This is a genomic window from Oscillochloris sp. ZM17-4 (genome assembly GCF_019599295.1).
Lineage (GTDB): Bacteria > Chloroflexota > Chloroflexia > Chloroflexales > Chloroflexaceae > Oscillochloris.
On record NZ_JAIEWN010000001.1, the window covers coordinates 417,535 to 461,585 of the forward strand.

The 44,051-nt window shown below is 70.2% G+C and carries 38 protein-coding genes; 20 read left to right on the forward strand and 18 right to left on the reverse strand.

Annotation, left to right across the window (positions count from 1 at the left end; translation table 11 throughout):
- Positions 1 to 16 precede the first annotated feature (16 nt).
- The 4 genes from K2Z83_RS01635 to K2Z83_RS01650 form a co-directional block, all read right to left on the reverse strand.
- On the reverse strand, positions 17 to 658 hold the full coding sequence (locus tag K2Z83_RS01635; RefSeq protein WP_220593434.1) for a response regulator transcription factor: 642 nt from the start codon (positions 656 to 658) through the stop codon (positions 17 to 19).
- Positions 659 to 727: 69 nt separating this feature from the next.
- Entirely contained in the window at positions 728 to 2,014 is a 1,287-nt protein-coding gene (locus K2Z83_RS01640; RefSeq protein ID WP_220593435.1) for a sensor histidine kinase, read from the reverse strand.
- A 187-nt stretch (positions 2,015 to 2,201) separates the two neighbouring features.
- Complete coding sequence (locus K2Z83_RS01645) at positions 2,202 to 3,179, reverse strand: hypothetical protein (protein ID WP_220593436.1); 978 nt, start codon at positions 3,177 to 3,179, stop codon at positions 2,202 to 2,204.
- Positions 3,180 to 3,231: 52 nt separating this feature from the next.
- Positions 3,232 to 3,489: a hypothetical protein gene (locus tag K2Z83_RS01650; RefSeq protein ID WP_220593437.1), complete on the reverse strand. Its 258-nt coding sequence runs from the start codon at positions 3,487 to 3,489 to the stop codon at positions 3,232 to 3,234.
- A gap of 169 nt (positions 3,490 to 3,658) precedes the next feature.
- Between K2Z83_RS01650 and K2Z83_RS01655 the strand changes: the two genes are divergently transcribed.
- Together K2Z83_RS01655 and K2Z83_RS01660 are read left to right on the forward strand one after the other, a co-directional pair.
- The gene (locus K2Z83_RS01655) at positions 3,659 to 5,476 is read left to right on the forward strand and encodes a VWA domain-containing protein (protein WP_220593438.1); all 1,818 of its coding nucleotides are present in this window, start codon (positions 3,659 to 3,661) and stop codon (positions 5,474 to 5,476) included.
- Positions 5,477 to 5,522: 46 nt separating this feature from the next.
- On the forward strand, positions 5,523 to 6,938 hold the full coding sequence (locus K2Z83_RS01660) for an MFS transporter (protein WP_220593439.1): 1,416 nt from the start codon (positions 5,523 to 5,525) through the stop codon (positions 6,936 to 6,938).
- 41 nt (positions 6,939 to 6,979) lie between these two features.
- On the opposite strand, the gene nth is transcribed toward K2Z83_RS01660, so the two are convergent.
- Positions 6,980 to 7,657, reverse strand: coding sequence for an endonuclease III (gene nth / locus K2Z83_RS01665; protein ID WP_220593440.1), 678 nt, complete (start codon positions 7,655 to 7,657; stop codon positions 6,980 to 6,982).
- 80 nt (positions 7,658 to 7,737) lie between these two features.
- Between nth and K2Z83_RS01670 the strand changes: the two genes are divergently transcribed.
- Complete coding sequence (locus tag K2Z83_RS01670) at positions 7,738 to 8,103, forward strand: response regulator (RefSeq protein ID WP_220593441.1); 366 nt, start codon at positions 7,738 to 7,740, stop codon at positions 8,101 to 8,103.
- Here K2Z83_RS01670 and K2Z83_RS01675 read toward each other — a convergent pair.
- Positions 8,100 to 8,633 carry a hypothetical protein gene (locus K2Z83_RS01675; protein ID WP_220593442.1) on the reverse strand — a complete coding sequence of 178 codons (534 nt, stop codon included), beginning with the start codon at positions 8,631 to 8,633 and terminating at the stop codon, positions 8,100 to 8,102. The two genes, K2Z83_RS01670 and K2Z83_RS01675, sit on opposite strands and share 4 nt — an antisense overlap.
- Positions 8,634 to 8,765: 132 nt before the next feature.
- Between K2Z83_RS01675 and K2Z83_RS01680 the strand changes: the two genes are divergently transcribed.
- Both K2Z83_RS01680 and K2Z83_RS01685 read left to right on the forward strand, forming a co-directional pair.
- Positions 8,766 to 9,149, forward strand: coding sequence for a response regulator (locus K2Z83_RS01680; protein ID WP_220593443.1), 384 nt, complete (start codon positions 8,766 to 8,768; stop codon positions 9,147 to 9,149).
- Entirely contained in the window at positions 9,149 to 11,035 is a 1,887-nt protein-coding gene (locus K2Z83_RS01685; RefSeq protein WP_220593444.1) for a histidine kinase N-terminal 7TM domain-containing protein, read from the forward strand. The genes K2Z83_RS01680 and K2Z83_RS01685 overlap by 1 nt, the downstream gene beginning before the upstream one ends.
- A gap of 7 nt (positions 11,036 to 11,042) precedes the next feature.
- On the opposite strand, the gene K2Z83_RS01690 is transcribed toward K2Z83_RS01685, so the two are convergent.
- The 7 genes from K2Z83_RS01690 to K2Z83_RS01720 all read right to left on the reverse strand — a co-directional run bounded on the left by K2Z83_RS01690 (position 11,043) and on the right by K2Z83_RS01720 (position 19,084).
- On the reverse strand, positions 11,043 to 12,566 hold the full coding sequence (locus tag K2Z83_RS01690; protein WP_220593445.1) for a peptidoglycan-binding protein: 1,524 nt from the start codon (positions 12,564 to 12,566) through the stop codon (positions 11,043 to 11,045).
- Between the two features lie 91 nt (positions 12,567 to 12,657).
- Complete coding sequence (locus K2Z83_RS01695) at positions 12,658 to 12,936, reverse strand: hypothetical protein (protein ID WP_220593446.1); 279 nt, start codon at positions 12,934 to 12,936, stop codon at positions 12,658 to 12,660.
- A gap of 372 nt (positions 12,937 to 13,308) precedes the next feature.
- Positions 13,309 to 15,120, reverse strand: a complete 1,812-nt coding sequence (locus K2Z83_RS01700; RefSeq protein ID WP_220593447.1) for a bifunctional UDP-sugar hydrolase/5'-nucleotidase — start codon at positions 15,118 to 15,120, stop codon at positions 13,309 to 13,311.
- Between the two features lie 189 nt (positions 15,121 to 15,309).
- Positions 15,310 to 16,683, reverse strand: coding sequence for an FAD-binding oxidoreductase (locus tag K2Z83_RS01705; RefSeq protein WP_220593448.1), 1,374 nt, complete (start codon positions 16,681 to 16,683; stop codon positions 15,310 to 15,312).
- Positions 16,684 to 16,787: 104 nt separating this feature from the next.
- Positions 16,788 to 17,828: a zinc-dependent alcohol dehydrogenase family protein gene (locus K2Z83_RS01710; RefSeq protein ID WP_220593449.1), complete on the reverse strand. Its 1,041-nt coding sequence runs from the start codon at positions 17,826 to 17,828 to the stop codon at positions 16,788 to 16,790.
- A gap of 100 nt (positions 17,829 to 17,928) precedes the next feature.
- On the reverse strand, positions 17,929 to 18,885 hold the full coding sequence (locus K2Z83_RS01715) for a prohibitin family protein (RefSeq protein ID WP_220593450.1): 957 nt from the start codon (positions 18,883 to 18,885) through the stop codon (positions 17,929 to 17,931).
- Positions 18,872 to 19,084: a hypothetical protein gene (locus tag K2Z83_RS01720; RefSeq protein WP_220593451.1), complete on the reverse strand. Its 213-nt coding sequence runs from the start codon at positions 19,082 to 19,084 to the stop codon at positions 18,872 to 18,874. Before K2Z83_RS01720 ends, K2Z83_RS01715 begins: the two co-directional genes overlap by 14 nt.
- Before the next feature lie 429 nt (positions 19,085 to 19,513).
- Here K2Z83_RS01720 and K2Z83_RS01725 point away from each other — a divergent pair, with 429 nt between their 5' ends.
- The 4 genes from K2Z83_RS01725 to K2Z83_RS01740 all read left to right on the forward strand — a co-directional run bounded on the left by K2Z83_RS01725 (position 19,514) and on the right by K2Z83_RS01740 (position 24,708).
- On the forward strand, positions 19,514 to 20,566 hold the full coding sequence (locus K2Z83_RS01725) for an aldose epimerase family protein (RefSeq protein ID WP_220593452.1): 1,053 nt from the start codon (positions 19,514 to 19,516) through the stop codon (positions 20,564 to 20,566).
- 520 nt (positions 20,567 to 21,086) lie between these two features.
- The gene (locus K2Z83_RS01730; protein WP_220593453.1) at positions 21,087 to 22,142 is read left to right on the forward strand and encodes an L-threonylcarbamoyladenylate synthase; all 1,056 of its coding nucleotides are present in this window, start codon (positions 21,087 to 21,089) and stop codon (positions 22,140 to 22,142) included.
- A complete protein-coding gene (locus tag K2Z83_RS01735) occupies positions 22,139 to 22,648 on the forward strand; it encodes a chromate transporter (RefSeq protein WP_220593454.1) in 510 nt (169 codons plus the stop codon). Before K2Z83_RS01730 ends, K2Z83_RS01735 begins: the two co-directional genes overlap by 4 nt.
- Before the next feature lie 113 nt (positions 22,649 to 22,761).
- Positions 22,762 to 24,708 carry a YjhG/YagF family D-xylonate dehydratase gene (locus tag K2Z83_RS01740; RefSeq protein ID WP_220593455.1) on the forward strand — a complete coding sequence of 649 codons (1,947 nt, stop codon included), beginning with the start codon at positions 22,762 to 22,764 and terminating at the stop codon, positions 24,706 to 24,708.
- Positions 24,709 to 24,718: 10 nt separating this feature from the next.
- On the opposite strand, the gene K2Z83_RS01745 is transcribed toward K2Z83_RS01740, so the two are convergent.
- The gene (locus tag K2Z83_RS01745) at positions 24,719 to 25,999 is read right to left on the reverse strand and encodes an MFS transporter (protein WP_220593456.1); all 1,281 of its coding nucleotides are present in this window, start codon (positions 25,997 to 25,999) and stop codon (positions 24,719 to 24,721) included.
- A gap of 90 nt (positions 26,000 to 26,089) precedes the next feature.
- Entirely contained in the window at positions 26,090 to 26,566 is a 477-nt protein-coding gene (gene smpB / locus K2Z83_RS01750; RefSeq protein ID WP_220593457.1) for an SsrA-binding protein SmpB, read from the reverse strand.
- Between the two features lie 400 nt (positions 26,567 to 26,966).
- Between smpB and K2Z83_RS01755 the strand changes: the two genes are divergently transcribed.
- The 4 genes from K2Z83_RS01755 (at position 26,967) to puhE (ending at position 33,477) form a co-directional block, all read left to right on the forward strand.
- Positions 26,967 to 30,074: a S8 family serine peptidase gene (locus tag K2Z83_RS01755; RefSeq protein ID WP_220593458.1), complete on the forward strand. Its 3,108-nt coding sequence runs from the start codon at positions 26,967 to 26,969 to the stop codon at positions 30,072 to 30,074.
- 186 nt (positions 30,075 to 30,260) lie between these two features.
- Positions 30,261 to 30,977, forward strand: coding sequence for an LppX_LprAFG lipoprotein (locus K2Z83_RS01760; protein WP_220593459.1), 717 nt, complete (start codon positions 30,261 to 30,263; stop codon positions 30,975 to 30,977).
- A gap of 81 nt (positions 30,978 to 31,058) precedes the next feature.
- A complete protein-coding gene (locus K2Z83_RS01765) occupies positions 31,059 to 32,564 on the forward strand; it encodes an MFS transporter (RefSeq protein WP_255603111.1) in 1,506 nt (501 codons plus the stop codon).
- A gap of 139 nt (positions 32,565 to 32,703) precedes the next feature.
- Positions 32,704 to 33,477 (forward strand): putative photosynthetic complex assembly protein PuhE, encoded by a 774-nt coding sequence (puhE, locus tag K2Z83_RS01770; protein WP_220593461.1) that lies wholly within the window; start codon positions 32,704 to 32,706, stop codon positions 33,475 to 33,477.
- A 7-nt stretch (positions 33,478 to 33,484) separates the two neighbouring features.
- Here puhE and K2Z83_RS01775 read toward each other — a convergent pair whose 3' ends face one another.
- From K2Z83_RS01775 to K2Z83_RS01785, 3 genes are all read right to left on the reverse strand, one after another.
- Positions 33,485 to 34,384 (reverse strand): transglutaminase family protein, encoded by a 900-nt coding sequence (locus K2Z83_RS01775; RefSeq protein WP_220593462.1) that lies wholly within the window; start codon positions 34,382 to 34,384, stop codon positions 33,485 to 33,487.
- Positions 34,385 to 34,389: 5 nt separating this feature from the next.
- A complete protein-coding gene (locus K2Z83_RS01780; RefSeq protein WP_220593463.1) occupies positions 34,390 to 35,241 on the reverse strand; it encodes a transglutaminase family protein in 852 nt (283 codons plus the stop codon).
- Between the two features lie 142 nt (positions 35,242 to 35,383).
- Complete coding sequence (locus K2Z83_RS01785) at positions 35,384 to 36,331, reverse strand: MoxR family ATPase (protein ID WP_220593464.1); 948 nt, start codon at positions 36,329 to 36,331, stop codon at positions 35,384 to 35,386.
- A gap of 100 nt (positions 36,332 to 36,431) precedes the next feature.
- Between K2Z83_RS01785 and K2Z83_RS01790 the strand changes: the two genes are divergently transcribed.
- The 7 genes from K2Z83_RS01790 to K2Z83_RS01820 all read left to right on the forward strand — a co-directional run.
- Positions 36,432 to 37,742 (forward strand): DUF58 domain-containing protein, encoded by a 1,311-nt coding sequence (locus tag K2Z83_RS01790; RefSeq protein WP_220593465.1) that lies wholly within the window; start codon positions 36,432 to 36,434, stop codon positions 37,740 to 37,742.
- 199 nt (positions 37,743 to 37,941) lie between these two features.
- Positions 37,942 to 38,613 (forward strand): TetR/AcrR family transcriptional regulator, encoded by a 672-nt coding sequence (locus K2Z83_RS01795; RefSeq protein WP_220593466.1) that lies wholly within the window; start codon positions 37,942 to 37,944, stop codon positions 38,611 to 38,613.
- Positions 38,614 to 38,705: 92 nt separating this feature from the next.
- Positions 38,706 to 40,472 carry an efflux RND transporter periplasmic adaptor subunit gene (locus K2Z83_RS01800; protein WP_220593467.1) on the forward strand — a complete coding sequence of 589 codons (1,767 nt, stop codon included), beginning with the start codon at positions 38,706 to 38,708 and terminating at the stop codon, positions 40,470 to 40,472.
- A gap of 92 nt (positions 40,473 to 40,564) precedes the next feature.
- A complete protein-coding gene (locus K2Z83_RS01805; RefSeq protein ID WP_255603112.1) occupies positions 40,565 to 41,314 on the forward strand; it encodes an ABC transporter ATP-binding protein in 750 nt (249 codons plus the stop codon).
- A gap of 78 nt (positions 41,315 to 41,392) precedes the next feature.
- Positions 41,393 to 42,643 (forward strand): ABC transporter permease, encoded by a 1,251-nt coding sequence (locus tag K2Z83_RS01810; RefSeq protein WP_220593468.1) that lies wholly within the window; start codon positions 41,393 to 41,395, stop codon positions 42,641 to 42,643.
- 659 nt (positions 42,644 to 43,302) lie between these two features.
- Complete coding sequence (locus K2Z83_RS01815; protein ID WP_220593469.1) at positions 43,303 to 43,761, forward strand: CBS domain-containing protein; 459 nt, start codon at positions 43,303 to 43,305, stop codon at positions 43,759 to 43,761.
- A gap of 125 nt (positions 43,762 to 43,886) precedes the next feature.
- A partial coding sequence (locus K2Z83_RS01820) for a universal stress protein (protein WP_220593499.1) occupies positions 43,887 to 44,051 on the forward strand: 165 nt, incomplete at its 3' end.

A 44,051-nucleotide genomic window follows, 5' to 3' on the forward strand; every position in this document is an offset into this window, starting at 1 on the left:
AGTATTGCCGCTTTTGCTACTGTAGCGAGATCAGACCCTGGCGGGCGGCGATGCTGACGGCCTCGGTGCGGTTGGCGGCGCCGAGCTTGCCGAGGATGTTCTGGACGTGGACCTTGACGGTGCGCGGGGCGATGCCGAGGGCGGCGGCGATCGCGTCGTTGCTCTGGCCGCGGCCGAGCAGGGCGAGCACCTCAAGCTCGCGGGCGGTGAGCGGCTCCGGGCCGCCGCCGCCCACGCCGGCCACCAGGCGCGCGGCCACCTCGGGCGAGAGCTGGGTCTGCCCGCGGCGCACGGCCTGGATGGCGGCCACCAGCTCGTCCGCCGAGGCATCCTTGAGCAGGTAGCCCTGGGCACCGGCGCGCAGGGCGGTGAAGATGAACTCGTCGGTGGCGTAGGTGGTGAGCACCAGGATGCGCGCGGCCGGGTCGAGGGTGCGGATGCGCCGGGTGGCCTCGGCGCCGTCCACGCCGGGCATCTGCAGGTCCATGAGCACCACGTCGGGGCGCAGGCGCGCGTACAGCTCCAGGGCGGCCGCGCCGCCGGCGGCCTCGCCGACGATGGCGATGCCCGGCTCGTCCTCAAACAGGGCCACCAGGCCCTCGCGCACGATGCGCTGGTCCTCGACGATCAGGATGCGGGTTGGCGCGCTGTCGCTCATTGGCGCTCCTAAAAACGCTATGTACGATGGTCCGTATGGACAGCTTTGCTGTCCATACGGACCATCGTACTAAACTTCTCGGGGCGCAGCCCCGGGGATGTGTAACGCCACGCGGGCGCCCGCGCCGGGCGCGCTGTCCACCTCCAGGGCGCCGCCGGCCAGCCTGGCCCGCTCGCGCAGGCTGACCAGGCCGAATCCGCCGCCGCCCGCCGGCGGCGCGGCCGGGTCGAATCCGCGCCCGTCGTCGCTGACCCAGACCTGGACTCCGCCGCCCTCGGAGCAGGAACCGACCTCGACGCTGGCGGCCCCGGCGTGCTTCTCGATATTTTGCAGCGCCTCCTGGACGATCCGCAGGGCCTGGATGGCCCGCTCGCCGGGAAGGTCGAGGGGCGGCCCGCTGTGACGGTAGCTGGCGGCCAGGCCGGTGCGCTCGGCGAAGCGGCGGGCCTGTTCAGCCAGGGCCGCCCCGAGGTCATCGCCGGGGATCTCGGGCGCGGCCAGCGCCCACACGCTGCGCCGCACGTCGGCGAGGGTCTCGCGGGCGAGGACGTGGGCGCGGCCGAGGCGGGCGCGCATGCGCTCGGGGTCGCGGTCGGCGGCGCGCTGGGCCGCCTCGATCTGCATGGTCACGGCGGTGAGACCCTGGGCGATCGTGTCGTGCAGCTCGCGGGCGATGCGGTTGCGCTCGGCGAGCGTGGCGGCGGCGGCGTTCTTGGCGGCCAGCCGCGCGTTCTCGGCGGCCAGGGCGGCCAGCGCGTCGCGCTCGTGGGCCAGGGCGGACGCCAGGGCGGTGGCCTCGCGCCGCGCGGCGGCGTGCTCGAAGGCGATTCGCACCGCCGCGTACATGAAGAGCATCACCACTCCGTAGACCGCCGGGGAGACCAGCATGGCGCCGGGGTCCGGGCCGACGCCGACCCGCAGGCCGAGGGCCATCAGGCCGAGGTAGAGCGCGCCCACGGCGGCGGCGCGCAGGGGCGGGAGTGAGATCACAGCGATCACGAAGGGCACGGTGAAGGCGAGCGGCTGGATGTAGCGGTCGCCGCTGAGCGCCAGAAGCGCGCAGACGAGCAGGCCGGCGGCCAGCAGGTAGCCGCCGATGTAGCGGTAGGCGGCGCTCGCCGCGCCGCCCCAGGTGAGGTAGGCGATGACCATGCCGACGTAGATGATCCCGACGCCGCTGTAGGCCGCCGTCCGTGCGAAGCCCCAGCCGCCGGCGACGCCCTGGGCCAGGGGGAGGGCGGTGGCGAGCAGGGCGGCGATGATCCCCGAGAGGTTCAGGGGCACGCTGAACCCGCCTGGCCCGATCGCGTAGTCGATCAGGTCAATCTGGACCTCGGTATCATTTGGCTCGCTCATCGGCTCCCCAGGTATGTGTGCGGGTATTGTACACGGCGTAGGGCCGAAGCATTCGCCTGGCTCGCTTTGCGAGCCAGGCGAATGCTTCGGCCCTACGGGTGCGGGCGGGCGACGGGTGCGGGCGGGCGACGGGTGCGGGCGGGCGACGGGTGCGGGCGGGCGACGGGTGCGGGCGGGTGCCGCCGGGCTACGCCCGCCGCCCTCCCGCCATCGCCGCAGCGGCGCCCGCCGCCACCGCCACGACGAGGGCCGCGCCGACGCCGAGGGTGAGGGCGTCGGGGGCGAGCAGCGGCTGGGCGCGCAGGGCCTGCCAGGCCAGCAGCAGCACCAGCCCCAGGTAGCCCGCGCCGGCCACGCCCACCAGGGCGGTCTGTCGGCCCACCCCCAGGCGACGGCGGCGGCCGACCAGCCAGCCGATGAAGGGCAGCACCTGCATGGCGTGCAGGCCCACGAAGTGGCTCACGCGGATGTCGCCGCCCTGGGTGCTCCAGCCGACGATCGGCAGCCCGGGGGCGTCGTCGGGCGCGCCGACCGCGTGGGCGCCGGAGACCGTCATCGCGCCGCCGGCGGCCACGCTGGCCTGCTGCGCGGCGGTGGTCGTGGTCATCAGGAAGCCCAGCCCCGCGCCGACCAGGGTGATCACAATGCCAGAGCGCAGGGCCAGGGCCATGGGCCGGTCGGCCATGCGCTGGGCCACCAGGGCGACGGCGAGCAGCAGCCCCATGACCCAGAGCAGCATGATGAAGATGCCCATGGTGCTGAAGAGGGCCGCGTTGAGCGGCGTGGACACGTTGAAGTGGCTGGTGGTGCCGCGGACAACCTGGAGCACGATCACGACCATCTCGACCATGAAGGCGACGGCAGTGAGGCTTGCGGCCACCCCGGCCATGCGGCGCAGGCGCGGCCCGCGCACAAAGCCGAGCATCCAGATGAAGGTGAAGGAGTAGATCGCGATCGAGATGGCGAACTTGGCCGGCTTCATCCAGGCCGGCGCCCCGGTGATCAGCCGTGGGTCGATCGCCAGGCCGATCAGGGCGATCAGCAGGGTCGGCACCATGGCCAGCCCGACGAGGGTGAGCGGCCAGTTTGCGGCCCAGGCGCGGGCGAGCGCGCCGCGCAGGTCGAGGCCGGTGGATAGGCGGGGGGCGGTGGATATCGAGCTCATGGGGGTTCTCCTGGATGGGCGCAGCGCGCTGCGCCCGGACTTTCGCTATCGCTCAGCCCCTCCCGCGCGCGCGGTCGAGCAGCAGCAGGGCCACGCCGACGCCGATCAGCAGCAGGGGCAGCGGGCTGACGCTCAGCGCCAGCGGCGTCATCAGCGCGGCCAGCAGCGGCGCGGCCGCCGCGCCCACGCCCTTCGCCAGCCAGATCGCGGGCCAGATCAGCCAGAGCGACCAGAGTGGAAAGCCGCCCGCGCCGCGCCGCCCGCCCTCAGCGGTCATCACCCCGCCGCGCTGCCTCTCTTGTGTACACATTGCAATCCCTCCGTTTGTGCTTATATGTGATGGCCCCAGCATAGCGCGCCGCCCGCCCCGGCACATCGTCAGGGCGGGCGGCCTGTGAGGGCGGAAGGTACGAGGCTGGGACTATGTCGAAAGGACTAGCGGTGTAGCACCGATCCGCGATAGGTGCTACAGTACGTGCATGACGCTCTCGTTCATCTTCCCCCCCGCGCTCTGGGCGCTGCTGCTGCTTCCGCTGCTCTGGCTGCTGGCGTGGCTCACCCGCAGCGTGAACACTGCGCGGATCGGACGGGCGCGCGCCATCGCGCTGCTGACACTGCGCAGCCTGATGCTCGCCGCTCTCGTGCTCGCCCTGTCCGGCGCCCAGGTGGTGCGGGCCGTGAGCGACACCGCCGTGGTCTTCCTGATCGACGGCAGCGACTCGGTCGCCCCGGCCCTGCGCGAGCGCGCCCTGGCCTACGCCAACGAGGCGATCGCCGCCGCCGGCCCGCGCGACCAGTCCGCCGTGGTGGTCTTCGGCGGCTCGTCGGCCGTCGAGCGGGCGCCCGCGCCCGCCGCGCCCCTGCGCCGCCTCAGCTCGGCGGTCGTCGGCAGCCGCACCAATATCGCCGACGCCATCCAGCTCGGCCTGGCCCTGCTTCCCGCCGACGCGCAGAAGCGCCTGGTGCTGCTCTCGGACGGCGGCGAGAACGCGGGGCGCGCCGCCGACGCCGCCCGCCTCGCCGCCCTGCGCGGCATCCCGATCGAGGTGGTGCCGCTCTCCGGCCTCAGCGGCGACGATGTGCTGATATCGGCCCTGGCCGCCCCCGCCAGCGCCCGCGAGGGCCAGAACCTGACGGTGCGCGTCCGCGCCCAGAGCAGCGTCGCCGGCCCGGCCCGCATCGAGGTCTTCGCCGACGGACAGCTGATCGCCGCCCAGGACGTGAGCCTGCCCGTCGGGCTGAGCGAGTTCAGCCTGAGCGTGCCGGCCGGACAGGCCGGGTTTCGCCGCATCGAGGCCCGCATCGATGCCCCCGCCGACACGCAGCCGCTCAATAACCGGGCCGCCGCCTTCACCCAGGTGACCGGCCCGCCGCGCATCCTGCTCGTCGCCTCGGCCGCCGACCGCGCCGCGCCCCTCCAGGGCGCCCTCGCCGCCGCCGGCATGCGCGTCGATCTTGTCCTGCCCGCCCAGATCCCCGCCGACCAGATCCGCCTGCGCGACTACGCTGCCGTCATCCTGGTGGATGTCCCGGCCTCGGCGGTGCCCAGCGTCGCCCAGGACGCCCTCGTCTCGTATGTGCGCAACCAGGGCGGCGGCCTGGCCATGATCGGCGGCTCCGAGGCCTTCGGCGCCGGCGGCTGGCGGCGCACGGCGCTCGCCGAGGCGCTGCCCATCGAGCTCGATCCGCCGGCGAAGCAGGATCGGCCCGGCCTCGGCCTGGCCCTGGTGATCGATCGCAGCGGCAGCATGGGCGAGCCGGTCGATGGCGCGCGCACCAAGCTCGACCTCGCCAAGGAGGCGGTCTACCAGGCCACCCTTGGCCTCGCCCGCAGCGACCAGATCGGGGTCTTCGTCTTCGACGATACCGCGCAGACGGCGCTGCCCATGCAGCCCCTGCCCGACCTGCTCGCCATCGAGGACGCCCTGGCCGGGGTCAGCGAGGGCGGCGGCACCGACATCCGCGCGGGGATCGATCTCGCGACCGGCGCGATCAGCCAGACCGACGCCCGGATCAAGCATGTGATCCTGCTGACCGACGGGCAGGCCAGCGATAACTACGCCGACCTGATCGACCAGATGCGCGCCGACGGCGTGACGATCACGATCGTCGCGATCGGCTCCGACGCCAACCCAAACCTGGCGGCGATCGCGAGCCGGGGCGGCGGCGCCTTCTACAACGTCGGCAGCGCCGCGGACGTGCCGCAGATCGCTTCAGCCGCCCGCCCCGGGATACGCTGCACGACGTTACGCCACACCCGACCAAAGGCCGCCCGCGCCCGCGCCGCCGCGTGCTAAAATAGCCCCATCTTCCCGCCCGTCTTCCACCACACCAGGAGGCTCCATGGCCGACAGCGCCGTCAGCAGCGCCGCGCCCGCCGCACCCGCCGGTCGTCTCTCCTTCGCCAGCAAGCTCGCCTTTGGCGCCGGCGACCTCTCGCCCGGCATGGCCGCGATCATCGTCGGCTTCTTCCAGGCCCTCTTCCTCACCACCGTGGCCGGCATGAGCCCGAGCGCCGTGGGGGCCATCCTGCTGCTCGGCCGGGTCTGGGACGCGATCACCGACCCCTGGATGGGCCTGATCAGCGACCGCACCCGCTCGCGGCTGGGCCGCCGCCGGATCTGGATGCTCGTCGGCGCGGCGCCCTTCGGCCTGCTCTACTTCCTGCTCTGGTTCTCGCCGCCCTTCGGCGACGTGGGCAAGTTCCTCTACTACCTGGTGGTCATCCTCTTCTTCAACACGGCCTACACCGTGGTGAACGTGCCCTACACCTCGCTCACCGCCGAGCTGACCAGCGACTACGATGAGCGCACCAGCCTGAACTCCTTCCGCTTCGCCTTCAGCATCGGCGGCAGCCTGGTGGCCGGGATCATCCACGGCCTCCTGATCACCCGCTTCTGCGCCGACGCCAACGCCTGCCTGCCCGCCGAGTCGCGCGCGGGCTACATGCTCTCGGCCGCGATCTTCGGCGTGGTCATGGTGCTGCCCTTCCTCTGGTGCGTCGCCGGCACCCGCGAGCGCTACGCCCCGCCGGCGGCACCGTCCGCCTCGGCCTCGATCATCGGCCAGCTGAAGGTGGCCGTCGGCAACCGGCCCTTCCTCTTCGTGATCGGGATCTACCTCTGCTCCTGGATGGCCCTCCAGATCACGCAGAACGTGATCGGCTTCTACCTGACCTTCTACCTCAAGCGGGCCGACCTCTTCCCGCTGGTGCTGCTGGCCGTCCAGGGCTCGGCGATGGTCTTCCTCTTTGTCTGGAGCGCGGCGAGCCGCAAGATCGGCAAGCAGAACACCTACTACGCCGGGATGATCTTCTGGATCCTGGTGCAGTCCGGCCTGTTCTTCCTGCCCTCCGACCAGGCCATGACGGCGGTGTTCCTGGCGGCCCTGGCCGGCGTCGGCATCGCCACGGCCTACCTGGTGCCCTGGAGCATGCTGCCCGACGTGATCGACCTCGACGAGCTGAACACCGGCGAGCGCCGCGAGGGCGTCTTCTACGGGGTGATGACCTTCACCCAGAAGACCTGCGTGGGCCTGGGGATCGCCCTGACCCTGCAGTCCCTCCAGTGGTACGGGTTCGACGGCAGCCTGCTGCCTGGCCAGCAGCCCGAGAGCGCCCTCACCGCCCTGCGCTGGATGGTCGGCCCGCTGCCCACGGTCATCCTGCTGATCGGGATCGTGCTGGTCTACCGCTACCCGCTCACCAAGCAGCGCCACGCCGAGATCCTGGCCGAGCTGGCCCGGCGCAAGGCCGCCTGACCCAGAGGGTCGCAGGGAGAGTTGCACTCTCCCTGCGACCCTCACCGGCTCCGCACCACCCCGACTCGCGCGCAGTGCTCCGCCAGCGGGCAGACGCTGCAGCGCGGCGAGGTCGGGTGGCAGATGTTCTGGCCGAGGGTGACGAGCAGGTTGTTGATCGGGATCCAGTGCTGCCTGGGCAGGTAGGCGCGCAGGGCCAGCTCGGTGGCGTCGGGGCTTTTGGCCGCCACATAGCCCCAGCGGTTGGTGATCCGGTGGACGTGGATGTCCACGCAGATGCCGGGCAGCCCGTAGCCCGCCGTCACCACCAGGTTGGCCGTCTTGCGGCCGACGCCGGGCAGCTCCAGGAGCGCGTCGAGGCCCGAGGGCACCGCGCCGCCGTAGCGGTCGATCAGGATCGCGCAGATCTGCACGATGCTGCGGGCCTTGGTGCGGTAGAAGCCCACCGGGTAGATCAGCTCGGCCAGGCGATCCTCGCCGAGGGCCAGGGTGGCCTCGGGCGTGTCGGCCACGCCGAAGAGGCGCGGCGCCACCACGGCGGTGAGGGTGTCCTTGGTGCGCAGGCTGAGGATAGTGGCCACCAGGATGCGGAAGGGAGTCTGCCGCTCGTCGCCCATCTGGTCGATCAGGGGCTGTGTGAAGGCCGGCATCGCCTGCGACAAGATCTGCATGACCTCATCGATGGGAAAGTCGGGGCGCGGCGGCGCGGGTAGTGTCATGGGCGTGTAATCCTCCTCAGCGCGACGTTGTGTTATCATAGCCGCATAGCGAGTGCTGCACAAACATGTAGGAAAAGGCGATGGCCAAGATATTGCTCGTTGAAGATAACGAGATGAACCGTGACATGCTCTCGCGGCGGCTTCAGCGCAAGGGCTACGATGTCGTGATCGCGATCGATGGCGAGCAGGGCGTGGCCATGGCGCGTTCCGAGCTGCCCGACCTGATCCTGATGGACATGAGCCTGCCTATCCTCGATGGGTGGGAGGCCACCCGCGCGATCAAGGCCACCCCCGAGATCACCGCCGTGCCGGTGATCGCCCTCACCGCCCACGCCATGGCCGGCGATCAGGAGAAGTGCTTCGAGGCCGGCTGCGACGACTACGACACCAAGCCGGTCGATCTGCCGCGCCTGCTGGCGAAGATCGAGTCGCTGCTCAAGGGCTAGTCGAGGCGTAGCGCCTCGTCGTCGCGGAGGTCGAGCGTCACCGCCGCGCGCAGCCCGCAGGCCGCCGCCAGCGCCTCGATCACCAGCTGCGTGACGAGCCCCTCCTGACCCGCTCGCCCGCGCCCCTTGCTGAGCGTGAGGGCGTATGTTCGCAGGATGCCCGCCCCACAGATCGCGATCGCGCAGCGGTCGTCGCCGCGCCGCGCCCGGTCGGTGGCGATGGCCGCCGTGCAGCCCAGCCCCAGCAGCGGCCCGCCGCCCTCGGCGAGCTCCCCCGCCCGCGCGTAGGCCCGCGCGGCCAGCGCCCGCGCCGTCGCCGCGCCCACCGCCTGGGCGGGCGCCTCGCCCAGGAACCCCGCCAGCGAGCGCGGCGCGTAGCAGTCGATCGCCTCAAGCAGCGTGCGAGAAGATCCGGGCACCCGGTGCAGCTCCCAGAGCGCCTGGCTGCCGGCGCCCGCGAATGCGTAGACGATCCGTGGCGGCGCCGCGTGGATCTGGCCGATCAGCAGCTGGTTTGGCAAAACCGTCACCTTCTATGCCCTTCCTGTGCACCGTTCTGTCGAAACGCTCACTATACATTTCCAGAGAATCTGGCACAATAAAGATCCCCGATCTGGGGGTAGATACGATTAGGAATGAAACGTCCGGGAGTAAACCCTACCATGGCACATGTTCTAGTGGTTGAAGATGACTGGATGCACCGGGATTTCCTTGTCCGGCTGCTGCAGATTAAGGGCTACGAGGTACAGGTCGCCACCAGCGGCGAAGCCGCGATGAGTGAGATAGGCCGCCACGTGCCCGACGCGGTGGTGCTCGACATGGGCCTGCCCGGCATCAGCGGCTACGAGGTTGCCCGCCTGATCCGCACTGGCGAGGCGACGAGCCACCTCCCAATTGTGGCCCTCACCGCCTTCGCCCTCGGCGAGGACTACGACCGGGCCATGCAGTCTGGCTGCGATGCGTTTGAGACGAAGCCCGTCGACCTGGATGCGCTCCACGCAAAGCTCCAGACACTCATCGAACGCCATAACGTGCAGTCTCTCTGATGCAGTACCACCTGACCGCCTACGCACTCCTGCCCCTCTGCACTGCGGTGGTGTCGGCGATGCTGGCCTTCGAGACATGGCGGCGGCGCAGCGACCCGGCCAGCATATCATTTATTGCCCTGACCGTCCTGGTGTCTATCTGGAGCTTCGGCAATGCGTTCGAGCTATCGAGCGCCAATGAGGCGACGGCCTTCTTCTGGGTGCGGATCGAGTATCTGGCCATTGTGAGCGTGCCCGTGGCCTGGCTCGTGATGATGCTCGCCTTCGCCGAGCGGCGCAACACCCTCAACAGCACCTGGATCGCCTCGCTGCTGGTCGTCCCGCTGATCACCACGGCGATCATCTGGTCGAGCGCGGCCATGCCGCTGTTCTGGCGCGAGTTTGTGATCGAGACCCTCAGCCCGCTCACGGTCATCCGGGTCGAGCGCGGCCCCTGGTTCTGGGCGCACACCGCCTACTCCTACCTGATGCTCGCTGGCGGCACCTTTATCCTGGTGCGCAGCCTGGTGAGCGCCACGGGATTCTACCGCGACCAGAGCCTCGCGCTGCTGCTGGGCGCCGCCGCCCCCTGGCTGGTGAACATCTTCTACGTCTTTGATCTGATCCCGAGGGCCTTCCCTGACCCTACCGCCCTCGCCTTTGTGATCACCGGGCTGGCCTTTAGCTGGGCCATGCGCGACGCCGGGCTCTTCGAGCTTGGCCCGGTAGCCCACCGCGAGGTGTTCCAGCAGATGAGCGACGGCGTTGTGGTGCTCGACCCGCTCAACCGGATCGTGGATCTGAACGCCACCGCCGCCGCCGCCTTCGAGCTCCCCTCCCGCCGGCTGATCGGCCAGCCCTTCCGCCAGATTATGGCGAACTGGCCCGATCTGATAGATCGCTATAGCGATCTGCTCACCAGCGACGAGGGCACAACAACCGAGATCGGCATCCGTGTCGGCGAGGAGCTGCTGGTCTATGATCTTCAGGTGACCATGGTCAGGGGGCCGCGCGGCAAGCTCAACGGGCGCATGCTGGTCTGGCGCGACATCACGGCGCTTAAGCAGGCCATGGCCCGCATCGAGCTCCAGAACGAGCGGCTGGAGAACCAGGCGCTCGCCCTTCAGGAGGCGAAGGCGGCGGCCGAGGCCGGCAGTCAGGCCAAGAGCGTCTTCCTCACCACCATGAGCCACGAGCTGCGCACGCCGCTCAGCGCGATGCTCGGCTACACCGACCTGATCCAGTACGATATTGCGGAGAACGACACCGACGCCCTCAACCGCGACCTGGCCAATATCAAGATCGCCGGCGAGCACCTGCTGCGCATGATCGGCGGCATCCTCGACTATGCCAAGATCGAGGCCGGCAAGATGAAGCTCGACCTGCAGACATTTCTCGTCCAAGGGCTAGTCGTTGAGGCCTTGGCCTCGGTTCGCCCCCAGATCGAGCGGAACACGAATCGCCTGAACTTAGAGATCGCTGCGGATGTCGGCACGATGCACGCCGATCCGATCAAGGTGCGCCAGGTGCTGATCAATCTGCTCTCGAACGCCGCCAAATTCACCCAGTCCGGGGTGGTCACGCTGCGCGTCTGGTCCACGACCGATTGCACATCGATGGATGGATCGGAGATCAGCGCTGGACAAGCTGCCAGCGCCAGCCGGAAACCGGCCATGATCTTTGAGGTGAGCGACACAGGGACGGGGATGACGGAGGAGCAGCTCAGCCAGCTCTTTCAAGACTTCACGCAGGTGATCTCCAGCCCGCCCGGCCAGATTGGCACCGGGCTCGGGCTGGCGCTCAGCCAGAAGCTGTGCAACCTTATGGGCGGGAGGATCACGGTCGAGAGCCGGCCCGGCGAGGGCACGACCTTCACGGTGGTCCTCCCCACGCAGGTTGTCGCCTAATGCAATGCTATGGCCTGCCGAGCAGCGCCTGCCACGTCGCGCAGTCGAGCGCGTCGCCGGTCGGCAGGCTGCGGCTCGCCTGGAACGCGCGCAGGGCGGCGCGGGTCTGGTCGCCGAAGTAGCCATCGGGGGCGCCGGCGGCGAATCCCTGGGCTCCAAGGCGGGCCTGGAGGTCGGCCGCGCCGGCCGAGAACACGCGCGAATCGGGCGGCTGCCAGCCGACCTGGGGCAGCAGGGCACAGTCGCCCGCGTAGAGCGGCTGCGCGCTGTCGGCCCAGCGCAGCTGCGCGCCGAAGATGTTGGTCGGCACGGCCGGCCCGCCGCCGCTGTCGAGCCATATCAGGCGGCCCGCCGAGCCACCGCCGGCGCTGTCCGAGGATGTGATCATGGCACCGCTGGCGTCGTCGCGCCAGAGCACCTCGCCGACCTGGTAGCTGTCCTGGCGCAGCGGGGTGATTGCGCCGTCGGGCGATACGCGGACCATCTGCGGGGTGAAGGGGTAGTCCCAGCTGAAGATGTCGCCCGGGGCCAGCTCGTAGAGCGCGTAGACATCGCCGTCACGCATCTGGCGGGCGCCAGTGACGAGCGGGACATCGCTCCCCGTCTGCGCTATCAGCGCGCGCTGGGCGCCGGTCTCCGCGTCGATTTGGTTGAGCCCGTAGGCGATGTCGGGGCCGGGGCCTCCGCCGACGACGGTGACCGCCGAGCCGTCCACGCTCCAGGCCTCGCCCTCGCAGCAGGTGGGCTCGCTGCGCGTGGGCGCGTCACCCCCGGCGCTGATGATCACCAGCTCGCCGCCGGGGATGGCCGGGCCGGCCATGTTGTAGGCCCAGAGCAGCAGCCGCTGGCCGGCCCCATCATAGGCGACGGGCGTGTAGGCCCATGCGGTGCCGTCGGGCGGCTCCTGGCCCTCTATGTCATCATCGGCGATCAGCAGGCTGGCCTGTCCAGTCTCCAGGGAGACCGCCCAGACTCCGGCGGTCGCGCCCAGCTCCGGCGCGGCGTCGTCGATGCGCACGGCCACCGTCCGCCCGTCGGGGCTCACCCGGGGCGTGCTGAGCTGGCCGGAGATCAGCTCGCGGCGCCCGCCGCCGTCGAGGGCCACCAGGGTGCGCAGGCTATCGTCGCCGTAGATGTAGGCGATCTCCCCCCCGTTGGAGGCCACATCGTAGTCGACCACCGGCTGCTGCTCGAAGGTGATCTGGGCGACGGTGCCGCCGTCACGCTCCACGCGCATGATCTGGCCGCCGTCGGCGGCAGTGACGTAGACCGCGGCTGGCAGCGCGGGCAGCTGAGCGATCGGCGTTGGCGTAGGCGGCGCGGCGGGCGCCGGGGTGGCTGTCGGGAAGGGCGTGGGGGTGGCTGTCGGCTGATCCGTCGCGGGCGCCGCTGTGGCCGTCGCCTCTGTCGGCGGCGCGGTCGGGGCCTGTGCGGAGGGCGGGGCGACCCCGCCGCAGGCGGCGAGGGCGAGGGTGAGCAGGAGCAGCGCGGCGGGGGCCGCGCTGCGTCGGATGTGCTCGCTGAGGCTCATAGGGTGCCACCTGTACTATCGTGATCCTTCCATCGAAGTCGTTCTGGCACCCCGCGCCCCTCCCAAGCCAGGACACCAGCGCGGATGGAGACTAGTCATCAGATCCAGAGGATGAATCCCCGCCGGAGCTATCGCCATCCCACGAGCCACCGCCGCCGTGCATATCTCCCCAGCCGCCGCTGTCGTGGCTGTGGCTGTGGCTATGGCTATGGCTATGGCCCGTGTCGGAATCAGTAGGGGTGAACGAGGGCGAGGTCGGGTCGTTCCACGCATCGTGCGTCGTCTGCCCCGGGGCCTGGTGGGGGCGCAGGCGGCTGATCACGAACACGACGCCGATGATCAGGGCGGCCACTACTACAAATGATAGCATCGCGACCTCTTGGATAATACACCTTGGCAGCCTACTGGAAGTATAGCATGGGGGTGCGCCTCGGGTATGTTATCCTGAGGAGAGCGTCAGGGCGGAGGCAAAGCCGCCGCCAGCGGAGGCTGGGGGTGAGGGATGTGCGAGACGGTAAAGTAAAACCGGCCCTTCTGAAACCTTGTCTTTAAAGCAAATACCTGGATGGACTCAAGAACTGCCAAAACAAAGCACCTGATCGGCTCCGCGAGCGTGTGCTGGACGCGGCGACATCATCACGGAAGCTGCGCCGGAGCCGAATTCCGTGAGCCATTACACGGAAGACGGCGCCAGCAACGCTGGCGCCGAATTCCGTGAGCCGTGCTGTGCGGGCGAGGATCCCTACTCGGCCTCGACGGCCTCGGCCTCGACGGCCTCGGGCAGCTCGACGCGGGCGGCGCGTCGGCGCAGGGCCAGGCCGCCGGCGAGGGCGCTGGCGCCGAGGCTGGCCAGCATGCCGAGCGGCTCAAGCAGGCCGGCGCTGGTGTTCGGCAGGGTGGCGGGCACGGTGGGGGCGGGCGTGCTGGGCGCGGGGGCCGTGGCGCCTGAGCCGGCGCCGACGGCGATGCGGCCATCGACCGCCGGGCTGACCGGCGAGTTCGCGGCGATGTAGTCCTGCACCACATCGGCCAGGATGAGGCCGGTGTCGAGCGGGTTGCTGCCCCTGGTGAAGGCGGTGTAGCCATCGCCGCCGGTGAGCATGAAGTTGTTCGTGACCACGCGGAAAGTGGCGGCCGGGTCCATCGGTGCGCCGTTGTAGCTCACGCTGGTGACGCGGCTGTTCGGCGGCAGGGCTGGGTCGTAGGTGAAGCTGAAGCCGGCGATCTGCGGGAAGCGTCCGGCGCCGCTCTCGACCTGGCTGACGCCGTTATCGACGGCCTCCTTCACCTGAGCGCCGGTGACGTCGATTGTGGCCAGCGTGTTGCCGAAGGGCAGCACCTCGAGCACCTGGCCGACGGTGACGGGGCCGGCGGGGATGGCGGCGCGGATGCCGCCGCCGTTGGTGATCACAAGCTGGCCGCCGCGCGAGCGGGTCTTCTCCAGCATCGCGTCGGCCACGAGGTTGCCCAGGTTCGTCTCCTTGGCGCGCACGTTGGTGCGGGTGCCGTCCAGCTCGACCGCGGCCGATCCGATCACCGTGGAGCGCAGGGCGTTCAGCGGGGCGGCGAGGACGGCGATGCGGTTCTCGAAGCCGGGGTCGGCCGCGAGCGAGGGCAGCACCTCGGTCGGGTTGCCGATGATATCGGTGACGGTGCCCTCGCTGTTAAACGACAGCGTCATGTCGCCGAGCCAGCGGCCCCACTCCCAGTCGGTGGCGACCACGACGGGCTTGCCGTCGGGGGCGGCGATCAGCTCGGGGTAGGGCGGGGTGCCCACATTGTTCATCGGGCCCATAGGGGTGTGCGAGTGGCCGCCGATGATCAGGCTGATGCCGGAGACCTGGCGGGCGATCTCGCGGTCGACCGTGATGCCCACGTGGGTCAGGCCGATGATCGTGAAGGCGCCGGCCGCCTTGAGGGCGGCGACCTGGGCCTTGGCGGCCTCGATCGCCGAGCTGAAGCTGACATCAGGCCCGGAGTTGGAGAGCTCGGCGACGTCCTCGGGGGTCAGGCTGAAGATGCCGATCTTCTTGCCGCCCTTCTCGATGATCGTGTTCGGCTTGTAGAGGCCGTCCAGGGCCGAGCCGGGCGTCACGCTGACGTTGGCGCTGAGCACGGGGAAGCTGGCGCGCTTGATGAATTCGGCCAGCGCCGCCGGCCCCTTGTCGAACTCGTGGTTGCCGATGGCCATGGCCTCGTAGCCCATCGCGTTGTAGAACTCGAGGTCGGCCATGCCGTTGTACTCGTTGAAGAAGAGCGTGCCCTGAAAAATGTCGCCGGCGTCCACCAGCAGCACGGGCAGGGGCTCGGTCGCGCGGACGTTGTCGATCAGCGGCTTGCGCCGCGAGACGCCGCCGTGCAGGAGGGCGGTGCCGTTGAGCACTGGCTCGATGCGGGCGTGGTGGTCGTTCGTGTGCAGGACGCGCATGCGGAACGCGGGCGACTCCTGGGCCATGGCCACGCGGTAGCTGCCGTCGCTGTAGACCATGAGCAGCGCGCCGGCGCCGATGGCCATGCTGCTCTTGAGGAACTTCCGCCGTGAGATCTTCTCCATCTCTTGGTCTCTCCTCTGCTCTTCTCTTCTATAAGTTAGGACGGGAAGGGCGGGCGTATGGTAAACCAGGAAGAGGATCTTGTAAAGGGGGGGCGAGAGCGGATTCGTCGCCCCCGCAGTGTTTTTCTTGTTGGGGTTGGCTGGCTTCGCCGGCCAACCCCAACAAGAAACCGGGTCTGGGGCTTCGCCCTAGAGCTGCCCCACGTCGCCCCACTGCTCCAGCAGCGCCTGGTAGGCCGGGTCGGTGTAGCGCTCCAGGCGGAAGGCCGCCGCGTAGGCGGGCAGGGCCTCGCCGCAGATGTGGGCGGCCACCAGCTCGCCGGCGGCGCAGGCGCCCATCACGCCGAAGCCGGAGAGCGCGCAGACCATATAGGCGCCCTCGACCTGCATGGGGCCGATCAGGGGCCGGTTCTCGCGGGTGCGCGTGTAGTAGCCGCCGTCGAGGTAGGCCCGTGGGATGCGGCCGAAGTAGCCGCGCAGGCCGGGGAGGATGGCGCTCAGGCCGCGTATGACAATCTCGGGGAACTCGGGGTCGAGCGGCGGCGGGAAGCGCGGCTCGGCCTCGGCCTCGTTATACTCCCAGAGCATGAGCAGCTGCCGGCTGCCGCCCTCGCCCTCGGGGCGGCAGTGGGCGCTTGTGCCGAGCACCCCGGCCATCCAGGCGGTCTCCGGGTTCTCCAGCAGCGCCGCGCGCTCCTCCTCGTCCCAGCCCAGGCCGGCCGGGTCGGCCGCGATGATCATCGGCGCGTCGCGGGCCACCGCGCCCATCCCGTCGTCGATCGATGCCTTGAGGTGGAGCTGGTTGATGATCGGCAGCTCTACGCCGAGCAGCCCGGCGACCTGGCCGGCCAGCGGGCCGGCGGCGTTCACGAAGATGGGCGTGGACAGCTCGACGCTGCCCCCCGGCGTTGCCACCGTCACCCCGGCGACGCGCCCGCCGGCCAGGGCGACCCGCTCGACGCTGCCGCGCAGCACGCGGGCGCCGGCCGCGCGGGCGCGCTCCAGCAGCAGGCTGCCGAGCTGCTGGGCGCTCAGCCAGCCGCAGCGGCGGGCGTGCAGCACGGCCAGGGTGTCCGCGCCCAGGTAGGGGAAGTGCTCCCGGATGAGCCGCTGGTCGGTGATCAGGTCGGCTCCGTCGGGCTGGCCCCGCCATCCGTGGGCCGGCGGGGGGAGGTAGGACGACTGGCCCGGCCGGTGCTCCCGCAGCTGGCCGGCGCCCAGGCCGGTTATCTCCTCGGCGGCGCGGCGCAGATCGGCCACGCCCTCGGGGCGCGCGGTGGCGTAGAGGTAGCCGCGCCGGTTCAGCCGGATGCGGTTGTCCGTCTCCTCGGCCAGGGCCTCGATCATGTCGATGCTGCGCGACATCAGGGCGACCATCGCGTCGCCGGGGCCGGGCCACCAGTTGCGGTAGCACTCGGTCGACTTGTCGCTCGTCAGGGCCAGCGGGTCGCCCCGCTCGACCAGGACGATCTCACGTATGCCGCGGCGGGCCAGCTCATAGGACACGGCGGCCCCGGCGATCCCCGCGCCGCAGATGACGGCCTCGGCGGTATGTTGAGTCATCACTCTTTCTCTCCTAGGGTGTTGGGGCGCAGCAGTGCGGATGTGCGCTGGCGCAGAGCGCCAGCGCACATCCGCACTGCTGCGCCCCAACTGCTGCGCCCTTCTTACAACCGGTCGATCACCGCCACCCCGACGCCGGGTAAGCCGCCCATGGCCGGGAGCTCGACCGGCACATCGGCGAGGGCGACGGTGCGGCCAACCAGGCGCTGGGGGCGCAGCGTGCCGGCCTGGATCATGGCCAGCATCGCGTCGTAGCGGTGGGCCTGCATGCCGTGGCTGCCCAGGATCTCCAGCTCGTTCGCGATCACCCGGTCCATCGGGATGGCCGGGCGGCTCTGCTCGGCCAGCAGCAGGCCGACCTGCACGTGCCGCCCGCGCTTGCGCAGGCCGGCGATCGAGCTGAAGCAGGTGGCCGGGCTGCCCAGCGCGTCCAGCGAGAGGTGCGCGCCGCCGCCGGTGATCGCGATGATCTCGGCGGCCACGTCCGCCACCTCGCCGGCGTGTACCGTCGCGAGGGCGCCGAGGTCGCGGGCCAGCGCCAGCTTCTCGTCGGCGATATCCACCGCCACCACCTGGGCTCCCAGGGCGGCGGCGATCATCACCGCCGAGAGGCCCACCCCGCCGCAGCCGTGGACTGCCACCCACTGCCCGGCCGAGACGCGCCCCCGGTCGACCACGGCGCGGAAGGAGGTGGCGAAGCGACAGCCCAGGCTCGCCGCCGTCACGTCATCAATATCGTCGGGCAGGGCCACCAGGTTGGCGTCGGCGCGCTGGATGGCCACATACTCGGCGAAGGAGCCCCAGTGGGTGAACCCCGGCTGGAACTGGCTGTCGCAGACCTGCTGGTTTCCCGAGGCGCACTGCGGGCAGCTGCCGCAGCCGCAGACGAAGGGCATTGTCACCCGCTCGCCCACCCGCCAGCGCGTCACGCCCGCGCCGAGGGCAGCCACGGTGCCGGCCAGCTCGTGGCCCGGCACGTGGGGCAGGGTGATGTCGGGGTCGTGGCCCACCCAGCCGTGCCAGTCGCTGCGGCAGAGGCCGGTCGCCGCCACGCGGATGACCACCCCGCCGGGCGGGGGCGTCGGGTCGGGCACGGTCTGGATGGAGATCGGGCCGCCGAAGGTCTCGTAGATCGCCGCGCGCATATATCACCTCCAGTGCATCGGTTTCCCCCATGGTAGGGCCGAAACATCCGCGAGGCAAGTGCCCCGGCCACCCCCCACCCCCCGCCTGGAACCCCACCACTTACGGCGCGACGGTGCCGCTGATGATGCCGGAGGCGTCGATCAGCGGCGTCGCCCCGCCGGTGAACACGGGAAGCTTGCCGTCCCAGCGCTGGAGCTGCTCGTACTGGATGAGCTCGGGCGTGAGGCTCTTGGCGAGCTTGAGGTTGGCCTCGGCCTGGGCGTCGGCCTTGATGCGGGTGGCGGCGGCCTCGCCCTCGGCCTGGGCCTGGAGCGCCTGGGCCTGGCCCTGGGCCACGACCTTGTCCTGGTCGGCCTTGATCCGCGCCTGATCCAGCTGGTACTTCTGCTGCTCGGCCTGCTGCTGGGCCTCGATCTTGTTGGTGAGCGCCTGCTGGAGCGTGTCGGGCAGGTGTACCTCGCGCACGCCGAAGGAGATCAGGGTCAGGTGGCGGCGGGCGAACTCGTCGTTGAGCGCCTTGGTGATCTTGTTGGTGATCTCGGCGCGCTGGCTGGAGACGATCTGCTCCCAGGTGTAGCCGGCGGCCACGGCCGGCACCTGGGTGCGGGTGTACTGGCGCACCACCCGGTCCTCGACCACGCTGATGTTGGCGCCGCCCCAGTCCTGGTAGAGCTGCCCGGCCTCGTCGCGGATGACCTGGTACTGGATCACCACATCCAGGTTGAGCTGCTGGCCCTCGCTGCTCTGGATCTTGATGCTGTCGTCGCCAGCTGCGGACCCCTCGCCGCTATGTAGCACCATGGCGTAGTTCTGGATGGTGACGGGGTACTCCTGGATGGCCTGGGTGAAGGGGTTGATGAAGGCCCAGCCCGGCTCCAGGGCGCCGGCGGTGACCTGATGGTTGGCCTTGTCGAAGACGATGCCGACGTAGCCGGGCTCGATGTTGCGCCAGGAGGCGAACATCAGGCCGAGCAGGAGGAGGGCGACGGCGGCGACGATCATGAGGGTAATGATCCGGCCGCCGGCGGCGCGGATGGGCGGGCTACTGCGGGTCATAGGGCAGATCCTTTCGGGTAGGCTCGGATTCCTCAGGCGGCGATTCAGTCTCAGCCAGGGAGTCTTCGCTCACGTCGTCGAGGGACTGCCGCAGGGCGCGCAGCTCGCGTAGGACGATGGGGGCGATGGCTAGCCCTAGCTGCCACGCCACGACGATCAGCAGGATCGCCACGGCCGCCTCTAGCAGCGTAGGACTCATGGGGGTTCTCCTGTCGGCCGCTCGGGTTGGCTGACTCTCTCATGATACGCTGATCGCCGCCCGCTGGGATCAGGAAAGGCTTTGGGTTGTGGTGTGCGGGCGAGCTCCGCACCGCCGCGCCGCAGCCCGCCCGGCGGCAGGGCTGATACAACGTCCTGAGTGCCCCAAGGCGGGCGGCTGAAGCCGCGCCGACGGGGCGCGTTGCGCCAGGCGTCGGCCTGCGCCGACGCCGGAACCGCCCGCACAGGCGGGCGGCTGGCCGCAGGCCCCGCGGCGCGGCTTCAGTCGCCAGCGACGGTGCAACAGCCCTAGCCCCGGCGGCGCAGAGCCGTCGAACGTCGGATATGTGCGCTATAATGCCGGGGCTTGAGCACGATACAGAGCAATGGAATCTCATTGCTCACTGGCGATCAGATCGCGAGAGCTTGCATGCCAATCCTCCAGCGCCCTATCGGAACCACCCGCGACGGCATCGCGGTCGAGCGCTTCACCCTGCGCGGCGACGGCGGGGTCGAGGCGGACATCCTGAGCTACGGCGGCACTCTGGCCGCCCTGCGCGCGCCCGACCAGGCCGGCGCGGTCGGCGACGTGGTGCTCGGATTCGACAGCCTGGACCCCTACCTGGGCTTCCACCCCTACCTCGGGTCGCTGGTGGGCCGCTACGCCAACCGCATCGCCGAGGGGCGCTTCCGACTGGGCGGCCGCGCGTACGCCCTGGCGTGCAACAACGGGCCGAACCACCTGCACGGCGGCCCCGGCGGCTTCCACCGCCAGGTCTGGGGCGCGCAGGCGCTGGATGATGGCCCGCACCCGGCCCTGCGGCTCCACTACCTGAGCCGCGACGGCGAGGAGGGCTACCCTGGCAACCTGGATGTGACCGTGACCTACACGCTGGCCGGCGGCGAGCTGTGGATCGACTACCTGGCGACGACCGACCAGGAGACGGTGGTCAACCTGACGAACCACGCCTACTTTAACCTGTCCGGCGGCGGGGACATCCTCGGCCACGTGCTGGAGATCCCGGCCGCGCGCTTCGTGCCGGTCGGCCCGACGCTGATCCCGACCGGCGAGCTGCGGCCGGTGGCGGGCACGCCGCTGGACTTCCGGGCTCCTGCGGCGGTGGGGGCGCGGATCGGCGCGGACGATGAGCAGCTGCGCAGCGCCGGCGGCTACGACCACACCTGGGTGATCGACAAGCCCCCCGGCGAGCTGGGCCTAGCCGCGCGGGCGACCGACCCGGCCAGCGGGCGGGCGCTGGAGGTGCTGACGACGGAGCCGGGGGTGCAGTTCTACGCGGGGAATATGATCGAGGGCGGGCTGGTGGGCCGCGGCGGGCAGACCTACATCCGCCACAGCGGGCTCTGTCTGGAGGCCCAGCACTTCCCCGACTCACCCAACCAGCCGGCCTTCCCCAGCACCGCCCTGCGCCCCGGCGACACCTACCGCCAGACGACGATCTACCGGCTGGGGCTGGTGCGGTGACGGGGCTGCGCGCCTCACGCTCCCAGAGTCCCCGCTGGGGCTGCGCGCCCCAGACCCGCGCCAGGGGGCGCTTGCCCCATGTGCATCAACGTTAGGGCTGCCGCCCTAGAAACCGACGTTGTTTTGGCCAACATGGCCAGCAAAGCTGGCCATGTTGGCCAAAACAACAAGAAATTCCGGGGGGGCCAGGGCTTACGTTGATGCGCATGGGGCTCCGCCCCTTCGAACCCCGAATCTGATGTGGTCGGCAACTTCAATGCACGTTGTCATGGCAGGCGGGCCGCTTCGCGGCGTAGGGAACTAATAGGGGTAGCACCCACGCGTGCGCCCGGCACACGAAATGCGGCGAGCACCGCACCTCGGCACCGGGCGAGCCACAACAACGGGCGGTCGGCACGCTACAGCATCACATTCGGGGGGGCTGGGGGGCGACGCGCCCCCAGCGGGGGTCCCGGGGGCTGGCCCCCGGGGCGGGGCGCAGCGCCCGCATCCGGGGAATACCAATCTGAGTGAATACCGTATGACAAAAGTACTCCCGGCGGACGCCGCCGGCATCCGCGAGGCCGCCGCCACACTCGCTGCCGGCGGCCTCGTCGCCTTCCCCACCGAGACGGTCTACGGCCTCGGCGGCGACGCCCTCAGCACGGCCGCCGTGGCCCGCATCTTCGCCGCCAAGGGCCGCCCCGCCGAGGACCCGCTGATCGTCCACCTGGCCGACCTGGCTGACCTGCCGAGGGTGACGGGCGCGCTCTCGCCGCAGGCCGCCCTGCTGGCCGGGCGGCTCTGGCCCGGCCCGCTGACCCTGGTGCTGCCGCGCGGGCCGGCGGTGCCCCACAGCGTCACCGCCGGCCGCGAGACGGTGGCGGTGCGCCTGCCGGCCCACCCGGTGGCCCGCGCCCTGATCGCCGCCGCCGGCACGCCGGTGGCCGCGCCCAGCGCCAACCGCTTCGGCCACACTAGCCCCACCAGCGCCGCCCACGTGCTGGCCGACCTGGGCGGGCGGATCGACCTCGTGCTCGACGGCGGCCCGGCCACCATCGGCGTCGAGTCGACGGTGCTCGATCTGAGCGGGCCCGTGCCCACCCTGCTGCGGCCGGGCGGCGTGAGCCTGGAGACGCTGCGCGAGCTGCTCGGCGAGGTGGCCCTGGGCGGGCGGGCAGCCGAGGCGGGCGGGCAGATCGCCCCCGGCCTGCTCGACCGCCACTACGCCCCGGAGAGCGCCCTGCACCTCTGCGTGGGCGCGCCAGCCGCCTGCCGGGGCTGGATCCGCGCCCAGGCCGCCAGGCAGATCGCCGCAGGCCGACGCGTCGGCCTGCTGGTGCCTGACGAGGACGCCGCCCTGCTGGCCGGCCTCGCCGCCGACATCGAGCCCCTCGGGCCTGCCGGCGACCCCGCCGCCATCGCAGGGCGGCTCTACGCCGCGCTGCGCGCCCTCGACGCGCGCCGGCCCGATGTCATCCTCGCCCGCGACATCGGCGATGTCGGGATCGCCCGCGCCATCCTCGACCGGCTGACCCGCGCCGCCGCCGGGAGAGTCTCCATCCTCACCCCATCAGAGCGCAGAGCGACACAATGAACCCCTTCCTCTTCTTCTGGCTCGTGCTCAAGTCGTCGTTCTTCTCGACCAGCGGCCTGGGCAACCTGCCGCAGCTCTACGCGGACCTGATCGGCAGCGGGATGGCCACGGACCGCCAGTTCGCCGAGGCGCTGGCGGTGGGCCAGGTGAGCCCGGGGCCAAGCGGCCTGTGGGTGATCAGCCTGGGCTACCTGCTCGACGGCCCGCGCGGCGCGGCGCTGGCCGCCGTGGCGATCGCCATCCCCCCGGCGGGCGTGCTGCTGATCGCCCAGCTCTACCAGCGCAGCGGCGACCACCCGGCCGTCCAGGGGTTTGTGCGCGGCCTGAGCCTGGCCGTCATCGGCATCTTTGTGGTGGTGATGGCCGGCCTGCTGCGCGACAACGGCCTGAACCTGCCGGCCATCCTGATCGTCGGCGGCGCGGCGGCCCTGGCCTTCACCCGGCGCATCCCGGTGATTATCATCCTCGGCCTGGCGGCCCTGGTGGGAATCCTGGTCTACCGCTAGAGCAGGCGACAGGGGACAGCGGACAGGGGACAGCGGACAGGGGACAGCGGACAGGACCGTGTGTTCCTGAGCGATGAGAAAGGGGTCGGAGCGGGCTTTGCCCGCTCCGACCCTTGTACCCTGTCCGCTATACCCTGGCCCTAGCCTACGGCGCGAAGGGCACGGCCGCCGGCTCCCTCCCGCTCACCGAGGCCCAGCTGCGCGAGGCGCCGAGCGGCGACCTCTTCGCCCTCAGCCAGAACGTGGGTATGGGCTGGGACCCCGCAGAGCTGAATCACTCCCAGGTGCTGATCCTCAGCACCCAGGGCGGCATCCGCGCCCCCGACGGACAGCCGGTTGCTCTCGGCTACCACACCGGCCACTGGGAGGTCGGCCTGCTCATGCAGGCCGCCGCCGAGGAGCTGCGCGCCCAGAGCGCGATCCCCTTCGCCGGCTATGTGACCGACCCCTGCGACGGGCGCAGCCAGGGCACGACGGCCATGTTCGACAGCCTGCCCTACCGCAATGACGCCGCGCTCGTCTTCCGCCGCCTCATCCGCTCGCTGCCCACGCGCCGCGCCGTGATCGGCGTCGCCACCTGCGACAAGGGTCTGCCCGCGATGCTCATGGCCCTGGCCGGCTCCCCCGACCTCCCCTGCGTCCTCGTGCCGGGCGGCGTGACGCTCCCCCCCGAGCACGGCGAGGACGCCGGCAAGGTGCAGACGATCGGCGCACGCTTTGCGCAGGGCGAGCTCACGCTCAAGGAGGCGGCGGAGCTGGGGTGCCGGGCCTGCGCCTCGCCGGGCGGCGGCTGCCAGTTCCTCGGCACCGCGGCGACCGCGCAGGTGGTGGCCGAGGCCCTCGGCCTGGCCCTTCCCCACAGCGCCCTGGCCCCCTCGGGCCAGCCGGTGTGGCTTGAGCTGGCCCGCGCCTCGGCCCGCGCCGCCCTCGACCTTGACCGCCGGGGCATCAAGACCCGCGACATCCTCACCGCCGACGCCATCCACAACGCCATGGTCGTACACGCGGCCTTCGGCGGCTCCACCAACCTGCTGCTGCACATCCCGGCCATCGCCTATAGCGCCGGCCTGCCCCGCCCCTCGGTCGAGGACTGGCTCGCGATCAACCGGTGCGTGCCGCGCCTGGTGGACGTGCTGCCCAACGGGCCGAGCAACCACCCCACCGTGCGAGTCTTTCTGGCCGGCGGGGTGCCCGAGGTGATGCTGCACCTGCGGGCGGGCGGCCTGCTGCGCGAGGGCGCGCTGACGGTCTCCGGGCGCACCCTGGGCGAGGTGCTCGACTGGTGGGCCGGCTCCGCGCGCCGCGCGCAGCTGCGCGCCCGGCTCCAGCGCGCCGACGGCGTGGACCCGGACGATGTGATTATGGCGCCGGAGCTGGCGCGGGCGCGCGGCCTCACCAGCACGCTCGCCTTCCCGCAGGGCAATCTCGCGCCGGAGGGTGCGGTGATCAAGGCGACCTCTATCGACCCCGAGGTGGTGGACGCCGACGGCGTCTACCGCAAGACCGGGCGGGCCCGCGTCTTCACCCGCGAGCGCGACGCCGTGGCGGCGATCAAGAGCCAGGGGCCCGAGCGCGTGCAGCCCGGCGAGGTCGTGGTGCTGATCTGCGGCGGGCCGCTTGGCACCGGCATGGAGGAGATCTATCAGGTGACCTCGGCGCTCAAGCATCTGCGCTGGGGGAAGCAGGTGGCGGTCCTGACCGATGCGCGCTTCTCGGGGGTGAGCACGGGCGCGTGCATCGGACATATTGGGCCTGAGGCGCTGGCCGGCGGGCCGATCGGCAAGCTGCGCGACGGCGATCTGATTGCGATCAGCATCGACCGCGCGCGCCTCAGCGGCAGCGTGGATCTGGTGGGCGATGACTCGCGCGTCTTCGGCGCCGAGGAGGGCGCGCGCGTGCTGGCCGCCCGCGCGTCGCGGCTCGACCTGGCGCCGCACCCGGCCCTGCCCGCAGACACCCGCCTCTGGGCCGCGCTCCAGCAGGCGAGCGGCGGCGTATGGGCTGGCTGCGTCTACGATGTCGATGCGGTCGTCCGCATGCTCTCGCCAACGGCGACCTGACCGGGCGCGCCTAGATCGGCGCCGGCTCGCCCGCCGGGTCGGGCCGCCCCCGCCAGAGCGCGAGCGTGACGATCAGGCCGGCGAGCGCGAAGACCCCGGCGAGGATGAGGGCGAGCGTCCTCGGCGCGGCCCCGGCGTCGCTGGCGCGGCCGGTGAGGTAGCTGGAGAGCGCGGTGGCCAGGGTCATGCCGGCGTACTCGACAGCGAAGACCCGGCCGCGCAGCCGCTCGGGCAGGCGCATCTGGAGCAGGGCCGTGCTGAAGACCCACTGGATGCTGCCGCCCACATGGGCCAGCACCACGCAGAGCATGGCCACGGCCAGCGTGGGCGAGTAGCTGAAGCCAATGTAGCCCAGGGCTGAGAAGAAGAAGGACAGGCCAATGGCGCGGCGCATAAAGCTCTGCCCGTCGCCGAAGAGCCGCTGGGCCAGGATCGGCCCGATCCCCGCGCCCGCCCCGCGCGCCGCGTAGAGCAGCCCGATGCTCAGCGCGCCGCCCTCCCCCAGGGGGAACAGCTCGCGGCCGAACAGGGCCAGCAGCAGCAGCACCCCGCCGGCCATGCTCCACATCATCTTCGAGAAGGTGATCCAGGCCACCTCGCGGTGCGTGAAGATGTAGCGCAGCCCCTCGGCCAGTTCGCTTAGCGCCCGCGAGGCCGGCGCGGCCCCTGCCTCCTGTCTCCTGCCTCCTGCCTCCTGGCCCTCGCCCACCCGCACGGTGAAGATCAGCGCGGCCGACAGGAGGTACGACCCCGAGTCGAGCAGAAACGAGGCCTGCACGCCGAGGGTGCCGACCACCAGGCCGCCGAGGGCCGCGCCCAGGGCCAGCATCGCCGACCAGGTGGCCCCGCTGATCGCGTTGGCCGCCACCAGCTCCTCGCGGGCGCACACATCGGGGGTGATCGCCGAGCGGGCCGGCTCGAAGAACGAGGTCAGCACCACCTTCAGGGCGACCACCGTGTAGACCAGCCAGAGGTCGCCCACGGTGTGGACGAGCAGCAGCAGCAGCACCAGCAGCGCCCGGCCGATGTCGCTTGCGATCAGCACCGTGCGGCGGGGCAGCCGGTCGACCACCACCCCGGCGAAGGGGCCGACCAGGGCGCCGGGCAGGAACTGGGCCACCATCAGCAGGCCCACCGCCTCGCCCGAGCCGGTCAGGTTGAGCAGGAGCGTGAACAGGGCGATGCTGTCGAGCCAGTCGCCGAGCTGGCTGACGAGCTGGCCGTACCAGAGCCGGCGGAATGGCTTGTTGCGTCGCAGCAGGGCGACATAGCCCACAGACGTCGTGGTCATTGTTACCTTCGGGAGGGGCGCAGCAGCACGATGTGGCCCCGCCCTCGGGCGGGGCCATATCGTGCTGCTGCGCCCCAACAGGGCGGCGTCCTAATCGCGGTTGCGCGACTTCATCACCCGCTCGATGTCGCGCTGGGCGTCGCGCTTGGCGATATCCTCGCGCTTGTCGTAGTTCTTCTTGCCGCGGGCCACGCCAAGCTCCAGCTTGGCCCGCCGGCCCTTGAAGTAGATCTTCAGGGGCACGATCGTCAGGCCCTTCTGGCGGACGAGCCCGTCGAGGCGGCTGATCTCGCGGCGGTGCATCAGCAGCTTGCGCGGGCGGGTCGGCTCATGGTTGAAGTAGGTGCCCGACTGCTCGTAGGGCGAGATGTGGCTGTCGTAGAGGTACAGCTCGTCCTTGAAGATGCGGGCGTAGCTGCCGCGCAGGTTCACCCGTCCGGCCCGCACCGACTTGATCTCGCTGCCCGTCAGCACGATCCCAGCCTCGTAGGTCTCCTCGATCGCGTAGTCGTGGTGGGCCTTGCGGTTGTCGGCCACGACGCCGGGGTTCTGGTCTTTTCCGCTCATGGCTGGCTCATGCGCTATCGCGCAGGGGACAGGGGACAGGGGACAGGGGACAGATCGCTGTCCCTTCCCCTCCCCTGTGCCCTTGTAAAAGAGGAAATGGAGGGCGGCGCCCCCCATCATGCTGCCTTTATTATAGCACGCTACCCCTGGGCGGCATCGGCCCGATGGATGATGCGGCGGGGCTGAGATGCCCGAATCTTTCCTGAATGTCACGCTTGTAAAATCGTCGCCTCAATGGCATAATGTTCGCCATCCTCTTGGTCGTTGGTCATAAGGGAGCTCAAAGTCCGCCCCCAGCACGGGCGGAGTCTGGCATATCCACGGTCTCCATCGCGGGTATGCCGGCGTGTGCCGTTGCGCTCATGTGGTCGCACAGCATTTGTGTGAAAGGAACCCGCAGGTGTCTCGAATCAACCGGACGGTCACCCTCGCCCTGATCGCCATGCTCCTGGCCGCCATGTCCAGCACCGCCCTGGCCCAGACGCCGGCGCAGGCCCGCAGCAGGGGCGGGCCCATCCGCCTGCGCGCCGGCACCTTCACCCCCAGCGCGGGCGAGCGGGCCAATGTCCCCGCCCGCCTCACCCGCGGCCCCGACGCCAGCGGCGCGCCCGGCTACTACATCGTCCAGTTCAACGGCCCCGTGCGCCAGCAGTGGAAGGACGCCCTTGCTACGATGGGCGCGACTGTGCTCGACTACATCCCCGACAACGCCTTTAAGGTGCGTATGACGGCCGCCCAGGCGGCCTCGCTGGGCGCTGCGGCCACGGTGGCTTGGGTCGGCCCCTTCGAGCCGGCCTACGCCCTCAGCCCCACGCTCGCCGCCAGCGGCCAGCAGATCGCCCGCGTCTCCGTCGAGCGCGGCGGCGACCGCCAGGCGGTGATCGCCCTGGCCGCCCAGCTCGGCGCGGCGGTGGCCGACACCGCCGACGGCAGCCTGATCGTGGCCGCCGACCGCGCCCAGCTCGACCAGCTGGCCACTCAGGGCCGCGATGTGGCATGGATCGAGCCATACGTGCTGTTCGAGAAGCATAACGAGTACGGCGGCGGCGGGATCATGGGCGGCACAATCGCCAACAACTCTGGCTACGACGGCTCGACCCAGATCGCTGCCGTGGCCGACACCGGCATCGGCGGCGGGACAGACAGCACCGCCCACCGCGACATCCCGGCCAGCCGGATCACCGCGATCTACAACTGGCCCGGCGTCACTGACAGCTGCTTCAAGACGATCACCAACGATGGCTCGATCGATGTGGACAGCGGCCACGGCACTCACGTGGCAGGCTCGGTGCTCAGCGGCGGCACGCCCGGCACCGGCGTCGGCAAGGGCGTGGCCCCCGCCGCCCACCTGGTCTTTCAGTCCACCGAGAACTATGTCACTGTCTCCTCCCTCTGCAAGTCGCTCTATGGCTACACCAACGGCTACTACCTGACCGGCCTGAACGACCTGAACGGCCTGTTCCTCCAGGCCTACAACGCCGGCGCGCGTGTCCACGCCAACTCCTGGGGCTCCAGCCAGGCCGGCGTCTACACCGCCAACAGCGTGACCACAGACAACTTCATCTGGGGCCACCGCGACTTCACGATCACCTTCTCGGCCGGCAACTCCGGGGCCGACGCCAACGCCGACGGCGTGGTGGACAACGACTCGATCGGCTCGCCGGCCACCGCCAAGAATGTGATCACCATCGGCGCCAGCGAGGGCGACCGCCAGGGCAACTACCAGTGCGACACCGGCCTAACTTATGTCTCGGCCGACACCGCATACCAGAGCGGGCAGACCTGCTCCAGCATGGGCGGGGTCAACTTCCTCGGCACGCCGCGCCAGCGCTGGGGCTTCACCGCCAACCCGATCGCCGACGACCCGACCGGTGGCAACGCCCAGCAGATGGCGGCCTTCTCCTCGCGCGGGCCGACCGACGACGGCCGGATCAAGCCCGACGTGGTCGCCCCCGGCACCTGGATCCTCTCGACCTACTCGGATAACTACCAGCAGGGCTACGACCCCTCCGCCAACCCGCGCAACGGCGCCTTCCAGTCCGACGGCTGGGGCATCCCGCTGAACGCCTACTACAAGTACTTCGGCGGCACCTCGATGGCTAACCCGCTGGCCGCCGGCGCGGCGACGGTGGTGCGCGACTTCTACCAGAAGGCCTACAGCGCCAACGCCAGCGCGGCCCTGGTCAAGGCGACCCTGATCAACTCGGCGGTGGACCTGCTCGATGAGAATAACGACGGGGTCAACGACAACGACTTCCCCATCCCCAATGTCCACGAGGGCTGGGGCCTGATCAACCTGGCCGCCGCCACCGACGGCACGGCCGAGTTTGTCGATAACACGGCCGGCCTCTCAACCGGCGGGACAGCCAGCTCCAGCTACGCCGTGCCCGGCGGCGCGCCCTTCAAGGTCAGCCTGGTCTGGAGCGACTACCCCTCCACCACCACGGCCTCGGTCAACCTGGTGAACAACCTGAACCTGACGGTGACCAGCCCGACCGGCACGGTCTACCGGGGCAACGTCTTCAGCGGCGGCTGGTCGCAGACGGGCGGCAGCGCCGACGCGGTGAACAACGTCGAGAACGTGTACGTCCAGTCGGCGGCGGCCGGCACCTGGACGGTGACGGTGACGGGGGCGAATGTGCCGCAGGGGCCGCAGCCCTTCGCCCTGGTGGTGCGCGGCGCCACGGTGGCCCCGCCGCCCCCGCCCCCCGGCACGCCCGGCACCCTGAGCGCCACGGCCGCCTCCAGCAGCCAGATCGGCCTGAGCTGGGGGGCGAGCAGCGGCACGGTGGATAGCTATAAGGTCGAGCGCTGCCAGGGCGCCGGCTGCTCCAGCTTCGCCCAGGTCGGCACCGCGACGACGACCAGCTTCAGCGACAGCGGCCTGACCGCCGGCACCAGCTACAGCTACCGCGTGCGCGCATCGAACGCCAGCGGCGACTCGGGCTACTCGAACACGGCCAGCGCCACCACCGGCTCCGGGCCGACCAACACCGGCTTCCTGAGCCCCTCGGCCAACGCTGCGGTGACGAGCGGCTCGGGCGACAACAACGGCTACCAGACGACTCCGACCAACGCCTATGACAACGATGGGCTCTACGCCGTGGACACCAACAGCGGCAGCGGCACCAGCACCTCGTGTACGAACAACCGCAAGGACCGACACATCTTCTACAACTACAACGTGGCGGTGCCGGGCGGGGCGACGGTCAGCGGCATCGAGGTTCGCCTCGACGCCAAGGCCGACTCGACGACCGGCGCGCCCAAGATCTGTGTCGAGCTCTCGTCTGACGGCGGGGCCACCTGGACGGCGGCCAAGACCACGACAACCCTGAGCACCGCCGAGGCGACTTACATCGTCGGCGGGGCCGCCGACACCTGGGGCCGCAGCTGGACGGGCGCGAACCTCGGCAACTCCAGCTTCCGCGTCCGCCTGACCAACGTGGCCTCGAACACCTCGCGCGACTTCTCGCTCGACTGGGTGAGCGTGCAGGTCACCTATCAGTAGGGGACGGGGGACAGGGGACAGGGGACAGGGCTCGCCCTGTCCCCTGTTTGCGTGTCAGGCGCGGCTATGCTAAGCTCAACCTGTGTCCTAACTCCAACACGTTTCAGATACGACAGGGTTCGTAGCAGCTTTATCGTAACCGTGCCCTCTGCCCCCTGTGGCCTGCCCCCTTGAAAAGAGGTTCCTGTGCGCCACCGTGCCTCCCTCCTTCTGATCATCCTGGCCGGGCTGCTGACCGCATGCGGCGGCGCGGCCCAGCCCACGCCCACCCCCACGCCCACCCCGCTCGAGATCAGCGCCCAGGTTGGCCGGGCCACCCAGGCCGCCGAGAGCGTCCACTTCGCGATCAGCCTGGCCGGAAAGCCGGTCTACGCCGACAGCGGCAACATCTTTGTGCTCAACAGCATGGAGGGCGACCTGAAGCGCCCCGACAGCGTGCTGGCCGTGCTCAGCGTCAGCGCCGGCGCGGGTGTGGCCGAGATCCGCACCGTTGCCCTGGATGGCAAGCAGTACATCACCAACCCGATCACCCGCGAGTGGTCATGCCTGGCACCGGGCAGCGCCTTCAACCCGGCGGTGCTCTTCGACCCGCAGCAGGGCGTCGAGCACCTGCTCCAGACGGGCTTCGACGATGTGACCCTGGTGGGCGTCGAGGATCTGGCCGGCAGGCCGAGCTACCACCTGCGCGGCACGATCGCCGGCGACAAGCTTCAGCCGATCAGCATGGGCCTGCTCGGCGCCGGGCCGGCCGCCGTCGACCTCTGGGCCGACCAGGAGACGCTGCGGGCCAGCAAGCTGGTGCTGGTGGACAGCTCCAGCGACGCGACCGCGCCGAGCACCTGGACGATCACCTTCAGCGGCTACGGCAAGACGATCGACGTGCGCGCGCCGGCGGCATGTTAATGTAGGGCCGAAGCATTTGCGCGCCGATTCTCCCGCGCCGGCAAGCATCCACAGCAAATGCTTCGGCCCTACGCAGTATGTATGCAAAAACGCCCAAACCTCACCCTGGCCCTGATCAGCCTTGCCATCTTCATCGGCGCGGTCGACCTGACGGTGGTGAGCGCGGCTCTGCCGCGGGTGATGGTGGACATGCGGGTGGAGATTGGCAGCGACCTGGGCCGGGCGGCCTGGGTGGTGAGCGGCTACCTGCTGGCCTACACCGTGAGCATGACTTTTATGGGCCGGCTGTCGGACATCCTCGGGCGGCGCGATGTCTACCTGATCTGCCTGGGCATCTTTATCGCCGGCTCGGCCCTGGCGGCGGCGGCGGGCAGTCTGGAGTGGCTGATTGTCGGGCGGGTGGTGCAGGCTTTCGGGGCCGGGGCGATGGTGCCGATCAGCATGGCCCTGGCGGGCGACATCTTCCCGCCCGAGCGGCGCGCGGCGGCCCTGGGCGTGATCGGCGCGGTGGACACGGCCGGCTGGATGGTCGGTCACCTCTACGGCGGCGTGCTGATGCGGGCCTTCGATAGCTGGCGCCTGCTGTTCTGGCTGAACCTGCCGATCGGCCTGCTGGCCCTCGCGCTCACCTGGTGGGCGCTGCGCGGGGTGCCGCAGCGGCGCGCGGCGGGCGGCTTCGACTGGCTGGGCGCGGCGCTGATCAGCGCGAGCCTGATCGCCTTCAACGTGGGGCTGTCCGCCGGCGGCGAGCTGCGCGAAGACTTCTACGGCGAGCGGGCTGGGCCGCCGGCCTACGCCCTGCCCCTGGTGCTGGCCGCCCTGGCCCTGCTCGCCGGCTTCGTCTGGGCCGAGCGGCGCAGCGCCCACCCGCTGATCGACCTGACGATCTTCTATGACCGGGGCGCCGCCGCCGCCTGCGCGATCAACGTGATGGTCGGATTCGCCCTGGCCCTGGCGATCACGAACGTGCCGCTGTTCATCAACACCCGCCTGGCCCTCCAAAACCCCGCCGACGCCGACATCCTGCGCCGCGCGGCCTGGGAGTCGGGCTGGATGCTCTCGGCGCTGACCCTGACCATGGCCGCCGCCGCCGTGCCCGGCGGCTGGCTGGCCGGCCGCATCGGCCCGCGCGCCCCCGCCCTGGCCGGGCTGGCCCTGGCCCTGGCCGGCGTGCTGATGATGAGTCGCTGGGGCGCCGAGAGCGCCTACCTGACCATGGGGCTAGAGCTGGCCCTGGCCGGCCTCGGGCTCGGCCTGGTGATCTCGCCGGTGGCCGAGGAGGTGATCGCCGCCGCCGCCGAGGGCCGCCGCGGCAGCGCCTCGGCCCTGGTGATCGCCCTGCGCCTGGTGGGCATGACCGCTGGCGTGGCCGCGCTGACCCTCTACGGCGTGCCGCGTCAGGACGCCCTGCGCCGCGCCGGGGCGAGCAACCCGCTGGCCTCCTCCGACCCGGCCCGCTTCCTGATGGACGTGGCCTCCCAGGTGATCGGCGAGACCTTCCTGCTCGGCGCGGCCGCCCTGGCCCTGGCCCTGCTGGCGGCGCTGTGGATGCGGGGTGGCAACGATCATCCTCGCGGGCCTATGTAAGGCCGAAGCATTCGCCCCTGATCCCCCGCTCTGCGCCATGCACGCGGTGCGAATGCTTCGGCCCTACAGCGTTGACACTGCTCCGCCCGCGTGTTACCATCCATGCAACCACGTTGTATCTAATGTCATGGACACCCCTATGCCCCCTGAGCCGCCTGTCTGGGCGCAGACCTACCTGTACCCGCCGCTGATCGTGGTGGCGATCTGGGTGACTCTCACCGCCGGGGTGCTGGTGCTAAACCGGAAGGGCGAGCGGGCGACCCGCCTGGCGCTGCTGCTGAGCCTGCCCCTGCTCGGGCTGGCCCACTGGCAGATCGGGCTGACGCGGCACGACCTGAGCGCCCTCGGGGCCTACCGCGCCTTCGTGGCCGGCCTGATCATCTGGGCCTGGCACGAGATGGCCTTCTACAGCGGGCTGATCAGCGGCCCCTGGCGTCGCCCCTGCCCGCCCCACGCCCGCGGCGTCGTGCGCTTCGGCTACGCCCTCGGCACGCACCTCTACCACGAGCTGGCCTGCATCATCGAGCTCGCCCTGATGCTGCACGTCCTCGGCGACGCGACCAACTGGGTGGGGCTGCTGGTCTTCTGCCTGAGCTGGGCGCTCCAGCACAGCGCCAAGCTCAACGTGCTGCTCGGCGTGCCCATCCTCCAGGTCGAGCTCTTCCCGCCCCACCTGCGCTACCTGGGCAGCTTCTGGGCGCGCCGCCCCGCCAGCGGCTTCTTCCTGCCGTCGGTCTCGGTCTCCACGCTCCTCGCCGGCCTGCTCTGGCTGACGGCCGGCTCCCTCGCCCCCGCGCCCGTCGCGGTGCGCCTGGCCCTGGTGGCCAGCGTCGTCACCCTCGGGGCGCTTGAGCACTGGCTGCTCATCCTCCCCGCCCGCGCCACCTCTGCGGTCGGCCAGGTCGCCGAGTAGGCGCTGATCACCTGCGGTAGGCGAGGTGGGTCAGCCCCGCGCGCTTGCTTGCGCTGAACTGGCCCTGGTAGGGCGCGCGGTAGCTGCCCGAGGTCGGCGACACGTCGCCGTAGTCGCGGCCGATCGCCACGGTGATATAGGCCGGCGTGATCCGCCGGTGGTTCGTCGGGTCGAAGGCGACCGCGCGATAGCCGCCGGGGCCGGATATCAGGGCCTCGACCCAGGCGTGCGATCCGCCCTCGCCCAGCATATGCCCCGAGACATAGCGCGCCGGGATGCCCGCCGACCGGCAGATCGCCAGCATAATGTGCGCGTAGTCCTGGCAGAGCCCCTTGCCGATGGCCAGGGCCTCGGCGGCGGGTGTGCTCACCGTCGTCGCGCCGTAGCCGTAGCGCATCGCGCCGTAGACCCAGGTGCTGATCGCGTCGGCCAGTTCCTCCTCGCCGGCGTGGCGGCGCACCAGGTGGCGGGCTGTGTCGATGATCCGGGCGTCCGCCGTCGTCAGCGGCGTCGGCGTCAGGTAGCGCGCCACCTCCCCCGCCGCCACCGTCGGCCACGCCACCGCCGACACGTCGCGCTCGACCACCAGCCGCATCTCGAAGGCCAGATCTCCCGCCACCTCGGGGATGGCGACGGTGAAGACCCGGTTGCCGAAGGCGTCCGTGATCGCGCTCGTCACCGCGTCGGGCGCAGAGACCCGCAGATCATACGCGCGGACGTGCTGGTCGCCGTAGCGCTCGGGCGGGAAGACCACGAGCCGCTGGCGCAGGTCGCGGATCGCGCCGGGGTAGCGGTACTCGAAGCGCTGGTGCATCCAGTAGCGCGTCTCGCGCACCTCGCTCCACTCCACCTCGTGGTGGTTGATCAGGGCGATCTGGCTGGCCGCGCCGGTCATCAGCTCGTGCATCGAGGTCACCCCTCCGCCTCGCGCGCCCAGAGCGGCACATCGAAGCGATCTCTGTCGTGAAGCTCGTCGGCCCAGACGGCCATCCCCGTGAGCTGGCTATCGCCGTAGCTGGTCAGGATGGCCGTGTCCACGGCGTCGCGGCCACGGGCGATCACCACCCGGCCGATCCGCGGCCGGTTATGGCGGGCGTCGAAGGTGCGCCAGGCCCCGCCGACATAGGCCTCGAACCAGGCGTGAAAGTCCATCGGGTTGGGGTCGATCGGCACCCCGATGTCGGGCAGGTAGCCGCTGACATAGCGGGCCGGGATATTCATCGCCCGGCAGAACATCACCCCGACGTGGGCGAAGTCGCGGCAGACGCCCCGGCGGCTCATGTAGGCGTCGTAGCCCGTCGTATTCGGGGTGCTGTTGCCATAGCCGTAGGCGATAGTGGCGTGCGCCCAGTCGCAGATCGCCTGCACGCGCGCCCAGCCGTCCGGCGCGCCGCCAAACATGGCCCAGGCGTCGTTCAGCACCAGGTCCGACGGGCAGTAGCGGCTGGGCAGCGTGAAGGGCATCACGTCGTCGGGCAGCTGGTCGACAAACGCGCCGGGCAGGTAGGGGAAGGCCGGGTCGGGCGTCGCGGGAACCTCGACGATCGCGTCGTAGGAGAGCTGCATGGTGCCGGCCGGCGTCGTCCAGCGCCAGACCGTGTTGTTGAAGCTGTCGTGGAAGGTGTGGATCGGCACCTGCGGCGTGGTGATGTGGCGCTCATCGATCAGACGGTGGATGTCGAGCTGGCGCGGGCGCACCACGGACATCACCGGGGTCGGCGATCCGGACTCGATCACAAAGGTGAAGCCGACACGGAGGAGCATGGCGCGCTGTGCTCTCATAGGTAGGGGGACAGGAGATAGGATACAGGGGACAGGTTCAGATAATAGAAAACGCTGGGCGCACACAGGCGCGCTCAGCGTCATTGCTTCCATGGGGTTATCGTCTATTATACACCATGCGAGCCTACCGCGGCACCTCAAGCCGCGCCAGGATCCGCCCGACCACGATGTCCGCCGTCAGGCCCTCGATCTCGGCCTCGGGCCGCAGCATGATCCGGTGGCGGTAGACCGGCCGCGCCAGCAGCTTCACATCGTCCGGCACCACAAACGACCGGCCCTGGATCGCCGCGTAGGCGCGGGTGGTCTGCAGGAGGGCGATGCTGGCCCGCGCCGAGGCCCCCAGGGTCAGGTCGGGGCTCTTACGGCTCTCCTGGGCGATGCCGGTGATGTAGCGCATGATCCCCTCCTCGACCTGCACCCCGGCGATCTCCTGGCGGCAGGCGGCCAGATCCTCTGGCCCGACTATCGGCTCCAGGCCGACATCCTCCAGGCGGCGCGCGTCGAAGCCGGCATGGTAGCGCCGCAGCAGCTCCAGCTCCACCTCCTGGGGCGCGTAGCCGATCAGCAGCTTAAACAGGAAGCGGTCCAGCTGGGCCTCGGGCAGCGGGTAGGTGCCCTCGTACTCGATCGGGTTCTGGGTGGCCAGCACCAGGAAGGGCTCGGGCAGCGGGATCCGCTCGCCCTCGATCGTCACCTGGCGCTCCTCCATGGCCTCCAGCAGCGCGCTCTGGGTCTTGGCGGGCGCGCGGTTGATCTCGTCGCCCAGCAGCACCTGGGTGAAGATCGGCCCCTTGCGCAGGCGGAATGTGCCGCTGCCCAGCTCGAAGACCTGCGTGCCCACCACGTCGGAGGGCATCAGGTCGGGGGTGAACTGCACCCGGCGGAACTCGGCGCGCACGAGCTGGGCCAGCGTCTTGGCCATCAGGGTCTTCGCCGTGCCCGGCGGCCCCTCCAGCAGCACGTGCCCGCCGCTCAGCAGGGCCACCAGCAGCAGGTCGAAGGCCTCGCCCTGCCCCACTAGCACCTTGCCCGCCTCGGCCCGGATGCGGTCGGCGATCTCTTGGGTTTTCAAGCGCGCCTCGCTGTGATTGCAGATTGCAGATTGCAGATTTTAGATTGCCGCTCTATGATAGGTTAAAATCTGCAATCTGCAATCTGCAATCTGCAATCCTATGCTGCCCACCCCCCGCCTCTTCCTACTCCTCCTGCTCGCCGCGCCGCTCGTCGCCGGGGCGGCCATCGCGCGCCCGCTGCTCTGGCTGGCCCTGGCCTACCTGATCGTGGTGGCCGGCGTGCTGATCAGCGACCTGCTGCTCACGCCGGTGCCGGGGCAGATCGAGGTCGAGCGGATCAACGACGCCCGGCTCTCGCTGGGCGCCGAGAACCTGGTCACGGTGCTGATCTCCAACGCCAGCCCGCGCGCCCTGCGCTTCACCATGCGCGATGAGTCCCCCGATGAGATGCCCAGCGACGCGGCCTTCATCAGCGGCGATCTGCCGGCCTACGATGTGTTCTCCGCCCAGTACCGCCTGCGCCCGCTGCGGCGGGGCGACTACCAGTTCGGCGATGTGGTGCTGCGCTACCGGGGCCTGCTCGGCACCTTCGTGCGCCAGGCCCGCTACCCGACCGCCGCGCCGGTGCAGGTCTACCCGAATGTGCTGGAGCTGCGCAAGTACGACCTGCTGGCCCACAAGGGGCTGCTCTACGAGCAGGGGCTGCGGCCGGCGCGGGTCTATGGCCAGGGCGGTGAGTTCGCCCGCCTGCGCGAGTACGGCCCCGACGACGAGTACCGCCGGGTCAGCTGGAAGGCCACCGCCCGCCGGGGCCGGCCGATCGTGGCCGAGGTTGAGACCGAGCGCAGCCAGCACGTGATCTGCATGATCGACACCGGCCGCCTGATGGCCCCGCCGCTCGGCGAGATCGCCAAGCTCGACTATGTGATCAACACGGCCCTGCTGCTCAGCTACGTGGCCGCGCTCAAGGGCGACCATGTCGGCCTGCTCACCTTCGCCGATCAGGTCGGGGCATTCCTGGCCCCGCAGCGCGGCAAGGCCCAGTTCCAGCGCATGATCGAGGCGCTCTACAATGTGCATGCCGAGGCGGTCGAGGCCGACCACGCCGTGGCCCTGGGCTACCTCCAGCGCAGGGTGCGCCGCCGCTCGCTGGTGGTGCTCTTCACCGACCTGGCCACCCCCGACGCGGCCCGGCCCCTGATCGCCTACCTGGCCCGGCTCAGCCGCCAGCACCTGATCGTCTGCGTGACGATCAGCGACCCGAATGTGAGCGCGGCGGTCGGCGCGCCCGCCCGCGACCTCACCGCCGCCTACACCCGCGCCGTCGCCGAGCAGCTGCGCGACGAGCGCCAGGCCATCCTCGACACCCTCAGCCGCAGCGGCGTGATCCCCGTCGATGTCCCCGCCGACAAGCTCACCATCTCCGTCGTCAACACCTACCTGCGCTTGAAGGCCCAGGGGCGGCTGTAGGGCCGAAGCATCTGGGGTTGTCGCTCTGCGACAACCCCAGATGCTTCGGCCCTACAAAACGTGTGCAGGCTATTGACAAAACCTTTTCATGTCCGTATACTCTATATTACCGGTCGGTAAGAAACCCTTGACAAACCTTTTGCACAGATATATAATCTTCCTGACCGGTCGGTAAAGTTCCCCGGCCGACACGAGAGCTATGCAAGACCAGAGCCACCAGCCAATCAACGCCCCAACGGCGGTCAAGATCATCGAGGCCGCGACGCACCTGTTCATGCAGCGGGGCTACAAGGCCGTCTCGATCACCGACATCATCAAGGCGGCCGAGGTGACGAAGCCCACCCTCTACTACTACTTCTCCGACAAAGAGGAGCTGTTCGTGCAGATGGGGCTGAGCGTCGTGGCGATGATGAGCGCGCAGCTGCGGGACGCCGCAGCCAGCGCCGCCACCACCGCCCAGCGCCTCACCGCCCTGGCCCAGGTGCTGCTCGCCGACCGCGACGGCGACATGCGTATGATGCGCCACGAGATGTTCGAGCACGTCGGCCCCGCCCAGCGCGAGCGCCTTGCGGGGGCCTTCTACAGCGGCCTGTTCGCGCCCATCCAGCAGGCGATGGCCCGGGGCCTCGCCGACGGCGAGCTGACGCGCTACCCGGCCGAGATCCTGGCCGCGATGTTTCTCGGCATGAGCGAGTCGTTTCACGAGTTCGCCAGCGGCGCGCACGCCGGCCCCTGGGCCAGCGCGCCGGGCGGCCCCTTCAGCAGCCCGCAGCTCAGCGCCGAGACCCTAGTCGATCTGTTCTTGCACGGCGTCGCGCCGAACCCCCGCGACCCGGCGGCCGGGGATGGCCCGGCCCCCCGCGACCCGTAGGGCCGAAGTATTCGCGATTGTCGCCCCGCGACAATCGCGAATACTTCGGCCCGCCACCGGCCAATCATATTGATACCCTGAAGGATTATCCTATGACCTCCGTCCCCCAGCCTCGATCCGGCGGCCGATCCCGCCGCCTGCCCATAGCCGCCATCGTCGCCGCCGTCCTGGTAGTCGCGGTGATCGCCAGCCTCGCCATCCGTAATCTGGCCACCCGGCCCGCCGACCCGCTGGCCGGCGCGAGCACCGCCGCCGTCTCGCGGGGCGACATGTCCCTGGGCGTCTCCGCCACGGGCAATGTCGAGCCGCGCACCGAGGCCGACCTGGCCTTCATCAGCGCCGGCGGCCGGGTGAGCCAGGTGCTTGTCGCCGAGGGCGACGCCGTGGCCGCCCAGACGCCCCTGGTGGAGCTCGACACCCGCCAGCTGGCCGCAGAGGTCGCCGCCGCCAGCGCGAACCTGAATATTGCGAAGGCCGATCTGCAGTCCCTGCGCGACGGGGCCACGCCCCAGCAGATCGCCGAGGCGCAGGCCCAGGTTCAGGCCGCCCAGAGCAACCTGACCCAGACCGAGGGCAGCGTCACCGCCGCCGACCTGCGCGCCGCCCGCGCCCAGGTCGAGCAGGCCCGCGCCAGCCTGGCCATCCTTGAGGCCGGCCCGAAGAGCGACGCGCGCACCCGCGCCCAGACCACGCTCACCGACGCCCGCGCCGAGCTCGACCGCCAGCGCAGCGCCCTGTCCGCCGCCAAGGAGGACGCCCGCGCCGCCATCGAGCAGCGGGCCAACGCCCTGCGCGACGCCCAGGCCGTCTACAGCGCCGCATACTGGGATAACAAGCACGTTCAGGACAACGGCACCGACCCGCGCACCGGCCGGCCGCTGAGCGACGCCGCTGAGCGCGACTTCTCCGACGCACTGGCCCAGGCCCAGATCGCCGTGACCGACGCCGAGGCCGCTGTGCGTCAGTCCCAGGTTGACTATGAGACCGCAAAGCAGAATGAGATCAGCGGGCTCGCCAGCGCCCAGGCCCGCGTCGAGACAGCCCAGGCCGACCTGGACACGCTTCTGTCTGGCGCCGAGGCCGATGAGCTGGCCGCCGCCCGCGCCAATCTGGCCCGCGCCGAGGCCGATCTGGCCCGCCTGACCGGCACCCAGCGCGCCGGCGCCGTGGGCGCCCAGCAGGCCAACGTCGAGGCCGCCCAGGCCCGCCTCAGCCAGCTCACCGGCGACCCGACCTCCAGCGACCTCGCCCGCGCCGAGGCCCGCGTGGCCCAGGCCCAGGCCCAGCTCGACCAGGCCCAGATCCGGCTCGATGACGCCACCCTGCGCGCCCCCTTCGCCGGCACGGTCGCCGCCGTCAACGTGGCCCCCGGCGAGATCGTTGGCGGCCAGACGCCGCCCGTCACCCTGATCGACACCACCCGCTACCTGGTCAAGGTCACGGTCGACGAGGTCGATATCGGCAAGGTCAGCATCGGCCAGCCGGTCAGCGTCCTGATCGACGCACTCGGCGGGGACAGCCTGAGCGGCACGGTGCTGCGGGTCGAGCCGCTCCCCAAGAGCGACAGCGCCGTGACGGCCTACCGCGTCACCCTTGAGGTTGACCCATCCGGCCGCGACATCAAGCCGGGGATGACCGCCAGCGCCACGATTGTGGCCGACAGCCGCACCGATGTCCTGAGCGTGCCCGCCGCCGCCGTGCGCGGCGAGGGTGCGGGCGCCACGGTCAGCGTGGCCATCACCGCCGCCGACGGCAGCGTCACGGTCGAGGATCGCCCGGTGACCGTCGGCCTGCGCACCAGCGAGCGCGCCGAGATCCTCAGCGGCCTCGCCGAGGGCGAGCAGGTCGTCATCCGTTAATTGTAGGGCTGAAGCATTGCGCCCGCATGGAACACCTCACCCACCAGAGAGACGCCGGCGCAATGCTTCGGCCACCTAAAAGGACATACACCATGACTGACTACATAACCCACCCGATCGTCCAGATCGCCAGCCTGAGCAAGGAGTTCGCCACCGGCGACAGCAGCTTCCTGGCCCTCGACAACATCTCGGTGGAGATCCACCCCGGCGAGATGGTCGCGATCATGGGCCCGTCGGGCAGCGGCAAGAGCACCCTGATGACGATGATCGGCCTGCTCGACCAGCCGACGCGCGGCGTCTACCTGCTGGACGGCAAGGATGTCGGCCGGCTCGGGCGCAACGAGCAGGCCCACGTGCGCAACGAGAAGCTCGGCTTCGTGTTTCAGAACTTCAACCTGCTGCCGCGCCTGAGCGCCCAGAAGAACGTCGAGCTGCCCCTGGTCTACGGCCGGGTGGACGGACGCGAGCGCGCCCGGCGCGCCCAGGAGGCTCTGGAGGCCGTCGGCCTGAGCAGCAAGCTGAACAGCCTGCCCAACACCCTCTCGGGCGGCCAGAAGCAGCGCGTCGCCATCGCCCGCTCGCTCGTCCACAACCCGACCCTGCTGCTGGCTGATGAGCCGACCGGCGCCCTGGACACGCGCACCGGCGCCGAGATCATGGCCCTCTTCCGCCAGCTCAACCGCGAGCAGGGCCGCACGATCATCGTCGTCACCCACGACCCCGAGATCGGCCGGCAGATGGATCGCGTGATCGGCCTGCGCGACGGCCGCCTCGCCGATAATATCCTCCAGGACTACTACGGCGTCGAGGCCTATGGTGAGAAGATGAAGGTCGCCGCCTGAGGTGAGCGTAGCCGATAGCCGATAGCTGATCAAACTATATGTGTCATCGCGGCGCTGTGTGCCGCGTGTGAGGGGCTAATGTTCAAAGAGCAAGTCTTCATGGCCCTCGACAGCCTGGGCTCGAACAAGTTTCGCTCCCTGCTGACGATGCTGGGCATCATTATTGGCGCGGGCACCCTGGTGGCCGTGCTCTCCCTGGGCAACGCGCTCCAGGGCCAGGTGTTCGAGCAGTTCATCGACCTGGGCACCCGGCGCATCGCCGTCGGGCCGGGCGACCCCAAGGCGAAGGGCGCCCGCGATGTGCCCGGCTATGGGCTGCTCTCCATCCAGGACTACCAGGCCCTTGAGAAGGTGGTGGCCGAGCGCCCCGACCTGTTCCGCACGATCGCCCCCGAGATCGCGGTGCCCACCGAGATCCGCGCCGGCACCGTCGCCGTGCAGACCCTGCTCGTCGGCACGGACGACCAGTACGATCAGATCCAGAGCGTGCCGATGGCCCACGGCCGCTTCCTCACCCCCGCCGACGAGGCCGCTGGCGCGCGGGTGGGCGTGCTCGGCTCGCAGGTGGCCGAGGATCTCTTCGGTGCGGACGCGGCCGCCCAGGAGGCCGCGATTGGCCGGACGATTGAGATCAACGGCCAGCCGATCCAGGTGATCGGGATCATCCGCACGAATGGCGGCCCCTTCGCCACCGACGGCCGCGTCTTCGCGCCGATGAGCGCGGTGCGCCTGCGCCTCGTGGGCGACCTGGACCTGCCGGGGCGCGGCCTGAAGATGACCGGCATCCTGATCGGCATCCAGAGCGAGCAGCTGGTGGTGCCGGCCGAGCAGGCGATCACTGGCGCGCTGCGGGCCGCGCGCGGGGTGCCCGCCGATGCGATCAACGACTTCCGTCTGGATCTGCCCACCTCGGCCCTGAGCGTGCTCTCGGGCATCAACGGCGCGATCACCGGCTTCATCGCGGTGGTGGCCGGGATCAGCCTGGTGGTCGGCGGCATCGGGATCATGAACATCATGCTGGTGGCCGTCACCGAGCGCACCCGCGAGATCGGCGTGCGCAAGGCTCTTGGGGCAACCGACGGCGATGTGCTGGGCCAGTTCGTGCTGGAGGCGCTGGCGATCAGCCTGGTCGGCAGCCTGATCGGCGTGGGTGGGGCGATCGGACTGGTAACGCTGATCAGCATGGTCGCCGGGATCGCGGCGGGCATCTCCTGGGTCGGCGTGGCCCTGGCCCTGGTCTTCGCCTCGGCCATCGGCATCGGCTTCGGCTTCTACCCGGCCCGCCGGGCGGCCATGCTCCTGCCGATCGAGGCCCTGCGCTACGAGTAGACCACTGAGGCGCTAAGGCATTGAGGTGCCTTAGCGCCTCTACATGTATAGAAACGTGTGCCTAGCAGGCACATGCTGCACTGATGGTGCTGCGGCGCGGCGTAGCCGCGCCGCAGCACCATCAGTTTTTTCTGTGGGAGAGCGAAGCTCTCCCACACCCTCACCGTACGCGGGCGCGCCAGGGCTCACCCGCGTTTTCTGTGCCCAGAGACACAATCAGAGGTCGCTTCTTAACGCTCCGTTGCGAATGAGCTTCACCATAATAGGTGCCTCCCTGCTATGCTGAATACATCTATCCTTCGCTCTGTTGATAGATGTGGCACGCAGAGAAAGGGGCACCCATGGCCCGACCCAAACGTCCGCCCCACCCGATGCTGCGGGTTGCGCGCGCACATCTGAGCAAGTTGGCGCCCGAGCTTCGCAACGCTCGGCTACGCATGCGCCAGCTCGATGGCCCGCCGGGATCGCCGCGCTATGCAGTATCTGTGGATATGTGTGGAGATGTTGCGTCCTGTCCGCACGGTGTCACCGACACCGAGAAATGCCCGATCTTCGCGTGCTCCCAGCGACGCGCGATCCGGCTTCTCCTCAGCCGCGAGGGCGAACTGCTCCAGGTGATCAATGATGATCTCCGCTGGGAACAATGAGAGGAGCGCTCTATGGACACCGTCAAGGTGTGGATGAGCTCGCCGGCAATCATCGCGCGTGATACGGAGACCCTGCCCCATGCCCGCGACATGCTCGCCGCCGAAGGAATCCGCCGCCTGCCGGTGGTCAATACCGCCGGCGAGCTTGTCGGCATCGTCACCGAGGGTGATATCAATCGGATCTCAGACTCGCCGGATAGCGATGTCCAAGAGTACAACCTTTACTACCGCATCCACGACCTGCCGCTGCGCGAGATTATGCGCCGGCCGGTCATCACGGTCACGCCGGATACGCCACTGCACGAGGCCGCCCATCTCATGATCGCCTGGCGGATCAGCGGCCTCCCTGTGCTCGAACATGGCCATGTCACTGGGGTGATCACCGTCTCAGATATGCTGCGGCGTATCATCTGGGACACGAGCGACACCGCATCCAACATGCTCAATGAGCGCACAACCGGCTTTAACTGACGATTATCTCCCCTTCCTTCTGGGGAGGCTGCACGCGCCCCCGTCTGTCGCGGCCAGCCTCCCCAGGAGATAGATCCCGTTCGCCCTCCCGAGTCACAACGGAGTTGCTCTGCAAGGAGGTCCCTATGTACCGGCACATTCTTGTCCCGCTCGATGGCTCGGCCCTGGCCGAGCAGGTGCTGCCCCACGTCCACGCCCTGGCCGCCAATGAGGGAACAACCAAGATCACGCTGCTGCGGGCCGTGCCGCCCGTGTTCACCACCAGCGTCGACTACAGCGGCCTGATGGCC

What these genes read in the sequence shown, in the direction of transcription:
- K2Z83_RS01810 (WP_220593468.1), top strand. Translation starts at nt 41,393, where the DNA reads ATGTTCAAAGAGCAAGTCTTCATGGCCCTCGACAGCCTGGGCTCGAAC.
- K2Z83_RS01795 (WP_220593466.1), top strand. Translation starts at nt 37,942, where the DNA reads ATGCAAGACCAGAGCCACCAGCCAATCAACGCCCCAACGGCGGTCAAG.
- K2Z83_RS01680 (WP_220593443.1), top strand. Translation starts at nt 8,766, where the DNA reads ATGGCACATGTTCTAGTGGTTGAAGATGACTGGATGCACCGGGATTTC.
- smpB (WP_220593457.1), bottom strand. Translation starts at nt 26,566, where the DNA reads ATGAGCGGAAAAGACCAGAACCCCGGCGTCGTGGCCGACAACCGCAAG.
- K2Z83_RS01805 (WP_255603112.1), top strand. Translation starts at nt 40,565, where the DNA reads ATGACTGACTACATAACCCACCCGATCGTCCAGATCGCCAGCCTGAGC.
- K2Z83_RS01635 (WP_220593434.1), bottom strand. Translation starts at nt 658, where the DNA reads ATGAGCGACAGCGCGCCAACCCGCATCCTGATCGTCGAGGACCAGCGC.
- puhE (WP_220593461.1), top strand. Translation starts at nt 32,704, where the DNA reads ATGCCCCCTGAGCCGCCTGTCTGGGCGCAGACCTACCTGTACCCGCCG.
- K2Z83_RS01655 (WP_220593438.1), top strand. Translation starts at nt 3,659, where the DNA reads ATGACGCTCTCGTTCATCTTCCCCCCCGCGCTCTGGGCGCTGCTGCTG.
- K2Z83_RS01775 (WP_220593462.1), bottom strand. Translation starts at nt 34,384, where the DNA reads ATGCACGAGCTGATGACCGGCGCGGCCAGCCAGATCGCCCTGATCAAC.
- K2Z83_RS01700 (WP_220593447.1), bottom strand. Translation starts at nt 15,120, where the DNA reads ATGGAGAAGATCTCACGGCGGAAGTTCCTCAAGAGCAGCATGGCCATC.
- K2Z83_RS01650 (WP_220593437.1), bottom strand. Translation starts at nt 3,489, where the DNA reads ATGTGTACACAAGAGAGGCAGCGCGGCGGGGTGATGACCGCTGAGGGC.
- K2Z83_RS01780 (WP_220593463.1), bottom strand. Translation starts at nt 35,241, where the DNA reads ATGCTCCTCCGTGTCGGCTTCACCTTTGTGATCGAGTCCGGATCGCCG.
- K2Z83_RS01640 (WP_220593435.1), bottom strand. Translation starts at nt 2,014, where the DNA reads ATGAGCGAGCCAAATGATACCGAGGTCCAGATTGACCTGATCGACTAC.
- K2Z83_RS01815 (WP_220593469.1), top strand. Translation starts at nt 43,303, where the DNA reads ATGGACACCGTCAAGGTGTGGATGAGCTCGCCGGCAATCATCGCGCGT.
- K2Z83_RS01645 (WP_220593436.1), bottom strand. Translation starts at nt 3,179, where the DNA reads ATGAGCTCGATATCCACCGCCCCCCGCCTATCCACCGGCCTCGACCTG.
- K2Z83_RS01730 (WP_220593453.1), top strand. Translation starts at nt 21,087, where the DNA reads ATGACAAAAGTACTCCCGGCGGACGCCGCCGGCATCCGCGAGGCCGCC.
- K2Z83_RS01705 (WP_220593448.1), bottom strand. Translation starts at nt 16,683, where the DNA reads ATGACTCAACATACCGCCGAGGCCGTCATCTGCGGCGCGGGGATCGCC.
- K2Z83_RS01745 (WP_220593456.1), bottom strand. Translation starts at nt 25,999, where the DNA reads ATGACCACGACGTCTGTGGGCTATGTCGCCCTGCTGCGACGCAACAAG.
- K2Z83_RS01710 (WP_220593449.1), bottom strand. Translation starts at nt 17,828, where the DNA reads ATGCGCGCGGCGATCTACGAGACCTTCGGCGGCCCGATCTCCATCCAG.
- K2Z83_RS01720 (WP_220593451.1), bottom strand. Translation starts at nt 19,084, where the DNA reads ATGAGTCCTACGCTGCTAGAGGCGGCCGTGGCGATCCTGCTGATCGTC.
- nth (WP_220593440.1), bottom strand. Translation starts at nt 7,657, where the DNA reads ATGACACTACCCGCGCCGCCGCGCCCCGACTTTCCCATCGATGAGGTC.
- K2Z83_RS01790 (WP_220593465.1), top strand. Translation starts at nt 36,432, where the DNA reads ATGCTGCCCACCCCCCGCCTCTTCCTACTCCTCCTGCTCGCCGCGCCG.
- K2Z83_RS01670 (WP_220593441.1), top strand. Translation starts at nt 7,738, where the DNA reads ATGGCCAAGATATTGCTCGTTGAAGATAACGAGATGAACCGTGACATG.
- K2Z83_RS01715 (WP_220593450.1), bottom strand. Translation starts at nt 18,885, where the DNA reads ATGACCCGCAGTAGCCCGCCCATCCGCGCCGCCGGCGGCCGGATCATT.
- K2Z83_RS01660 (WP_220593439.1), top strand. Translation starts at nt 5,523, where the DNA reads ATGGCCGACAGCGCCGTCAGCAGCGCCGCGCCCGCCGCACCCGCCGGT.
- K2Z83_RS01695 (WP_220593446.1), bottom strand. Translation starts at nt 12,936, where the DNA reads ATGCTATCATTTGTAGTAGTGGCCGCCCTGATCATCGGCGTCGTGTTC.
- K2Z83_RS01800 (WP_220593467.1), top strand. Translation starts at nt 38,706, where the DNA reads ATGACCTCCGTCCCCCAGCCTCGATCCGGCGGCCGATCCCGCCGCCTG.
- K2Z83_RS01765 (WP_255603111.1), top strand. Translation starts at nt 31,059, where the DNA reads ATGCAAAAACGCCCAAACCTCACCCTGGCCCTGATCAGCCTTGCCATC.
- K2Z83_RS01690 (WP_220593445.1), bottom strand. Translation starts at nt 12,566, where the DNA reads ATGAGCCTCAGCGAGCACATCCGACGCAGCGCGGCCCCCGCCGCGCTG.
- K2Z83_RS01685 (WP_220593444.1), top strand. Translation starts at nt 9,149, where the DNA reads ATGCAGTACCACCTGACCGCCTACGCACTCCTGCCCCTCTGCACTGCG.
- K2Z83_RS01725 (WP_220593452.1), top strand. Translation starts at nt 19,514, where the DNA reads ATGCCAATCCTCCAGCGCCCTATCGGAACCACCCGCGACGGCATCGCG.
- K2Z83_RS01735 (WP_220593454.1), top strand. Translation starts at nt 22,139, where the DNA reads ATGAACCCCTTCCTCTTCTTCTGGCTCGTGCTCAAGTCGTCGTTCTTC.